The sequence below is a fragment of the Bacillus sp. Bwzl_19 genome (assembly GCF_054900515.1).
In genome coordinates this window covers 3,587,690-3,645,360 of record NZ_CM142729.1, presented here as the reverse complement: position 1 = coordinate 3,645,360, position 57,671 = coordinate 3,587,690, and the positions used below count along the sequence as shown (strand labels likewise).

The following is a 57,671-nucleotide window of genomic DNA, read 5'->3' as shown; positions in this document are numbered from 1 at the left end:
TGCAGATTGTTCCGTTTTCAGCGTTTACTTTAACTGTCTGTACCGTATGATTTTGGGCAGTGATTTTGACGATGTACATGTAGACGCCGTTTTCTTTCTTCATTTCAGAAGATTTCACTATTCCGCTGCAGTGGCTGAGCGCGATGGAATGCGCTTTTTCAGAAGCGATCATGACTTGTTTTTTCTGCACGTCTTCTTTCAGGACTTTACCGCTTTTGCCGTCCATGTGGAGCGTATGCAGCTTGCCGTCCTGGCCGAATATGCTGACAACATATACAGATACGCCGTTTTCTTTTTTCATTTCAGCGGATTTCACGGCGCCTTTGCAATGGCTGAGTGCGAATGATTCCGCTTTTGTACGGGTCATGTATTGCTGGTTATCCTTTATGTCATGTTTGACGATTTTGCTGTTTTTGCAGTTGATATGGATTGTGTGAAGCTTGCCGTCTTGTCCTGACACTTGAACGACGTAAACCATGACGTTATTTTCGGACTTCAGCTCAGCAGACTTCACGGCGCCTTTGCAATTCTTCAAGGCAATTTTTTCAGCACCCGTTTTTGAAATGAATTGCTGTTTTTTTTCAATCTGGTGTTTCACGACTTTTCCGCTGTCACAGTTGACGTTGACGGTATGCTGCATTCCTTTTACGTCAAGAATGTTGACGACATATACGTAAGCGCCGTTGATTTTTTTCATTTGCGCTGATTGAACGGCGCCTTTGCAGCTGCAATTCTTCAATGCTGCTTCTTTCGCTTTTGCTATGGAAACGGAAGCCTCCTGTTTCGTTTCCACTTTCGCCTGCGCAGCGCTATCCTTATGAATGACAGCCGCATGTGCTGAAGTTAAAGAACTGATTGAAAGAATGGTCCCCAGTGCAGCTCCTGATAAAACTTTTGTAATTCCCATCGTATATTCCTCCTTAAACATTTCATCGTTGGCGTCCCAACTAAGGCTTATTGTAAAGACCCAAGCTGAAAACAATATGAGGACAAGCTGAAAACTTCCTGAATTCAGCGGATTTTCAGCTTAGATTCAGTTTTGTTTCAGATAAAAGCGAATAATAGAGGGGGAAGCGAAAAAAATAAACTCAGGCTGATACATCTAAGGAGAGACTGCATCATGGATAAGTTGAAAGGCATCAAGGTGCTGATTGTAGACGATGAGCCGGCGATCATTGATTTTTTAACGATGGGGCTTGTCAATGAAGGATTTGAAGTGATGTCCGCGGCAGACGGGATGTCGGCAATGAATCTTGTTAAAACATTTCAGCCTCATATTGCTGTTTTGGACGTTATGATGCCGGGAATGGATGGGCTTGAGCTGTCAAGAATGCTCAAGAAAACAAGCAATACCGCCGTCATTATGCTGACCGCGAAGGATGAAGTAGAGCTCCGCGTAAAGGCGCTGATTGAAGGGGCTGATGATTACATGATCAAACCGTTCAGCTTTGAGGAGCTGCTTGCCCGGATTTACGCAAGAATCCGCAACCAGTTTCCGCATCTTTTTGATGAGGTGGTGCTCGGCCCTTTCCGAATCGATGACCGGAGCAGAGAGATTCATTACAATGAACAGCCTTTGAAGCTGTCTGCCACCGAATATGAACTGCTGAAATTTTTAGTGCTTCGCCACGGGACGGTGCTCAGTAAAACGAGGATTCTCGATCAAGTATGGGGCTATGATTTTTACGGGGAAGACAATATCGTCGAGGTGTACATCCGTTCTTTACGCGAAAAGCTGAAAGACAAAGAGCATAAAGTGATCCGCACGGTGCGGGGCGCGGGGTACAGGGTGGATCTGGCATGAAGCGGCTGTACAGAACCCTGCGATTCCAGCTCCTGTTCAGGTCGCTGGCGATTTTGACCCTGCTGTTATGCTTCATCGGCGGCACGCAGTACATGTTTATGAAAAGGACGATGTATGAAAATCAGGCGATCAGCATTCAGAGCTATATCAATTCAATGGATCAAAGCGTATGGAGGTCAATCAAAACCCTTGCCCGTTCTGAAACACCGGCTCATCCGAATTTGATTTATCCCGGGGTGACGGTTGCTTTTATCGATCAATCATACAAGATGTCTGTTTTATCAGAGGACCCGCACGCGGGAACCGCTCCTTCTTTCCCGAAAAACGTGTATCGGGATGCGCTGACAGACACAATGGCGCTTCACTATCAGGTGGCTCACAATAAGATGGGTCAGGAAATCATCGTCGTATTTCAGGCGATTTCCATTGACGGAAGGCAGGCGGGCGTTGTGCAAATGAGCACGCTGACACAGCCTCTGGATGATTCGCTTTTCCGCCAGGTCGGTATTTTTGCGGTGCTTTCTTTTGCGGCTTTGGTCATCGGACTGTTTGTTTTTTTGCCGGTGATCCGGCTCACACTCAAGCCATTATCGCGCATTGTGCATATGATGGGTGACATCAATGCCGGCAGTCTCGATAAACGGCTGCCGATTGATAAAAAGCAGGCCGAAATTGAGTCATTAGGCATATCCATCAATCAGATGCTGGAACGGATTGAAACCTCTTTTCAGGCGGAAAAAGAAGCAAAGGAACGCATCCGGCAGTTTGTATCAGACGCGTCACATGAACTGAGAACACCGCTTACTTCCATTCACGGCTTTATCGAAATTTTAATGCGCGGAGCGGCGGAGAAGCCGGAACAGAAAGAAAAAGCGCTCCGAAGCATGTACGCCGAATCCGTCAGGGCGAATAAGCTGATAGAGGACCTTCTGTTTCTTGCGAAGATTGACCGGGTGCCGAGCTTTGAAATGGAAAAAGGCGCACTGGGAGCCGTCATTTTGGAAATGGAGGCTCAGCTGAAGCTGCTGGCGAGAAACCGGAAGCTCGAGTTTTTTGTCGATCAACAGATTAAAGCCGTTTTTGACAAGGACAAAATGAAGCAGGTCATTCTCAATCTCTTTTACAACGCGGTGCAGCATACGGATGAAGAAACGGGCGTCATCACCGTTTCTCTGCAGAAAGACGGCGGCATCATGCTCATGATTGCTGACAATGGAACGGGCATCGCCCCCGAACATGTGCCTCATTTGTTTGACCGGTTTTACAGGGCGGAAACCTCCCGATCCCGTAAATACGGCGGCACCGGGCTGGGTCTTGCCATTACAAAAACCATTATCGACAGCCATAACGGAACAATTGAAGTGAAAAGTGAGCAGGGAAAAGGCTCCGTGTTCATTATCCGGCTGCCGGGATAAGTCTGCTGACCCGCAAAGATGCCGCTCATACAAGAGTATTGAGATTCACCCGGACTATAGGTGCCGAAATAATCAAAATCCCCAGCTCAGCAATTTCTGACATAAAACATGCTTTACCGTTTGTAAAAGGCGATCAGCCGGGGGTGAACATAATAGGAAAAAACGATTTGACGTTACCATGGGCGAGCCGTCTGATGAAATAGAAGCCGGAGGAAGATCCGCCCCTCTTGGAAAAACCAGAACTGATCCGAAGCGGACTTATCATCTCCCGATTTCAGCCATTTCAATGATTATTCTTCCGTCTTACGTGCATGAGCTATATGAAGGCGGCATCAGAGAGGTGCTGGAAAAAAGAAGGAACTTTTTGGGTTATTCGAGAATACAACTCATTATTGCCCAATTTGTTTTGGGAAAAGTCTGTATCTGCAAGATCCATGTATAGAGGGTTTTTGTGTTAAGACTGACGGGCTCCTTTCTGTTCATGATGTTAAATGCAGATAGCTGGAAAGGGGTATTCATGTGCGGAATAGAAATTTGCTTTACTTCTCCGGTTTTTTCGGAAACTTTTTTTTCGAACGGGGGATTTGGATTTTATATTTAACAAGTATGAATTATTCGTTGTTTCTTGTGGGCATCCTGCAATCGGTCTTGAATTTGGCGATGTTTCTGGCGGAAGTGCCAAGCGGCGTCATCTCGGACAGAATCGGGAGAAAAAAATCGCTCTTGCTCGGCCATTTTATGGTCATTGTCTATTTGGCGATGTTCCTGAGCTTTCATAACTTCATCGCCCTCTTCATCGCCCATATTATATACGGCGTCGGGCTGACGTTTATATCAGGAACGGATCACGCCTTTTTGTTTGATTCACTGAAAGAACAAGGGAAGGAAAAGTGGTACGGCAAATCCATCGGAAACTATAACGGACTTGTCATACTCGGTCTTGCGATCGCCATGGGCATCGGCGGTTACTTACAGGAAATATCATGGGCTTATGTGTTTATCGCGGGGATTGTGACTCAGCTGATTGCAATGGCGGTCATTACACAGCTGACGGAAATCAAATTTGAAAACAGTGAACACGAAACGCAGACGGTCGGTGACATCTTAAAAGAAGTCAAAGATTTCTTCAGGCTGAACAAAGCCTTTAAATATCTGGTGCTGTCACTCTCTGTTTTCTTTGCGCTCACATCGGTTTTTTATATGTACGGACAAGATCTGTTAAGTCAGGAAGGGCTGTCCGTGCGCAATATATCCATTATTTTTGCGGGACTGTCCATCTTGCAGGCGCTGTGCTCCATCTTTTCTTCAAAGCCGGCGGAAAAATTCACGCCGAGGCGCGTGCTTCTGCTGACATTCTGCATCATCGGGGCAGCCTATCTGTTTATACCTTCAGGCAGTCTGTATGTGACGATTGCCGCTTTTGTCGTCATTAATGCGCTCTATGATGTGATAGAGCCCGTATCCAGTCAGGTAGTGAATAATGAGATTCCGTCAAGAACGAGAGCCACGCTGCTGTCAATTATCAGTTTGATGACCTCTCTCTTCATGTTCATTGCCTTTCCGTTTATCGGATTCTTAACGGATTATTTTGATTCAGCCTTGCTGCTGACCGCAATCGGGGTATTATCCATCTTATTGTCGCTGTTTATGATGCTCAGCTTTTACAGACTGAAAGCGAGTGTCGCCATCCAGAATAAAGTCGAGCTTTGAACCAGAATGACAAATTCAGGTAATGGAGTGGTGGCATCAAGCCAATCAGACATAGGCTGACGAAAGGCTGAGGAGCATCTCAGCCTTTTTTCAGTATGGATTCATTTCATCCGCTCCAGCCCGAATTTTTTCAGGCGGTATTGCAGGCTCTGTCTGCTGATACCGAGCTCGTGTGCCGTTTTGGATATGTTGTTGCGGTGTTTTCGCAGAATGTTTTCGATCATATATTTTTCAAAATTCTCCATTTTACCTTTTAAATCGGTGCCGGGCTGGGTGTTTGGAGCGGCTTTGGCATCCGTGTCAGCCGGTTTGATTTTCATGCGGTATTGATAAGGCAGGTGGGCCGCCGTAATCGTCGTTTCATCCGTCATAAAGTTCATGGCGCCTTCAATCATATGTTCAAGCTCACGGATGTTGCCCGGCCAGTCATATTCCAGGAAGAATTGCTGCACATCGTCACTGATCGAATCGACATGCATTTGGAACAGGTGATTGTTTTTCTGGATAAATACTTCAGCCAGCGGCAGAATGTCCTCTTTGCGCTCCCGGAGCGGCGGAATGATCAGCGTGACAACGCTTAATCGGTAATATAAATCTTTGCGCAGCCGCTCTTCCGAAATGGCGGTGATCGGGTCTTCATTCATCGTGGCGATAATACGGACGTCAATCGGTTTGTCCTGAGCTGACCCGATGCGCCTGATTTTCTTTTCCTGAAGGGCGCGGAGCAGTTTGGCCTGCAGGCTGAGATTGAGAGAGTTGATCTCATCCAGCAGCAGGGTGCCGCCCTGTGCCTGCTCAAATAAGCCGGGCTGGTCTATGGCTCCGGTAAAGGCGCCTTTTTTCGTGCCGAATAAAATACTTTCGACCAGACTGTCCGGCAAGGCGGCACAGTTTTGTGATATGAACGGGGCGCCTGAGCGCTGGCTGCCGTTGTGAATGCTTTGGGCGAACAGTTCTTTTCCTGTTCCCGTCTCACCCGCCAAAAGCACGGATGAAGACGTGCGGGTTGCCCGTTTTGCGTTTTCGATGACTTCCCGGATGACCGGACTGTTGCCGAGAATGCTGTCAAACGTATAGCTGTTCTGTTCTTTTCTGTGCATGTTCTCCCTGATCAGCCGTTCGAGCTTGGTGACGTCCTTGGCGATTTCCACGGCGCCCTTGATCTCCCCGTTTTGCACAATCGGAAAGGTATGATTGATCGTCGTGATTTCCTGGCCTTTGTTATTGAAATAGCTTTGCTTCACATTTTTAATCGTTTTGCCTTCCTGAAGGGCCTGAACGAGCGTGCTGTCCTGCTGATTGGAAAACATAAATACATCAGTCAGATTTTTATGCAGGACGTCCCGTTCATCCATATCTTCAATCTGCATCATTTTCTTATTGTAAATGACGGTGCTGCCCTTTTCGTCTACCACATGCAGCCCGACATCAATCTCTTCCAGAATGCTTTGTAATACGAGTGTGAAAAATTCGCTGGTTGTGTGCAGGTCAATTCCCCTCCCAATCGTCTTAACATTCATTATTTTAAAATAAATTGAGCCGGAAACGCAAAAAAATTTTGCGCTTTGCTGATTTTTAAAAATAAATGGAAATTGAGGTAAAGAAACCATTGACTTTTTTAGGAAAATGGTTGATATTTAGATATATACTTAAATATCTAAATCATATATGAGAGGGGGAAAGTACTTGAATAAAGCATTTAAAGCACTAGCCGATCCTACAAGGAGAAGAATTTTAGATTTATTGAAGAAACAAGACATGACAGCTGGTGAAATTGCGGAACACTTCGAAATGTCAAAACCCAGTATTTCTCATCATCTTAACATATTGAAAAATACTGATTTAGTTCACGATGAGAGGAAAGGTCAATTTATTATGTATTCATTAAATACCACTGTATTACAGGATCTTATAGGCTGGTTCTTTTCTTTGGCTGAACCAGAACATGATAAGAAGAAAGGCGGGGAATCATGAAAAAATATATCTTTTCGGCAGGACTCATTGTTTTAACTGTTTTAACATGGGCTTTCACATATTCATCTTTACCGGACAATTTGGCGATACACTGGGGATTAAACGGAAGTGCAAATGATTACCAAGCTAAAGCTAATGCGATGATGATGCTTATTGGCATAATGATTATTATATATATTTTAATGGTTATCATCCCTAAGATTGATCCTAAAAATAACTACAAAACATTTATCGGGCCATATATGGCTATATTTAATACAATGTTTGCGGTAATGTTTGTCATTAATCTTATGATCATCTTGACCGGCCTGGGATATGACCTCCCTATATCTTATTTAGGAAGCTTTATAGTGGGCGTTATTTTTATGGTGTTTGGAAACTTTATTCAGATAGTTAAGCCTAATTTCTTTTTAGGGATAAGAACACCGTGGACGCTGAGCAGTGAAAAAGTTTGGAAGGATACACACAGGGTTAGTTCAAAACTTTTTGTCTTAGCGGGCATTATCATGATGCTTTCAGCTTTTTTTCCGCCAGTGTATAGAATATCAGCCATTTTCATTGCTGCAATCGGCTGTATCATATTTTCTGTATTAAGTTCTTATATTGTATATCAAAGACAATTGAATAAATAACTGCTGAATAGGAGCAATCTAATTGGATTGCTCTTATTTTTGTCAGCGAAAACGCAAAAAAATTTTGCGCTTTGCTGAGCTTTGGTTGCAAACCGCATGAAAATTTTGCAGGAAGAGAAAGAATTTTGCCGAAACATCCCGTTTTTTCGGATTGGCACGGAACTTGCTTTATAAAAAGGGAAAGCAAGAGCTTATGTTGAATGTTTACAAAACAAGGGGGAATCAGATTATGTCAGCTTTCACAAAATCTCAAGAAATTATCAGTCAAACTTCACATTACGGCGCGAACAACTATCATCCTCTTCCGATTGTTATTTCAGAAGCGCAGGGTGTTTGGGTAAAAGACCCTGAGGGCAATCAATATATGGATATGCTGAGTGCTTATTCTGCCGTGAATCAGGGACACAGACATCCGAAGATCATTCAGGCGCTGAAGGATCAGGCGGATAAAATCACTCTGACGTCACGCGCGTTTCATAATGATCAGCTCGGCCCGTTTTATGAGAAAACAGCCAAGCTGACGGGAAAAGATATGATTCTGCCGATGAATACGGGGGCGGAAGCCGTTGAATCAGCTGTCAAAGCGGCGAGACGCTGGGCATATGAGGTCAAAGGGGTAGCCGATAATCAGGCAGAAATCATTGCGTGTATCGGCAACTTCCACGGCAGAACGATGCTTGCGGTATCTCTTTCTTCAGAAGATGAGTATAAACGAGGTTTCGGACCTATGCTTCCGGGTATAAAATTAATTCCGTACGGAGATGCAGAAGCGCTGCGCCGGGCGATTACGCCGAACACAGCCGCTTTCTTATTCGAACCGATTCAGGGAGAAGCGGGCATCGTCATTCCGCCGGAAGGATTTTTACAAGAAGCGGCCGCCATTTGTAAGGAAGAAAATGTGCTTCTGATCGCTGATGAAATACAGACGGGACTCGGCCGCACAGGGAAAACATTCGCGATTGACTGGGAGAATATCGTACCGGATATGTTCATCTTAGGAAAAGCGCTCGGCGGCGGCGTCTTCCCGATTTCATGCATCGCGGCGAACCGTGACATTCTCGGCGTGTTTAATCCGGGTTCCCACGGCTCGACATTCGGCGGAAACCCGCTCGCTTGCGCGGTATCGATCGCATCTCTTGAAGTCCTTGAGGAAGAAGGGCTGGCAGAGCGTTCGCTTCAGCTTGGCCGGTATTTTAAAGAAGAGCTTGAGAAAATCGATAACCCTATCATAAAAGACGTGCGCGGACGCGGCCTGTTTATCGGCGTTGAACTGACCGAAGCGGCCCGCCCATACTGTGAAAAGCTGAAAGGCGAAGGGCTTTTATGCAAAGAAACACATGATACCGTGATCCGGTTTGCACCGCCGTTAATGATTTCCAAGGAAGACTTGGACTGGGCGATCCAAAAGATCACAAATGTGCTTCAAAACGCGTAAAACTTTGATGCGGCAATGCTTTCCCTCGGCTTGTATGGAATTTACAAATAAAAATTCATCACACTCTATTTGCGCGGCGACGGTATTTTAGTATAATGTATCTTTATGTACGAAAATGAATTTTATATAACATCCATATACAAATAGAGGCTCTTTGGACAGCAAATCGGTTTCAATGCACCGGCTTGGTTCCAATACAAGTTGCTGAAGGGGTGCAGAACAGTGAATACAAATCAAAAAGAGAATCAACTTCAGCGCACGATGAAATCGCGCCATTTGTTTATGATTTCATTGGGCGGAGTGATCGGCACCGGGTTTTTCCTGAGTACCGGATTTACAATCAACCAGGCGGGACCGCTGGGTGCGGTTCTGTCTTATCTGGTCGGCGGTTTTATTATGTTTTTGACAATGCTCTGCTTAGGCGAGCTTGCGGTTGCCCTTCCCGTATCGGGGTCGTTTCAGACGTACGCAACCAAATTTATCAGCCCCGCTTTCGGTTTCGCATTCGGCTGGCTGTACTGGCTCGGCTGGGCGGTGACATGCGCCATTGAATTTTTATCTGCGGGCCAATTGATGCTCCGCTGGTTTCCGCATGTTCCCGTGTGGGTGTGGTGCCTCGTGTTTGTCGGGCTGATGTTTCTTTTGAACGCCATTACGACAAAAGCGTTCGCTGAATCGGAATTTTGGTTTTCCGGCATTAAAATTTTAGTCATTCTGCTGTTTATTATTTTGGGCGGCGCCGCCATGTTCGGCCTGATTGATATGAAGCACGGCGAGCCGGCTCCTTTCTTCTCTCATTTTTATGAGGATGGATTGTTTCCGAACGGCATTAGAGCTATGCTTGTTACGATGATTACCGTCAACTTCGCGTTCCAGGGAACGGAGCTGATCGGGGTTGCCGCGGGAGAAAGTGAAAATCCCGAGAAAACGATTCCGCGCTCTATCCGGCAGACGGTATGGAGAACGCTTGTCTTTTTCGTTCTTTCCATCATTGTCATTGCCGGCATGATTCCGTGGAAGCAGGCGGGAGTGGTCGAAAGCCCGTTTGTCGTGGTGTTCGAACAAATCGGTATCCCGTATGCCGCTGATATCATGAACTTTGTTATTTTAATTGCGCTGCTGTCAGTGGCCAACTCAGGCCTGTTTGCATCAACGCGTATCCTATATGCCATGGCGAACGAAGGGCAAGCCTTTAAAGCGCTCGGCAGAACAAACAAACGCGGCGTGCCGATGAATGCGCTGATCGTGACGCTGGCCGTCGCCTGCCTGTCGCTGCTGTCTAAAGTCGCAACGCCGGCAGCCGTTTATATGTTTCTCTTATCATTGGCCGGATTAAGCGCGCAGGTCGGCTGGATTGCGATTTCTCTGTCGCAGTTGATGTTCAGACGGAAATACATCCGTGAAGGCGGAAAAGTGGAAGACCTTAAGTTTAAAACACCGCTGTACCCGGTGCTGCCTATTATCGGGCTGACGTTGAATACGGTTGTTCTGATCAGTCTCGCATTTGATTCAGAACAGCGGCTCGCCCTTTATTGCGGCATCCCGTTCATGGTAGTGTGCGTTATCGTCTATCATCTGTATGTAAAAAAGCATAAACAGTCAGAAAAACAGATAGAGCTTTAAAATCTTTTCGTGTCCAAGTCATCTTTGAGAAACCCGCACAGGACAACATACAACATGTTGAGGTGGAAAAACGGATGAATAAGAATATCTCAGTTATTGGAATGCCGATGGATTTAGGACAAGCACGACGCGGAGTGGATATGGGCCCGAGCGCCATCCGCTACGCGCATCTCATTGAACGGTTATCTGACATGGGGTATGCGGTGGAAGACCTGGGCGACATCCCCGTCAATCGTGAAAAACTCAAAAAAGATGAAGAGCTGAAAAATCTGAACTCTGTGCTCTCAGGTAACGAGCAGCTCGCCCAAAAGGTGGACAGCGTCATTGAGAGTGAGCGGTTCCCTCTCGTCCTGGGCGGCGATCACAGCATCGCGATCGGAACGCTGACAGGAACGGCCAAGCACTATAAACAGCTCGGTGTTATCTGGTACGACGCGCACGGCGACTTAAACACGCTGGAAACATCGCCGTCAGGCAATATTCACGGAATGCCGCTGGCCGTCAGCCTCGGCGTCGGCCACGACACATTGGTGAATCTGGGCGGCTATGCCCCGAAAATCAAGCCGGAGAACGTCGTCATCATCGGCGCGAGATCGCTTGATGAAGGCGAGCGTGAATACATTAAGGAAACAGGCATGAAGGTATATACGATGCATGAGATTGACCGCAGCGGCATGACGAGGGTCATGGAAGAAACCATTGACTACCTGTCAGGCTGTGACGGCGTTCATCTCAGCCTTGATCTCGACGGCCTTGATCCGAGTGACGCGCCCGGCGTAGGGACGCCTGTCGTCGGCGGCATCAGCTACCGTGAAAGCCATTTGGCAATGGAAATGCTGTATGATGCCGACATTATCACCTCAGCTGAATTTGTTGAAGTCAATCCGATCCTCGATCACAAAAACAAAACCGGCAAAACAGCGGTTGAGCTGGTGGAGTCCTTGTTAGGAAAAAAACTATTATAAAATATGCGCCTCCGCACCTGCGGGGGTTTTTTTGTTGCCACTAGGAAACTAGCAGGCTGTCACCCTCTTTTTGAGCCTGTAAATATGATATATTTATTACACAAAATGGGAAAGGGAGGTGTCCTGACAGATGGCTGAGGTGATGGCCCACGAAACTGTTGCGAAAAAAATCAGTGACTGGTACGAGGAAATCAAAAAGCACAAAACCGAATCGGCTAAGGCGTTAAGAGAACAGCTGCTTACAGATCTGCAAAATATGACACAAAATCAAACGGTGCTCCTTTATTTTAATTTAATTGATTCCCGCTATAAGCTTTTGATGGAAGAGTATGAGAAAACAGACGGCATTTTAAAAACGATTCAGCTGAACGCCGATAAAGAAAAAACAGACCAGATGATTCAATACTATTATTATTTCTTTTCCGGAATGCACGAGTTTTACCGGAAACGATTCATGAACGCCATTAATTTTTACCGGATCGCTGAAAGCAGGCTCCGGCACATACCGAATGAGATTGAAAGAGCCGAGTTTAATTACCAAGTGGCGATTGCCTACTATGAAATCCGCCAAAACTACTTTGCGATGAATCATGCGGAAAGAGCGTTAGAGATCTACAAAGCCAACGAAATGTACGCGGTCAGAGAAGCACAGTGTTTAATGGTGATCGGCTGTAACAGAATGGACTTGTTTCACTATCAGAAAGCCGAAGAGCTCCTGCAGACGGCAATTCATCAAGCCGCCAAAGCAGGCGATCCGCACATTGAGGCGCTGGCCCATTTTAACGCGGGCATTTGTTATGAGAGACAGGAGAAATTGGAGGAGGCGCGAGTCGAGTTTGAAACGGCTCTCGATAAAAAGGAGCATTTGCAATCCGCATATTCGGTGCGGAGTCTGTACATGCTGGCCAGAGTGTTATTGAAGCAGGAGCAGGCGGATGAGGGCCGGTTTTGGCTTCATAAAGCGCTGAACGCCGCAGACGAAAAAAATGAACCTGTGTACACCCAAAAACTGCGCATCTTACAGCATGTCTTTATTGATCACAGTGAAGAAGCGCTTGAATCAGCGTTCGCCGAGTTAAAAAAGAAAGAACTGTGGAGTGACGTTTCCGATTTATCGTATCAGGCCGCTGCGCATTTTAAAAAACAGGAGAATTACAAACTGGCGGCGAAGTATTTCCAAGAATCAATAGATGCTAATGACCAAATTTTGAGATTGACGGAGGGGATTCGTAATGAAAACATGTAAATTCATTGTACTCTCAGCAGCCTTGGCAAGTCTCATTTCGATTGGATTATTTGCACAAACTGGTTCAACGGCGCAAGCCGAACAAATCATAAAACCCGCAGAAAACGGAGCCTTCGGATAATACTGCATGATACCGCTTTCAGTCTGTGTTTTGTAAGGAGTGATTCAATGGCTATCACACTGCAGCCGATGACAGAGCAAGAATTTCAATCCTATCTCGCCCATTCAACAAAGCATTACGCTGAAGAAAAGATAAAAGCGGGAACGTGGCTGCCTGAAGAAGCGCCGGAACTAGAAGAATGGACATTTAAAGATCTGCTTCCTGACGGCTTGGAGACGGCTGACCACTATTTATGGACGCTGACATTGGACGGAAAGGACAATGCCGGCTGGCTGTGACTGCACGCCGATCCGGACAACCCGCAGCAGGACGCATTTATTTATGATTTCGGCCTTCATCCTCCTTATCGCGGCAAAGGCTATGCAAAAGAGGCGATCGCAAGGCTGGAGGACAAGGCAAAAGACCTGGGTGTCCGCAAGCTTTCTCTCCATGTGTTCGCTCATAACGAAACGGCGCGGAAGCTGTATGAGAAGACGGGATTCCTGGAGACGGATGTAATCATGAGCAAAAAGCTGTCATGAAAAGAGGCCCGCACGATGGGCCTCTTTTGTTATTCATCTAACAATGTCATCATATGATGCGGATAACGCTCGCCGGCCGCCGTGCCGATCGGAAACATCTCATCCAACTGCGCCTTCACTTCTTCGGGAAGCGTAATGTCAAGAGCGGCAAGGTTCTCTTCCAAGTAATGTTTCTTTTTTGTACCCGGAATCGGGATGAGATCATCACCGTTTGCGAGAACCCATGCGAGCGCAAGCTGAGGCGCGGTCATATTCATTTCCCGGGCAATGTCGGTCAGTTTTTGGACGAGTCTTATATTCACCGCCAAATTGTCTCCCTGAAATCTCGGTGTTCTTCTTCTGTAATCGTCGGCATCAAGCTGATCTGTCGACGTCATCTTTCCGGTCAGAAAACCTCTGCCGAGCGGACTGTAAGGCACAAATGAGATGCCGAGCTCGCGGCAGGCGGGCAGCACATGCTCCTCCGCTTCCCTGCTCCATAAAGAATACTCTGATTGAAGCGCGGCAATCGGATGGATGCGGCCGGCGCGCCTGATCGTTTCTGGGGAAGCCTCTGACAGGCCGATATACCTCACCTTTCCTTCTTCAACTAGCTCCTTCATAGCGCCGACAGTCTCTTCAATCGGCACCCGCGGATCAACCCGGTGCAGATAATAAAGGTCGATATAATCCGTCCCGAGGCGTTTCAGACTGGCGTCACACGCTTTTTTGACATAATCGGGCCGGCCGTTGATTTCAATAAACTCGCCCTTTTCACTTCGGACATAGCCGAATTTAGTTGCGAGGTAAAGCTCCTTTCTGTACGGGGCAAGCGCTCTGCCGACAAGCTCTTCATTCGCGCCCAATCCATATTGATCAGCCGTATCAAACAAATTCACCCCGAGATGAACGGCATGATGCAGTGTGGAAATGGACTCTTCCTCACTCTGGCTGCCGTAGTATTCCGACATGCCCATGCACCCTAACCCCAATGAGGAAACCCGCATCGAACCGATTGTTCTGTATTTCATATTTCTCCCCCTTTCCTATCTTGTGTATATGATAACCAGATTTCCTGATATTTCAAGGTGGTTTTATGCATATCTTTTCCTTATTGTTATAAAATTTTTAAAAATCTGTAAATTGTCTATTTTTTTATCACAATTCTGTCATATAATGCATATGTGGAAAAATTATACTCTAAGAAAAGAGGCGAAGTAATGATGTGTAAAAAGCTGTTCAAAGCCGTCCTCCCGTTTGCCCTGTCATTCACCATGGTTCTGTCCTTCTCCGGTATGAATGTAAAAGCGAAAGAAACAGAAACATCCCGCTATGCAAAAGAAATCGCAGAGCTTCAGCAGGGCACGACCCCTCAAGACGTTCTCCAATCAGCCAAAGAGCTCGCCAAACAGAAGCACGTGTCAACAGAAGCGATTCTCAAGCAGTTTCATCAAGAAATTACGGCAGACAAGGTGCAAGGAGATGTAAACGCTTCCAAAGAAGGGCTATCTGCGATGGGCGGATCGTCAGGCACCAAAAAACTTCCGAAAAGCACAAAAGGCAATATTTATTACACGAACTCATACACGGCCTATTACAACCACGGCCATGTCGGCATGTATTCTGCCGCTGATAAGATCGTCGAATCCGTACCGGGAGACGGCGTCCGCCAAATCGCCTATAACGGAAGAGAAGTCGAGGATAATTCAATCGTACAAACCGTGAAAGTCACCGATGCCCAAAAACAAGCCGCTGCTGACTGGGCCGTATCACGAGTCGGCGACGAGTACTCCTTCAACTTCGTCAATAACCGAAATACAGGCCATGAAGGCGCCAAAAACTGCTCGAAACTGCTGTGGTCAGCGTTCCTCCTAAAAGCCGGAATCGACATTGACTCTAACGGCGGCCTGGGCGTATATCCGCGCGACATCACAAGCTCACCTTATACGACAACGATTCTCACCATTAACTAAGGAGAAAAACGTGAAAAAAATCATCTGGATACCCTTAGTGATCATCATCGCTGCAGCGGTCTTATGCTTCTTCCATTTTCGCACGGAAGAGCCTGCGGAGGTTGAGAGGGAAACATTAAATGATCCTGATTTTCTGAAAGATAAAGAGGCGCTGCTGTATTTCTCCACTACGGCTGACCAGGACACGTTCGGCGGCGGAAAAAGCTATGCTCTATTTGCTGATAAAAAAGGCCGGCTCTTTTCTTATCAAATGAAAGGGCTAGAACTCGGATCGGCCAAAGTGCATGACGAAAGCGTCCTGCTGGAGGACAAAAAAGGGATTTACACTGTTCAGGACGGCCTTCACACGTATAAAAGAGCGTACCAGCATACGGGGGACAGCGCGGGATATATTGACCGGACGGAAGGCTTCTACACGCTGTATAACTCAGGCTACGACAAAAGCGGCGGCAGCTATCGCTCAGAGCTGTACCGCCAGATTGACGGCAAGTGGAAGCAAGACGTCATCCCGCACTATATCCGCGCCTCAGGCTTTTTTAAAGATCATCTTTTCGCACTCACGCCGACAGATGACGAAAAAGGCTATCACGTTCAAGACATTCAGGCCGATAAAGAGAGGCTCCATACAAATACAATCGCGACATGGACGTATAAAGAAGGCACGTCTGTCGAATCCCAGCTCGCCGCTGATGACAGCGCCGTCTACTTTCTCACAAGAGGAGAAAAAGCCGACCACATCTATCAAATGGTGAAAGTCATGAGAAACAGCGGCGCTATCAAAACGTATGACATCGCCTCTTATAAAAATGACGAACAGACCCTCTATGACTCCATGCCGTTCAGCTTCAAAAACAGCTTTTTTATGGAGCAGCGCAGCCTCTATTTCGTTGACGGCTTCGGAACCGTATACCGCATCAACCCTGAAACCGGAAAAAGCAAAAAAGCCTTCACCCTCCCTGCATCAGGAATGAAGGCTGATTTCAAAGACCTGACCCATCAAAACGGAAAGCTGTATCTCTTCACGTACAGCTACAAAAAACCCGCCAAAATCGAATCCTTCGATCTGAAAACGGGCAAAAAGCTGAACGACCGGACCATCCCAAACCTGAAAAACATCGTCACGCCGAAAAGCCATCTCAAGCTGTATGACGTGCAGGTGATGGATGGGTTTTGAAGTACGAACATTTGGTAAGAGCTTGCCGCTTTTGGTAAGCTTTTTTTTAATGAAACGCTACTGCAAGAAAGAAGGTGTTTAATTTGAAATCATTCAGTATCTTCTTATTGTTGTCCGTCATATGTATAACAATTGTTTTTGTGATGATGAATATGTTGATTGGATATCCTGATGTGAGTAACGGGACATTGATTATGATTGTATATATCGTTGTGACCCTCATAATAAGACTAAATAGCAAGAAAAAAAGCCGACCGAACATAGAGATAGAGGAATTTTACCCGTAAAAGCAGAAGACAGTCAGGTGAAGGAGGGAGCCGATGAAGAAAAAGCTTGCCGCGGTGACCGTAACCATTCTCCTGGTTTCCGTAATAACCAACTATTTTTTAACCGGCGGAAAGCCGGACTGGATTAATGTATGCTCTGCACTGCTGGCGTGTATATTAGGAATTCTGTTCGTACTTCGCATAGAAAAAAGAGAAAACACGTAAAGAGCCGGATGCTGCAAACGCCGGCTCTTTTTGCGCGGAATTTGCCGAATTGTGGATAAAACTCAGCCCGAAGCACTACTAACATGTGTATAAATAGGTTATATTGAGAAGAGAACAATTGCCGTGTGCAAAAGAAAACCGGAGGATGTAACAATGAAAACCGCTTATTATTCTTGTGAAGAACATATCGAAACCGTGCTGGACATGTACATAGATGATCATGAGCTTCCGCCCGAAATCAGAAAAATCGAACATACTAACAGTTTATCCACAGCCTGTGAATTATGTGGGGACACCGCAACATATCTAGTAGGGAACGAATGATCCTACACAAAATACAGAAAAGATATCCACAATTGTGGACAATATATATGAATAACTTGTTTCTAAAGTGGGGATGACCTGTGAATATCAATATTGTGACAATCGGAAAACTAAAAGAAAAATACCTCAAGCAAGGCATTGAAGAATACAAAAAACGACTCTCAGCCTACGCGAAAATCGACATCATCGAACTCCCGGACGAAAAAGCCCCGGAAAACCTGAGCGACCAAGATATGAAAATCGTCAAAGACAAAGAAGGCGAACGCATCCTGGCCAAAATCAGCCCGGACACCCACGTCATCGCCCTCGCCATCGAAGGAAAGATGAAAACATCCGAAGAACTGGCCGATACAATAGATAAGCTGGCGACTTATGGAAAAAGCAAAATCACCTTCGTCATCGGCGGCTCACTCGGCCTAAGCGACGCCGTCATGAAAAGGGCAGACGACAAGCTGTCATTTTCGAAGATGACGTTTCCTCATCAGTTGATGCGTCTCATACTAGTTGAGCAGATTTATCGGGCGTTTCGGATTAATCGTGGGGAGCCTTATCATAAGTGAGTGGGGTTTTATAAAATCGGAAATTCATCTGGGGGTTCTTAAATTGCTTTTAAAAGGTGTTACTATACAAAATTATAGGAAGTTTAAAAACGAAGCATTTTCAATGGCTGACGACGTTACCTTGCTTGCAGGTGCTAATAATAGTGGTAAGACTTCTATGATTAATTTAATTGGATCTATAATGCAAAATGGCAAAACGCCATTTTTTATTTCGGATATACCAGTAAGGCTATCAAAACAATGGGTAGATGAAGTTTATGAGACCTTTATACTGTGCTTTAAGGAAGGCGATGATCAATTATCTACAGTAGAGAGAATTATAAACAAGCTATTTAGTACTGAATTGTTTAATTTAGAATGTGATCTAATAATACCTGCAACATCTATACGTTTTAGAATAGATTATAGTGAAGAGGACGATATTAGAAAGTTTGCCGATTTTATTATGGATTTGAATCCGGATAATAAAAGCTTCTATTTTGAATATTCATTTCAACCTACTTATGTATCCTTTGGACAAGCATTGGAGGAAAATTATAAAAAATTATATGCAAGATATAAAAAAATTCATTCCTCAAAAGATCCAACATTAAAAATACGACAATTTAAAGAGGTAATATTGTCAATTTATGAAGCGAGTATAATTGAGAAATGTTACTTTAGTGATAGCGATTATACTGATAAAGTCGAAATTGACATTTCAACTTTTCGAAGACTGTTTAATTTTAGATATATTAATGCAGGTAGACCACTCGATGATCAGAGTAATGGTAACTTTAAAAGTTTAAGTAAAAATATGGTTGAGCTCGCAACTCATGATGAAAAACTAGGTGCCCTATTAGAGAACTTACCAGACCAAATACTAAGTCCAATACAAGATACGGAGATTATTGATAAGGTAAGAGACACATCGGTGAAAGGTCTTAGCAATGCGGTTAAAACAATTGCTAAAGCAAGTGGAGGCAATACAGGGAGTATGATCCTTGATATAGATATTAACGAAGGCACAATAACCTCTCTTCTTAATCAAATAACTAACACTAAATATCAATATGAAGGTTATTTCCTCAATGAAGCCTCCCAAGGATTAGGTTACAGTAATATGATTTATATACTGCTACAGTTGGAAACATATAAAAGAAAAATTGATCCGCTATTAGTCAACCTATTTGTGGTAGAAGAGCCTGAATCACATATGCACCCCCAAATGCAACGAATCTTTGGGAAGTATTTAAAAGATTACTATCTTCAAAAAAAAATACAGGGGTTAATAACTACTCATTCCGGAGAAATGGTGCGCCTAACGGAAATGAAAAATTTAAGAGTTTCACGACCAATAGATCAGTTAGAAAGTAAAATTTACGATTTTTCTATGTTTAAAAAAGGCTTGAGTGGTGACACCACTTTGGATACATTTTATGATTGGTTTTATGAAATAGGATTTTCTGAATCAGTTAGAAAGTAAAATTTACGATTTTTCTATGTTTAAAAAAGGCTTGAGTGGTGACACCACTTTGGATACATTTTATGATTGGTTTTATGAAATAGGATTTTCTGAAATAGTTTTTGCAGATAGAGTAATTCTATATGAGGGTGACACAGAAAGGTTGCTTATAAGAAAGTTATTGACTCTAGATATATATGAAGAACTTAACCAAAAATACATAGCCTATGTTCAAGTTGGCGGAGCATACGCACATAAATATAGTAAGGTGATAAATTTTCTGAAGATAAAAACTCTTGTTTTAACTGATCTAGATTATAAAAAAGATGCAACAACTGTAGAAGCAGTAAAAGAGTCTAAAACAACAAATGCAACAATCAACACCTATTATGATTTATCAAAAGAAATAAAGTCTCCAACAATACTTGATTTGTATGAATGGAAAGACAAAGGTGAGAATAAGATTCTTGGAGGATTAGTCCTAATTAATTATCAAGGAAAATCTGAACAATATGCTCGGACTTTAGAAGAAGCTATGCTCTCAAAATTTTATAATTTGAATGTGTTAGAAAAAAAAGATAGAAGTTTCTGGATTGAGAAAAGAAATAGCGATAATCTTAAATATACTATTCCAAACCCTGATAAATCTAAAAAAGATGATTTAGATAAAGATGAAAAATACAGTATTAGAGATATTGTTAGACATTCAGAGAATAATAAAACTGATTTTATGTACTCAGTTATTTTAAATGGTCTAATAGAAAAGATGCTTCCTAATTATATTAAGGAGGGATTAGATTGGCTGCAAAATTAGTTGATAATATTTTTCTCATTAATGCTCCAGCAGGTAGTGGCAAAACAACTAAAATAAAATCAATGATTGTAAACCATAAGATAAAACATCCACTTGATAATATACTTTGTATTACTTACACAAAGAGAGCTGCAGAAGAGCTTAAAAAGGGACTGGATGAAGAAGGGATTCACATAAGCACAATTCATTCATTTTTACATAAATTTTTAAGAATCTATTTTTGTAAAAATGAAATGATAGATTTATATATGGAGTTATTTGGGGATTTAATCAGAGGGAATATTGAGAACAAGGAAGAGAAAGAACATGTACTAGCTAGAAACAAGAAGTATATCGATAAGTTTGGTTGTTTAACCTTAGAAGTGATAAAAACTAATATAAGTTCTATTTATTATAATGAAACTTCAAACAATCATCTTTACAAAGGAGGTTTGTCTCACGATAGTTTGCTCATATTTGCAGAAAAGGTATTCGAAAAGTTTCCTAAAATCAAGAAGAGATTAACTCAAAAGTATCAATTGATTTTTATAGATGAGTACCAAGACTCTGCTCCCAGTGTATTAAAAATGTTTTATAAAGCAGGACTAAATACTAGCTCAAAACTCTATTTTCTTGGCGACAAAATGCAACAAATATATAAAAACTATGATGGGTCATTTGAAAAAGAATTAAAAACTCTAAATAATGAAATTAAATTAGATACTAATCATCGGTCAATACCAGATATCGTTTCTATATTAAATAATATATATAATGATAAGGAATTCAAACAAATCTCATCCGATAAAAACCGAGCTAATAAACCAGACCATCCACCAAGAGTAGTATTGTGTGATAACATTCAAAAAAGAATAAAAAGGGAACAATTAATTTATCCGAATGCTTTATTGTTATTTTTATTAAATCAACAAAGGTTTGATTCGATAGGCGCTGGAGAATTTTACAGACAATTTAATAGATTGGATAGATATTCACAAGTAAACCAACTAAATGCTAGTGATGTCTTATCTGATAATACAAATGAAAATAAAGATCCTCTTTTAAAGTTGCTTTTTATAGTAGATAAAATTCTAAGTTATTATGAGGATTTTAATCTTGGCAGTATAATTCAAACCCTTAAAAGGAATCAAAAAATATTTGATACTAGAATTGGTACAATTACTAGTCATCAGGATAAAGTTAACTTAAACAATCTATTAAAACAAATATATGATTTTTATCAGAAAGACAGCTCAATATATGAATTTTTAACTTTATTAAGAGGCTCTAGAGTTATAAAAGAGGAATATATAGATAATATATCTAATGAATATATTGGAGTGTTAGCAGTTACATTAAACGAATTCAAGGCACTGTCAAACTATTTGAAAGACCCGAAAGTTTCGACACAACATGGTGTAAAAGGAGAGAGTCATAATACTGTTTTCTTCATTGCGGACGATTCCTTTAGAACACCGCTGGTTCATATGTATAAATTCTTAAAACTATGGACTATTACAGAACTATCGTTAGATTCTCTAGAATCCTTTTATTATGATTATAAAAAGTGGATTGAAGATACAATTGACCATTTAGCATGTAAAATATCAGATTTGAATAAAGAAAAGTATGAGGCACATGCAACTTATCTAAAAACAAGAGTTGAAGAATTATGCAAATATTTCGAGAATAATTGGATATTTAAAGATCTTTGTGAAGACTTTTACAATGCATATCTTCTAAAACCTAATGTTACAAACTTTAAAAAATGTTTTAAAGAGAGTACTGTGTACGGAGTTCTGTCTGCGTACAGACTTTTTTATGTTGGTTGCTCAAGAGCAAAAAGCAATTTAACTATTTTTATTGATAAGTATAAGGTAAAAGATTTTTCTGAGGATTTGATTTTTAAGTTAAAGAGAACGGGATTTAGTGTTGAAATTGAAGCAAAAGAATTGCAGAAATTGTGAGTGAAAGATCGAGCGAAATTAACTATAGTATCAAGTAATTTGATATAGGGTTTAATGAAAATTTTGCTAATAACATTTAGCAGACCGATTTGACAAAATAGCCGTTAGAGTTTAGTTTTCTGTTGATTCTGTTGTTGTCTTTCAGCAAAGGATTTATATATAGTGAATAAAAACACAAAAAAACCAGATTCCAACACAAATCTGGTTTCCAGCTTATTAGTTGCAAACTACTGTTGCTTCTCTTTCACCATCTTTATAAAGAGAAAGAAGACAATGAATACAATAAAATAATTCAATGGATTCTTAACGATGCTTATCTCCAGGGAAATCTGTAAGAGTATCCAGAGAATGAAGATGGTTAGTATTGAAGGAATGATGATTTTGTACATGTTGACCACCTTCCATAGTTAGTGAAAGAAAGGGGCGCGGGCCCCTTTTTCTTCATGATTAAAAGCAAGATGCGGCAGCTCCTGTCATTGCGCCGCCAACAGCGCCGGTAATTGCTCCAACGGCACCCGCTCCTACTGTTCCGATGCCGGGTATTGTGACGGTTCCTACAGCAGCTCCTGCAAGACCCAGTGTGCCTCCGCCAGTTACCGCACCGCCGCCAGTACCTAAAATACATTTCCCGACTGATTGGGTGCTGATTGCCCCGCTCGTTTTTCCAGAGTCTTTGTTTACTACTTTGACTAAAACGCCATTTTTGATTTTTTCGTATTTCAGTGTAACGGGGTCACCATTTTTGTCAGTAGAGCTTTTCGGAAGAGCCTGCTCCTCGCCCGTTATGTTGTCTTTTAGGGTTGCATTGCCTTTAGCGTCAATATGAACATCTGCATGATTGAACGTCATCTTCAGCTCACTGTCGTTGAGGTTTTCAACTTTGTATGTAGCTTGGGATTCTGCGGCAGCCGCAGCATGAGGTAAAACCGGGAGGGCAAAGGCACCTACTAGGAATACCAAGGCTGCCAGTTTCACTGCGGTTAGCTTTATTCTGCTTTGCATAATTGATCCTCCTCCTTTGGTTGCCATACTAACAAAGGCATTCTGCTTCTTAAACCCTTACCATATAAAATGATAAAAAATTCACCCAATTCCATTGCGCTTAACCAACAAGGTTTGTGTGTTTCCCTTCGAAAGTCATAGGGGGGCGGTCTTCATATCTGGGGCGAAGCTATCAAGAAAGGTGAAGCACCTGCAAGAGTAGTAAATAATGTATCATTTGCTAACGTTCTCCCTTCTTTTCGCTTTTTCCATATATCAGTATAAATCCCTTTGCGTAACGGAAACCTAATGGAAAAGGTTTTTGAAAGGAGGGGGCGTATGGTGAAAACAAGTAAAAAAAATCAAAACAACACATCGTTGGTTTGGAAGATGGCGCTTGCCTCTGCTGTTTCTTGGGAAGCGGCAAAACTGGCGGGCTCTCATCACCCCTATTTAGCACCTCTATCTGTTATCTTATGTTTGCAGCCAACCATAGATCAGTCGATTCGATTTTCTTTTCATCGTATTGCGGGAACTGCGATTGGGATCTTGTTAACATCCTATCTTGTCAGTCACTTGCCAATGAATGGCTGGATGCTGGGGCTGTTACTATTAGGCGGGACCTATATTGCAAGGTGGTTACGAATAGATGAAACGGTTTTACATCAGGTAGCCCTCACCATTTTATTGGTATTTACGTTTGAACGACACTCCAAAGATTATGCAATGGATCGAATAATCGATACGGTGATCGGCGTCATCATCGCTATTCTGGTTCATATGTTCCTTTTTCCGCCGGACTTTACAAAAAAGGCAGCGGACTCATTTCGATCATTGGCTCGTCAGCTTTCTGACACACTTTCTGACCTTTCCAAATGGGTTCAATCAGAGTGGGGACAAGGAAAGGGGAACCTTGTGGAGTATAAAATGAACAATCTTCTGCAGGAGCTGCATACGGCAAAAGAGATGCTGCAAACAGCCTCTGACAGCTTAAAATTCAACCCAATCCGTAAAAAGCATAAAATCATTCTTTCAAGATATCAAATAGAGATACAAAAGATGAATGCAGGGTATGAGTATATATCAAATATAGTGAAAACGTTAAAAGAATGGGAAAAAGAAGGGCTTTTATCTTCAAGTGACAAAATGGAGCTGGGCAATGACTTCAAAGTGTTAAGTGAATTTTTTGAGGGTTTTAAAGGAATACAGCAGGGTGAAACAGACAATTGGAAACAGAAGGAACAGAACATGTTATTGGAAGCTCTCCGTTCCAAAATGCAGTTGTACCCGCCGCCCGATCATAAGGTCTTTAAAGACTCTTTTTTTTTAGAAACGAAGAAATTGCTGAAACGTTTGTAATGTTTTCTGAAAAAAAAGAATATGGTTATACAGATGCAGATATGATCAGGTAAAAGCGGGGGAAATCAAAATGGATGATATACACCGGATTTTGGATGTCATCGCGAATTCTGCAAAACCTAAGGTACTGGCTACCATCATTAAAACAGAGGGGTCCGCTTATAAGAAAGAAGGCGCCTCCATGTTAATTTTAGGGGACAAAACAAGAGTCGGAATGTTATCCGCCGGTTGTCTGGAAGACGATCTTGCTGAAAGGTCAGAGCAGGTGTGGGCTGCGGGAGAGCCGTTGATTGTTCACTTTGATATGAGTGCGGAGGACGATTTATCCTGGGGGCAGGGCGTTGGCTGTAACGGTGTTTTGACGGTTTTACTTGAGCCTGTCAAAGGGGAATTGGAAAGACATCTGCTGACAGTCAAGAAATGTTTAGATGGAAAAAAGTCTGTGACCCGAGTGAAACGATTCACGGAAACGTTAGAGCCAAAGGAAGATATGTATATAGCTGAAGACGGCAGCGTGTTTGGAACCGGGGATTTTATGGAGCAAGTTCAAAAACTGAAAAACCCCCTTTATGATACGGAAAAGGGAATCAAAAAGGATGAACATACATCTGATTTATTTTTTATCCATCAGATGATTCCAAAACCTTGTTTATATGTTTTTGGAGCGGGCGAAGATGCTAAGCCATTGGTTTCTTTGGCGGCTGGTACGGGCTTTCATGTGACGGTGATTGACTGGCGTCCTGCTTTATGTCATAACGGCCATTTTCCTGCAGCCGGCCATTTGATTGTCGGAGTATTGGAAGAAGTAATGGAGGGCCTGAGCATTACACACAGGGATTTTATTATCATAATGACACACAGCTTTCAAAAAGATCGGACCATTTTACATAAATTCAAAGATGAAGATGTGTTTTATAAAGGTGTATTAGGCCCCAGAAGGCGTACGGAACGCCTATTAGGCGGGGCTGAGATTCCGGAGGATATTCATTCCCCTATCGGACTTTCCATTGGCGCATAAGGCTCTGAGGAAATTGCCGTAAGTATTGTTGGCGAGATGATCAAAAAAATGCGAAAACAAGGGTCTGTTTTATGAAAACAGCAGCCATTTACCTGGCAGCCGGTACAAGCAGACGTATGGGGACGGATAAGCGAAGTTTATTTCTCAATGGAGTTTCTCTGGGAAGTATAGCGCTTAAAAATACCTTGTTATCTAAATTAGATCATATTTTCATTATCACCAGAAAGGGAGATTCACTGCATTGGCTCTCGGCTTTTTTCTTTTTAGATCCTATGGTAAATAAGTGGAGCCAAGTAGAATGCGAACAAGCGGATAAGGGCCAAGGCCACTCCATACAATGCGGGTTAAAAAGAGCGTTAGAGTATGAGGCTGACGCTGTTATCATTCTTCTTGCAGATCAGCCATTTGTCACCGCAGATATCATCAATACGTTAATTGATTCCTATCAAAAGGAGCACCGCTATTCATTTATTGCTGCTGAAAATCAACATCTTCCTATGCCCCCAATCCTATTCTCCAAACAATGTTTTCCGCTATTGCATCAGTTAAAGGGAGACCAAGGCGCTCGGTATGTAATCCGTAAAAGTAATACGGGAAAAATGATCAGCTTTCAAGACCCTTTGCTTTTTTATGACGTAGATACAGTTGAAGATTATACTCTGCTGCTGAATAAATTCGGGGAGTGAATGAGTTGGGGTATATCGGGAAAAGTGTTATTCGAAAAGAAGCCCTTGAAAAAGTGACAGGTAAGGCGAAATATACAAATGATTTTCAAGAAACAGGTGCACTGCACGCGAAAATGCTGATCAGTCCATATGCTCATGCCGATATTGCATCTATTGACTTTTCAGAAGCTTGGAAGATTCCCGGAGTAATAGCGATATTGGGGGATGAACCTTTTCCGCTCGTCGGTGAAGAAATTAAAGACAGGTCGCCGATTGCTTATAAAAAAGTCAGATACCACGGTGAGCCGGTTGCTGTTGTTGTTGCGGAAAATCCGATCATAGCTAAAAAGGCAGTGCATGCCATCAAGGTGTCCTATCAACCTCTTCCCGTCGTAAATTCTCCCCGGGAGGCCTTCCAAAAGGATGCTCCCCTCGTCCATGAACATTTGGACCGTTATGAGAAGAAGGAAGGTGTTTATCCCGTTCCGAAGACGAATATCGCAAACCTGGATAAAGTCAGAAAAGGAAATATTGAAGTCGGGTTCAGGGAAAGTCATGTGACAGCAGAGTTCAACATTTCCTTTAATCCCTCTGATCACGCTGCTATGGAAACAAGATGCTCGATTGCTGAAATTCAAGCTGATGGGGACATTATCATTACAACATCCTCTCAAGCTCCTTTTGCCATTAAAAAATTAATGCAGTGGTATTTTGGAATAGAACCCGGAAAGGTTATCGTCAAAACACCTTTAGTAGGAGGGGCATACGGGGGAAAATCAGCGGTTCAGTTAGAGGTTATTGCCTATTTGGCATCAAAAGCGGCTGGAGGCCGGGCCGTAAAATTATTTAATTCGAGAGAAGAGGATATGATTACGTCTCCTGCTCATATAGGATTGGATGCCATTGTAAAATTAGGCGCAACAAAGGATGGAATCTTAAAGGCGGCAGACATTCAGTTTTTATTTGATAGCGGAGCATACTCTGATAAAGGAGTTGACGTCAGTCGAGCCGCAGTGGTTGATTGTACGGGTCCATACGCAATCGACCATGTATGGTGTGATTCATATTGTATGTATACGAATCATCCATATCTCAGTGCATATAGAGGCTACAGTCATGCTGAAGTTTTATTTGCCTTTGAGCGAACAATGGATGTATTGGCGGAAAAGCTGAATATGGACCCGTTGGAACTCCGCTATAAAAATGCCATTCGTCCCGGTGATACGACCCCTACTCAAGTTCTTCTCAATTCAAGCACGGTCGGAAATGTACCAAAATGTATTGAAAGATTGAAGGAATTAATGAATTGGGATGAGGGACAGAGAATTGAAATCGATGATCGGAAGATACGGGCAAAGGGGATCAGCTGTATTTGGAAAACGTCAACATTTGATACAAATGCAACTTCAGGGGTTATTTTAACCTTTAATCCTGACGGAAGCATTAATTTGATGTCAGGGGTAGTGGAAATTGGCACAGGGACAAAAACAGTGTTAGCCCAAATCTTAGCGGAACGAATGAAAATGGATATAAGTAAAATTCACGTAAAAATGCTTATAGATACACAAACAACACCTGAGCACTGGAAAACCGTAGGCAGCAGAGGGACTTTAATGGGAGGAAGAGCCGTACTGAATGCGGCGGAGGAAGCCATTCGAAAGCTTAAGGCCGTGGCATCATGTGTTTTAAGAGTTCCTGTCGAGGAATTAGAAGTGGCTGATGGAAAGGTTTATTTTTTAGATAATCCGAATGTGTATGTTGACATAAAAGACATCGCTTACGGATATACGTTTCCAAATGGAAATACCATTGGCGGGCAAATTATGGCGAGCGGCAGCTACACATTAACCCGGATGACGAATTTAGACCCGGAAACCGGAAAAGGAAAGCCGGGACCCGAGTGGGCTGTAGGTGCTCAGGGAATTGAAGTTGAGCTGGATAAACGGGATTATACGTATCGAATTACAAAAGCTTATTCTGTTGTGGATATAGGAACTGTATTGAATGAAAAAGCTGCATTGGGTCAAGTGATGGGGGGGATGAGTATGGGAATCGCATTTGGAGGAAGAGAAACCTTTGATTTTGATCCATATGGAAGAGTATTAAATCCTCAACTTAGAACATACAGACCCCTTCACTATGGAGAGCAGCCTGAATATATCATTGAATTTGTTGAAACCCCGCATGTTATTGCGCCTTATGGAGCACGCGGCGCAGGGGAACATGGACTGTTGGGGATGCCGGCAGCATTAGGAAATTGCCTTTCTGCCGCTTTAGGTGTCCAATTGAATCAGCTCCCTCTCATTCCCGAACAATTATGGAGGACGCAAATGGGGTGGAAAGATGATACCGTTTGATTTTGACTATTTTAAACCGAAGACCATTCAAGAAACAACTAATCTATTTCACTCTCTTGCGGCCGAAAAGAAAACACCAATGTATTATTCCGGCGGTACAGAAATTATAACGTTAGGAAGGCTGAATCTCATCTATACGGATGCGGTGATAGATATTAACGCACTTCCGGGATTTCATACCATTGGTTTTTATGAAAATGATCTGGTAATCGGAGCGGGTGTGTCATTAACGAAAGTGGAGGAAGAAAATCCATTCCCGTTATTAAGTAAAACAGTGAGTGAAATTGCGGATCGGACGACTCGAAATAAAATCAGTCTGGGCGGAAATATTTGCGGGAGCATCTATTACCGTGAGGCCGTGCTGCCGTTGCTGATTTCGGATAGTTTGATAGGGATTGCAGGGAGAGCGGGGCTTCATTACCATTCTATAAATAAAATATTTAACAGGGAAATACAACTGCAAAAAGGAGATTTTTTATTTCATATCGTTATAGACCGGACGTATACAGACTTGCCATTTGTCAGTATAAAAAGAAGACAGCAGTGGAATGTCGGATATCCATTGGTGACAGTTTGTGCACTGAAAAAAGATGAAAAGATTAGAATGGCCTTTAGCGGCGTATGTCCATTTCCTTTTCGTTCTGTTGAAATGGAGGCTATGTTTAACGATAAAAGCTGCTCATTAGAAGAAAGGGTACGCAGGTCTTTACAGTATCTGCCGAAACCTATTCTTGATGGCGCAGAAGGCTCAAGCGACTATCGAATATTTGTTTTACAGCATACAATCTTAGATGCCTTATATGAATTAGAAGGAGGTCCACATGTCTGATCCTATTACATTGAAAGTAAATGGCCAGGAAAGACAGATTACTGTCAGACCGGCCGATACTTTGTTATATGCCCTTCGTCTTCGTCTTGGGTTAACTGGTTCAAAGCCAGGCTGCTTAAATGGTGATTGCGGCGCCTGTACGGTTTTAATGGATGGGATACCGATGAAATCTTGTTTAATGCTTGCGGCAGAAGGTGAAGGAAGGGAAATTACGACAATTGAAGGCCTCATCAATACGCCAATTCAAAAGGCCTTTGTTGAAAAATTTGCGTTTCAGTGCGGTTATTGTACGCCGGGTTTTCTAATGAATTGTCATGCTTTAGTGAATACTGAGCCAAATGCAAGTGATGAAACGATAAAAAATTGGCTGGAGTCCAATATTTGCAGATGTACGGGTTATAAGGAGATTGAAGAAGCTGTTAAATCGGTTTTAAATAAAGTGGAAGGGTCTCAGTATGACTGTTACGGAAAACCGTAAAAAAGAGCCCAGAGAATCACCTCTGAACCCTGAAAATTTCTCACTTCATATACCGATACTCCCGCAGTTTCTCCAAAATAGCCACTTCCTTCAGCAGTTCCTCGCCAACATTCGTTTCTTTTACTTTCTTCCGCTCCAGCTCTTTGTCGACTAAGCGTTTCACTGTTAAGACGTCGGTTCCGGTGCTCAGCACTTCGGCCTTTGAGTTAAAGTGTTTATGGGCGACGAGCTGCATGCCGTAAGAGTTGTATAAGAGCGTGTAGCCGGCGATGCCTGTTGTGGATTGGTAGGCTTTAGAGAAGCCTCCGTCGATGACGATCATTTTTCCGTTTGCTTTGATCGGATCTTCGCCTTCGATTTCTTTTACCGGTGTATGGCCGTTGATGATATGGCCGTGATCCGGGTTGAGACCGAACTCTTTCAGGATGTTTCGGCAGGTTGCCTCGTCTTCGCGCAAATAGTAATACGGGTTTTTCTTTTCTTTATGCGTTTCTTTCTCTTTAATGAAATACCGCTCAAAGGTCGTCATGGCGCGTTTTCCGAAGAGGGAGGAATACTCGCCTGTCCATAAATACCAGACCATGTCTGTCGCCAGATCATCGGTTTCTTCCGGGTGGGCGAAGGCATTCCGTAAGAACCGTTCAAATACATCGAGCAGCTCACGGCCCGCATAGGCTTTATCCTCAATCATCATCGTTTCCATGCTGCCGTTTTCGTCGACAGGAATACAGCCGTGAATCAATAGGTTGCCGTTGTATTTTAAGTAAAGGCTGCCTTTTTTCATCATAAAGTTCATATGGCGGCCCAGCTTTTCGGAATGCTGAACAGAGAACAGCAGCTTGTCCATGACTTCCGCTTCTTCCTCTAATAGCTCATCCGGCTGCTTTGGATTAACCGTCGCAAAGCAGGTGTTTTCCAGTTGATATGTTTTTCCGTTCAGCGTGATTTCATTTCGATCATAATCAATCTTTTCCAGTAACAGCCGTTCCTCCATGTTAAAGTTCGGCCGTCTCTTGATAATCGGGCTCTCAAGCTTGAATTGGATCATCGCGATCGCCTGATGAATTTTTGTGATTTGCTTAATTTCATCTTCTGGTCTGTTTTCATCCGCTTTCGGGCGGAAAGACGGGTTATCATCATAATATTTTTCGGCCAGGTTCAAGAGCGGTCTCAGGTTGATGCCGTAGACGTCTTCAATAATATCCAGGTTGTCATAGCGGGCACAGATGCGGATAATATTGGCCAGGCATACCTTCGAGCCGGAATAGGCGCCTATCCAGAGAACATCATGATTCCCCCATTGAATATCCACTGAATGATAGTTGATCAGTTCTTCCATAATTTTATCAGGCTGGGGTCCGCGGTCGTAAATATCGCCGACAACATGCAGATGGTCGACCACCAATCGCTGCGTGCTGTATGCAAGACCGGTGATCAGCTTATCGGCTTGGCCGAGCGCAATGATTTGTTCTATGATTTCGGAATAATATTGTTCCTTGTTGGCGGCTTGTTCTGTTTTGTACAGCAGCTCTTCAGAAATATAAGCAAATTGGGCAGGCAGCGCCTTGCGCAATTTGGAGCGGGTGTATTTGGAAGAGCAATAAGAAACGAGCTTAATCATTCGATGAATCGTTTCTTCATACCAATCGTTTAATGCTTCTTTTGTATCAAAGTCATGTTTGATTAATTTGAGTTTGTCTTCCGGATAATAGACCAATGCTGCCAGTTCATCAATTTCTCTATCGTAAATGACACCGCTGAAAATATCGCGGATCTTCTCTTTTACTCTTCCTGAACCATTCCGCAGCACGTGCTGGAATGCCTGATACTCCCCGTGCAAATCACTGACGAAATGCTCGGTTCCTTTCGGCAGGTTCAGTATTGCTTTCAGATTTATGATTTCTGTGACCACTTTTTCTTCACAATCGTATTTTTGTGCGAGCAGATCTAAATATTTCGTTTCCAATCTCGTCCATCCCCTTTTTATTTACGAGCATTTACATGATAAGGTGAATTTGGGGTAGCGTCAGGAAAATGCGGATTTACAACGTTAAGGAAACCAAAATATAAAAAGTCTAATTTCTCGGTGTTATAAGTGAAAAATTAGGCTTTAGTTACTTCATTAAAGCGCCTGATTGTTGAAGACTAAAGTTTATATTCACCAAGAAAATTGATGTGCTCTTATCCTAACAAATTTTATTTAGGACTTACATGTATGCCTTCACTCTCTCGCCAATCTGCGTAAAGTATACGCTTTACATTATCATATCCATTGGTAGTTAATTGGTTATCTAACCACTGTTGATCAAATCCGAGTTCATGTAAATTATCCCATAAAATTTCCCCATCTATAATTAACGATGTTGGGAGGTCTACTGGACTTTCTGGAAGATTGAGATCTGGTTTTTGATACTTGGATTTTAATAATAAACTTATTTGCCCATTAGCTTCCAATATACCGTATTTGACTTCGCGAACTGAAAAGACATTATTTTGACGGAGTATACTCAATACTTGATTTACATCTCTGTCCATAACACCATCTCGAATGATGATGTTAGGATTGCCTAATAAGAGAGAACGTGTCGATTTATTTTTTAGAGTCATAAACTCTATTCCCAACATAAGAAACGTCCACAATCCGATGGCATATAAAAAATGAAAAATCCCTACCTTATCTTCATAAATGTTATTTCCTAAAAAATCTCCAAGTACTAACACAAAAACTAAGTGAAACGGGGTTTAACTGATAGATGGATGTTCTGCCTGTTATGATAATGATAAAAAATAAAGTTGCAAAACCTACTATGACTTTGATTGTCAGTAAACCCAAAAAAACTTCACCCAAAATTTATTCCTCCATTTTATATTTCACTCGATTTCAAAAATCCTCATGTTTTAAAATATTTATATTACAACATGTAAGCTAATTAAAATCAGAAAGATAAATAATACCGGTTTTTTCAACTTATAATAATGGAGAAAGCACGCGAGCACCCTGTTCAACAATGCGCTCGGTCAGGGATCGTTGCAACAAGTCTTCAATTCTTAATGGTACAGAATCAGTAAGATCCCTCTCGAACTGCTCTGTGAGTTCCCTTGCCACATCAGCACTGTACACGACTTGACACACCTCATAATTCAGGCGAAAACTTCTCATATCATAGTTTGCTGAGCCTACGGCAGCAATCTCCTCATCGATGGTCAACACCTTCGCATGTATCATTCCTTTGTCGTACTGGTAGATTTGAACTCCAGCTTCTATAAGTTCTCCGTAATAAGTACGGCTTGCAAGACCCACGATTTTTTGATTATTGTGGCGAGGAACCAGCAATCTTACACGGACACCACGAGTTACTGCTGTCTTTAATGCCATGATAATATCCGTTTCTGGTACAAAATAGGGTGTTGTTAAATCAATAGTCTTGGTCGCCTGTGTTATACATATAAAGTAAGCTTGCCGAATGACTGGGGTAGGAATTCCAGGGTTTCCTTCCAACGTATGGATATACGCTTTATGCAATGTCCTAGTTTTTCCGGATATGTCCATTTCTTTATCATCAAGGGTGCTCAACTCTGATCCCAATTCGGCTGACCATTTGGAATGATCTGCTCTGCCGATTGAATTGATTTTCGTTACCTCTGATTTTGTTTTCAAATTTGTTTTTGATTTTATCCTTTCCGGCACAGCGATTTCCCAATGAACATCAAAAACAGTCTGCAAGTCGCCTGTTGCTTCCCCTATAATTTGCAAATGAGTGTCCCTCCAAAATCCTACGTCTGGCTTTAATCCTGTATATTCATACCCAACGTTCATACCGCCAGTAAAGGATTCCTTTCTGTCAATCGTCACAATCTTACAATGATCCCGATAATTCCAATTGGACAAAATCCAGGGAAATCGCAGAGGAAATATTGTCCTGCATTCTATCCCTGCTTCAACCATCTGCCGGATTTTTTCACGCGGGAATTTATAACTCCCCAAGCTATCTCTCATAAAACGAACCTGCACTCCATTTAATGCTTTTTCGATTAGCAGTTCTGTGATTCGATTACCAATTTGGTCGTTCCGATAGATGAAATATTCCAGATCAATGGTTTCTTGGGCTTTTTGCAGGGATACAAGGAGTTGATCATATTTTGCTATCCCATTGTTAAACACTTGGACTTGGCCCATTCGAAGCCCATTCACAGTGAAATGCCGTAAAGCATTGGCAATTACCGATGCTGAAGCACCGAATGTCTCAGGTAATTTGTTAGATTCATTTTTAGAACAGGTCAATCTTTTTCGATGAATAAACCTAGGGTTTGATATGCTAAGATATAGCCAGAAACCAATGACAGGTAAAAAAAGGACGATTATTATCCAATTCAAAGCCTTGGCAGGCCGACGAACTTCCCAAATTGCTATGAATAAGATAAAGAACGTATTTAACAGGTATAGATAAAAAATCCACTCCAACTGGAATCCCTCCTTCTGTTACTCTTAACATGTACAAACTATGTAACCAGTATACGTATGGAATATGAAGGGATTGTCTGTTATATATTATGGACTACCTTTATAAGAACTTGTATAAGATATTAAGAACGAAAAAAAGAGAATTAAGGTTGGGAAAGTTCTGACATCAAGAAAGGCGTAATGATCTGGGCACTGTCCTAACTAGAGACTTAGTGATTTTGAAAATTACCATCTGGTAAATTCCTAAATATAGGTATAATTTTTTATAAATTTGGAAAATGAAAGTGGTAAATGCAATAAGAAGTAAATAAGAGAAAACATTAATTTATATTGGGAGGAAATCGTCTTAAAATTAGTCGTTAACATCTTTTTTGTTAATGGTTAATGAATGATCGGTATCTCTAACAGCAGCATAAAAAAAATCTTTGATTTGAAGATATCCCTTTGCCTTTAGTTCTTCCTTTAACCACTTTTCATTTTTGTTGATAAATTTTAATTTACGCTTTTGCACTTTCCCTTCAATGACAACGGCTATGGGTAATCCGCGGTATTCCACTTTCATATGTAAATCTTTTGGAGTAATAGGAACTAATTCTTTTCTTGGAAAAATGCTAATTTCACCTGTTGCTTCCAAAATCGCATATTCATTATCGTGAATATCCGGATATCCTGTTGTTCTTAAATTAGACAACAGCTCAGGTAAAGGATATCTACTTTCCTTTAACTTTCGATTAAGATAAAAAAAGAATCGCTCCAAAATCATGAGGGGTAAGTTGGGCTAGAGCTGATTTCCCTAAAATATTTACTGCTACAATAAACACAATATAGATAAAAATAACTTTAACTAAAAAAATAGACACTTCTAACACCTCGTAAAAAAATTCACCTTAGTCCGAAATTGGACTAAGGTTTTTAAACTTATTTCAATTAAAAATGGTATCTTTTTTTCGTCATGTATGAATCTAAGCTAAATCCTTATCCTTTTAAAATAGGGGTCACTTTATCAATGGCTTCTTGTAATTTTTCACTGTTTAACCTATACATTTGTTTGGCGTCTTTTGATTCCGTTCCAAGAGCAAATAGTTCTAAGTCTGCTTGACATTTTTTCAAGGTTGAAAGAATTAAGGGTCTTTCTTGTGGGGGTGCGACTTGTAATTTATCGTCAAACAGATCAATCGTTAACTCTCCGTAAGAATTAACCTGTCCCAGAAATACATTTTCAATCGTTACCCCTAGTTTTTCTAATTCAGTTTGTAGCCAAGCCCGACTTCGTCCAATCGTGGCTAGTGGTTCATCCATTATTGTACCATCCATAATAATGGTCTGAGGCTCCTTGATTGAAGCAACCTTCAAGTTTATATCCTTTGCTGTTAAAGGTTGATTTTCTTTCTTTAGCATCACAGATAAATCACCTGTTGCCTCTAAAACAGCAAATTCTACATCAGAGACTTGAAAGACATCCTTCTTGCGAAGGAGATCTAACAGTTCATCTGTCGTATATCTTTCCTTTTTTAAATTATCTTCCATAATCTTCCCATCTTTGATAAATACAGTTGCTTTTCCTTCTATAAAATTGCGAAAACGTTTACTTTTTAATGAAATTAAACCAGCGAAAAAGGGAATAACCGCAAAAATGACAATTCCAATAATTCCGTGAAAAATGTTCCGTTCAAGTCCTATAGCCACTTCTGCACCAATATTCCCAATAGAAATACCGGTGACATATTCAAAGAAAGTTAGTTCGGAAATTTGCTTTTTCCCTAACCATTTTGTAATGAAAAGTAAAAGAGCAACAAATAATGCTGAGCGTACAGCTACATCTAACCATTCAGGCACTGCTTACACCTCCTGTAAATATAGTTTTTCTAGAAACCTTTGTACTGAAGTTCCTCTCCTTCTAGTTCTCCTACTCTTTTTTTTAAATCTTTTGTTACTTCGTGTACTACCATCATAGCCTCATGCAAAGTTCGCTTCGATTCATCATCAAGAGTCCGTAATGCTAAACTTGAGAGACTTGCTTCTACCCCTTTTAGACTGGCAAAACACTGTTTAACATCTGATCCTACTGTCATCCTAATTCTCCTTATCCTTTTGGCTTAAAAATTAAAGCTCCTATCATGCCGAAAACAATGGCAGCTGAAATACCAGAACTAGTTACTTCAAACATTCCTGTCAGTACACCAACTAACCCATGTTTTTCTGCTTCCTGCATCGCACCATGAACAAGCGAATTCCCAAAATTTGTAATCGGAACGGTAGCCCCTGCCCCAGCAAAATCAATCAAAGGCTCGTATAGTCCAAATCCATCTAAAAGCGCCCCAATCACTACAAGAGCACTTAAGGTATGACCTGGTGTCAATTTAAATACATCAAACATAATTTGCCCAATGATACAAATTAAACCGCCTACGACAAAAGCCCAAAAATAGATCATGTTAATTGTTCACCTCCGTATTCAATTGACACTGCATGGGCGATACAAGGAATTGTTTCATTTTGCTGAAAGGACAACGGTGAAAGCAAAGCACCTGTAGCCACAACTAACATGCGTTTAAATTCACCATTTTTCATGCGGTTTAATAAATGCCCATAAACTACCGTTGCTGAACAGCCTGCACCGCTTGCCCCTGCAAGAACGGGTTGTCCTTCCCGATAAATCATAAGGCCACAATCTTGGTATTGTTCTTCACTAATAGGAGTTCCATGCTTTTTAAATAGATCCATGGACACTTCCTGTCCGATTTGGCCAAGGTCACCGGTTACAATTAAATCGTAATAAGATGGCTCAACATTTCGTTCCTTTAAATGGGCTTCAATGGTATCAACCGCAGCTGGCGCCATAGCTCCTCCCATGTTAAATGGATCTGTCAATCCCATATCGATTACACGACCAATTGTGGCAGATGTGACATGAGGTCCTTCCCCAGAATCACTTAATAGGGCTGCACCTGCACCAGTAACCGTCCATTGTGCCGTAGGTGGCTTTTGTCCACCATACTCAGTTGGATACCGAAATTGTTTTTCAACAGCTGTATCATGACTGGAAGCTCCTGTTAACAAATATTTCGCTCCTTTTGTATTTACAATATAAGCACCTAGAGCCAGTCCTTCCATCGAGGTAGAGCAAGCACCGAATAAGCCAAAATAAGGCGCTCCAATCGTTCTGCTAGCGAAACTTGTTGGGGTGATTTGATTGATTAAGTCCCCAGCTAGGATAAATTGAACTTGATCCTTTTGTATGCCCCCTTTTTCCATGGCTTTTTGGCAAGCCTCTTCAAAAAGGATTTTATGTGCTTTCTCATAGGAATCCTGCCCAAGCCATAAATCAGCATGAAGAGTATCGAAATCATCTGGGATAGCACCATTGGCTTCAAATGGTCCACCAACGGTTCCAGTGGAGATAATGACAGGCTTTTGTTCGAAGATCCATGTACGATGACCTGCTAGCATTATAAACCACCCCACTGGATTAAAGTGGTTTTAATTAAGGCAATGACAAAAGCAGAAAAAACACCAAATAAAATAACCGCCCCCGCTAATTTAAATATGTTGCCACCTACGCCCAGTACAAATCCTTCGCTTCGATGCTCAATGGCAGGCGATATAACCGCATTGCCAAAACCTGTTACAGGTACAGCTGTTCCAGCCCCACCAAATTGGGCCATTCGATCATATACGCCAAAACCAGTAAGAAGCATTGTAATAAAAATTAACGTACCCACCGTCGGATTTCCGGCCGTTTGCTCAGTAAAATCGAAATAATAAATGTAAAAGTCTGAAATAAGCTGACCAATCAAACAAATAAGTCCACCGATTAAAAAGGCCTTAATACAATTTTTAACAACCGGTCTTTTGATCTCTCGTTGTTTTTGCAATTTTTGATATTCCTGTTGCACAGGAGTAAGTTGTTTCTTTTGATTGTTAGACATAACTCGATCCTTCCTCTTTAGGTTTGTTCCTTCATAAGACTTTTCAGTTTGTTCAAATCATTTTTTAAGTTCTTCTTATTCATATCGTTTTTTTTCAGTCTTTGCTCGACCTTTTCAAGTTCCCAGAATATTTTTTTATCAGTCGAAACAAAAACTTTATAGTCGGGATATTTTTTTTCTAAGTCGGATTTTACTGACTTCTCGATACTCTTTAATCGAAATCGATCAAAATTCTCAACTTTAATCGCTGCCATAAGCTCTTTATCAGTATTCACAGCTTTTACGTCTGTAATATCTTCCTTGGCAATTATCTTTTCTTTCGCATGATTGGCAACGGATTGATCAATTGGCTTACTTGTATGTACTTGCGAAATACCAAAAGTACTATTACCTTGAATAAATTCATTTTGATTACCATTACATCCTGATGCGAAACCAATGACCATTATAATAAAAAGTAGGTTTTTCAATGTGGTTATTTTATCTTTCAAAAAAATCACCTCCATGTTTTTCCATTATTTGAACAGCTGAAAAAGGTTGGTTAAGAGGCCAACCTTTTTTCGCCTTACTAATTACTGTTGTTTGTATTGAGGTTCTTCTTGTTCGATTTGTTGAACACGTGGTTCAATGCTGTCTACAACGGATTGGGTTTGCTTAGCTGCATCTTGGTAAAGTTGCTTAGCTTGTTGATTATCTGTACTAAGAGCAAATGTTTCAAAACTTGCTTGAGCACTTTTCAATCCTGCTAGAGCTGTTTTAACGTCATTTATTACTGTCATGATAATTTCCTCCTTCTTGAATTTTTTTTTACTCTTTTATTTTGCTTTATGGAGAATTTTTTATTCAATGATTTTTGGGAAATTTAAATCTAAATTATTTTTGACGTATAGCTCCATTTTTTCGATAATAACCCCTTTTCCATATCCCCATCATTTCTTCTATTTCTCGTTGACAGCAATAGCTCTTATAACTTTTCATTTTTTCTTTTCTCAACTTCAATTTCTTTTACACCCCTACCTTTATAAAATAAGATGATTGTATTTCCTGAAAGGACTAATATTTTTCCCATTTTTCGGATATTGTCCCAAAGTTTTAAGAGTTTCTCCCTCTTAATCATCCTATTTATGGGTATTTAACATTGAAAATGTAATAACAAAGATAAACGCATGCATTTGTCGCCGTATTAAGGTTTGTCTAATACATAAAAAGGAACTGTTTTGTTATTAAACATCAAATTTTTCATACATTTTAGAAGGTGAAAAAATGACAACAAAACAAAAAAGGAAATCCTTTCAACGTTTAACGTTAAAACCAAAAAAGGACATTGAAGAAATAAAACTTGGGATTAAACTGGGAGAAAAAAAGGAAACCAAAAATCCGAGATTGGGCGAAAGAGATGTATAGCTATATTTGATGGGGATTAATACAGAATTACAGGTAGGTGACATTGTCAAATTAAAAGTTGAAGATGTGAAAGGGAAAAATTCTTTTATATTCTGGAAGGCAAGACAACAAAAAACAGAAAGTAAATATTAGTATGCTATCTAATAGAATTGATAAAAAAATTGGATACATAATTGTTTCAAACTGGTAGAGACCATATGTATGAGCAGCAATTAATGTTCCATATTTTTCGTGGGTCAGGCAAACTCTTGTTCATCTAGACAGTAGGCTGATTGATTATTGATGCTTCTTTCTTAACAAAACACCTAAGTGATTCTCTGTGCATATACTGTATCATTACTACAGGATTATGATTAAATACAACTCAATCCATACATAAAATAATCAAGGAGAGGTTAATTTTGAAAATTCCAAAGACAGCCAAAGTTAGTATCCCCTTTCCATCCGTATGGGGGATTGATGCTTCTATTGCGGGGAGATCCATTATTAGAGGTATACTTACCATTGATTCCATTGTAGACAACAAAGTAGTAGGTACAGTTAATTTTCGTGGTATACCTATTCCGATTAATGGGTATTGGGACGAAAGCGCTAAACAAATAAGTTTCGATTCACCATATGCCTCCTTTTTTGGCAACTTGACAATAATTGATGAGACCGCTATAAGCATTCGGCATTTCATTTTAAGTGGACGGTTTATAATGAAACCTCCCTCTTTGCTGGCTGGTGAATACGGAAATTGGATTGCTACAACCTTTACAACCCGTTTGGGACCTCCCATATATACTAATGTTTTACCACCTGCTGGTGCCTTTACAGTCTCAAGTATGCTCTTGGGACAGCAATTGTTTTAATTAGACCATGACTTTATAAAAACAACCTTCCTTTGTGACTAAGGTTGTTTTTTAAAAGTGTTCTCGAAAAATACAGCCTTGCTTTAAATCTGAGTTTAGCGTATATCTCCGTTAAAATGTACTCGGAACCCTTTGATGATCGTGCCTAGTTAGATAAACAAATATTGATACTTCCTTATAGAAATAGCCTGCTTGGTTAGGTACGTTGTTTCACAATCCCCGGAAATTTTTAATATAAGTAATGAATGCTTATTTTTTTCCTTCCGATAGCTTTCTATATAAAGAAGCTCTAGATACATTTGTAATTTCACAAATTTGATTTACAGTCATATTTCCTTCTTTATATAGCTTTACTGCATAATTCATTCCTGCGTGATTTTTATGATATTTCTTTAACCGTCCTTTAAACTTCCCTTCTTTCTTTGCGAGCTCAATTCCTTCACGCTGACGCATACGAATAAGGTCTCGCTCTAATTGGTTAACACCAGCCATTACCGTAATTAAGAATTGGCTATATGGATTATCTTCTGATAAATCTAGCCATGTATCCTTAAGTGATTTTAAGCTTGCCTTTTTATTTCGTATTAAATCAATCAATTCAAATAAATCTTGCGTACTTCGAGTGATCCGAGTTAAATCTGTAACATAAATAATGTCACCTTCCTGTAAATCCTCTAACATTTTTTGAAGTTGTTCACGATCTTTTGTGGCTCCTGAAATTTTTTCTTCATAAATAATATCCATTCCAATTTCGTTCAATTGCCGAAATTGCCTTGAAGGATTTTGGCTAGTCGAACTGACGCGTACATAACCGATTTTCTGCAAAATTTCACCTCGTTTTTGAGACAAGTCTTATGAGACACTCTTAACTATGATTTTATCAGTCTACTATACTTGTATCAATAGAGTACACTCTATTGATATATAATTGAACTAATTAACTGAATAATTATGGAAATGGGATGATACTGAATGAAAATTGCGAGAGGTAGAGAATTGCTTACACTGGAACAGAGGCAGGATTTTATGCAAATCCCTGAAGATGAATGGATATTGGGGACCTACTTCACTTTTTCCAAACGGGATTTAGAAATAGTTAATAAGCGAAGGAGAGAAGAAAACCGTTTAGGGTTTGCTGTTCAATTAGCTGTTCTTCGGTATCCCGGTTGGCCATACACTCATATCAAAAGCATCCCGGAATCAGTCATACATTATATATCGAAACAAATCGGTGCCACTCCATCTTCGATTAGTCTTTATCCTCAAAGAGAAAATACACTTTGGGATCATTTGGAAGAACTTCGAAGTGAATACGACTTTGTAACTTTTACTCTAAGAGAATATCGAATAGCATTTAAGCATCTTCATCAATTAGCTTTTGAAAATGGCGATGCCATACATCTACTACATGAATGTATAGATTTTCTAAGAAAAAACAAAATCATACTGCCTGCTATTACTACACTTGAAAGAATGGTGTGGGAGGCAAGGGCAATGGCTGAAAAGAAACTGTTTAATACTGTTAGTCAATCTCTTACAAATGAACAAAAAGGAAAGCTTGAAGAGATCATTACTTCGCAGCATCCATCCGAATCCAATAAAACGATATTGGGTTGGTTAAAGGAACCGCCGGGTCATCCTTCACCCGAAACATTTCTAAAAGTAATAGAACGACTCGAATACATACGAGGAATGGAATTAGAAACGGTACAAATTAGTCATTTGCATCGCAATCGCCTGTTTCAACTATCTCGCTTAGGCTCAAGATATGAGCCATATGCATTCCGTGACTTTCAAGAAAATAAGCGATATTCGATATTAACCGTCTATTTATTACATCTTACTCAAGAGTTAACGGATAAAGCTTTTGAAATTCATGATAGACAAATACTTAGTCTGTTATCAAAAGGCCGTAAGGCTCAAGAGGAAATTCAGAAACAAAACGGTAAAAAGCTGAATGAGAAAGTTATACACTTTACGAACATCGGACAAGCTTTAATCAAAGCAAAAAAGGAAAAATTAGACGTTTTTGAGGTTTTAGAATCCGTTATCGAATGGAATTCTTTTGTCTCTTCGGTCGAAGAAGCTCAGGAGCTTGCACGCCCTGACGACTATGATTATTTAGACTTACTGCAAAAACGATTTTATTCACTTAGAAAATATACGCCAACGCTATTAAGGGTATTGGAATTTCATTCTACAAAAGCAAATGAGCCACTTTTACAAGCTGTTGAGATTATCCGTGGAATGAACGAATCCGGAAAGCGAAAAGTGCCTGATAACTCACCTGTGGATTTTATTTCAAAACGTTGGAAAAAGCATTTATACGAGGATGATGGTACAACAATCAATCGTCATTACTATGAAATGGCTGTTTTAACAGAACTTCGGGAGCATGTTAGGGCAGGAGATGTTTCCATTGTTGGCAGCAGACAATATAGAGACTTTGAAGAATATTTGTTTTCAGAAGATACATGGAATCAAACGAAGGAGAATACAAGATTATCAGTTAGTTTATCATTCGAGGATTATATGACGGAGAGAACCAGCAGCCTTAACAAAAGGTTAAAGTGGTTAGCTACCAATTCCAACAAGTTAGACGGGGTTTCTCTTGAAAAAGGAAAGCTGTCAATTGAACGCTTAGAAAAAGATGTTCCAGAAGAAGCAAAAAAATTTAGCGCAAGCCTGTATCAGATGCTACCAAGAATAAAATTAACCGATTTACTGATGGATATTGCTTATATAACAGGATTTCATGAGCAATTTATTCATGCTTCCAATAATCGAAAACCGGATAAAGAAGAAACAATTATTATTATGGCTGCTCTTTTAGGAATGGGAATGAATATTGGTTTAAGCAAAATGGCTGAAGCAACACCCGGACTTACATATAAGCAATTGGCCAATGTATCACAATGGCGCATGTATGAAGATGCAATGAATAAAGCCCAAGCCGTATTAGTAAATTTTCATCACAAATTGCAATTGTCCTCCTATTGGGGAGACGGTACAACATCCTCGTCCGATGGTATGAGAATGCAGATAGGCGTTTCATCGCTACATGCAGATGCAAACCCACATTATGGAACTGGAAAAGGAGCCACCATCTATCGTTTTACAAGTGATCAATTTTCTTCTTATTACACAAAGATTATTCATACTAATTCAAGAGATGCGATTCATGTTTTGGATGGTTTGTTACACCATGAGACGGATCTAAATATAGTAGAGCATTATACAGACACGGCTGGTTACACAGACCAAATATTCGGACTGACCCATTTATTAGGATTTAAATTTGCTCCAAGAATACGAGATTTATCAGACTCGAAATTATTTACAATAGATAAGGCAAGTGAGTATCCAAAATTAGAAGTCATTTTACGTGGACAAATAAATACAAAGGTCATTAAAGAGAATTATGAGGATGTTTTGCGATTAGCTCATTCTATAAGGGAAGGAACAGTTTCAGCATCCCTTATTATGGGGAAATTAGGTTCTTATTCAAGACAAAACAGCTTGGCTACAGCCTTACGTGAGATGGGCCGAATAGAAAAAACGATCTTTATTTTGAATTATATTTCGGATGAATCATTAAGAAGAAAAATACAAAAAGGATTGAATAAAGGAGAAGCCATGAATGGACTGGCAAGAGCTATTTTCTTCGGAAAACAAGGAGAGCTTAGGGAACGAACCATACAGCATCAATTGCAAAGAGCCAGTGCCTTAAACATCATTATCAATGCCATCAGTATCTGGAATACTTTACATCTAACAAAGGCAGTTGAATATCAAAAACGGTCAGGTAGTTTTAATGAAGAATTATTGCACCATATGTCACCTCTAGGTTGGGAACATATTAATTTACTTGGAGAATACCATTTTAATTCGGAGAAAATGGTCTCGTTAGATTCTTTAAGACCCTTGAAACTTTCTTAACGTTGTTAAAACTGGGGGAATAGTCGGGGAAATGGGCTTAGCGTTGTAAATCCGCATTTTCCTGACTGTACCCCAATTTAAAAGTATGACATTATGATTAAATCATTAGACCTTATATGATAGTACCGCATAACGCCTTTTTGAGACAATCAAAACGAGGGCAAGAGGCGCCGAGATGAGCGGAGAGAAAGCTTAAGGCAGACCGCGGAGAAGGTTTCTTTAACATGAATCGGATATTTCCTTCTATCACAGGGTTGTCTCATTTTCCAGAAATGAGATGAATGAAACAGATAGTTTTCAAGGGCCTTGAAATGGCGGCATTGTCGCAGGCTATGATTGCTTTGAAGCAGATTCTGGAGAGACCGCGGAATTCGCCGTGCCGAAGCTGATAATTTCAGCCCAAGTTTAAGCGAAAAAAACAGCACCTTCTCATTTAATGGAGAGGTGCTGTTTTGTAATTTGAATGCCAGATGAACATTCGATGCATGAATAGTTGTTTTTGCGTACTTTAATATTCTCCTTTAATGACAAAAAACGAGCCCCGAATTGTTCCGGCTAATTTAGACTTTTGCCTGGCAAACTTAAACTTCCCTTCTAACTCCTTTGGCACTTCCATCCCCTCAGAAAGCTTAAAACCAACAGCACGCTTCTTAGGGTCATCAACCGTATACATGACGTTGACCTCAAGACCATCCTCATAAAAGACGTAGGCCATTTTGATATTTTCCACTTGGAAACGCGACGTTTCTAAAGGTTTGGCCGCAAACTCAATATCACGTTCTTCTTTCAAAATTCGGTTTACATACTCAAGGGTCTCGCAGGACTCGCCGGCTGGTACCACCGTAAATTCATGCTTGTATTTGTTCATTAAGTAACGGGCTTCATTAGCACGTAAACCAGCAAGCGCTTCTGCCACGGGTGAAGACTCTAAACCAACAGCAGACACATTTTTAAAATCAACAATATATGACAATTCCATCTCTCCTTTTATCTCTTTATTTCCTGACAACAGGAATCCACATTTCACCAAATACTAAACCGTTTCGCTGCCCCATCTCAACCGTTGCATTCGGCCCGCCGACATAGGCAAAATTCTTTGCTTCCGGCAAGACCTGACCAAAGGCAATGCCGGTAAGCTTATTGCTCAATTCATCGGCCGTCTTCCCTTCCCCTTTCACAACCAGATATTCCCCCTTAGGAAATTGGATGACTCTGGTTTCTCCGGTCACTGACGCCTCTTCCTCTGTCATCACGCCAGCATAATGCATCAACCTGTTGTTTACCGCTTCGTTCACGGCAAAAATATAGTCATTTGCGGCAATGGCTTTCAAGGTGTCAAGCCTTCCATCTTGTTTGACGGCTTCCCAAAAGTCAGCCTTTTCCTTGTTTATGCCGGCATAGTCTGTGTAATCGCTCTTAAGCTCAGTAACAATACCAAAAACGGTAAATCCGTCTTTTTCTTCCAGAGTATAATTTTCCATATTCAAAACCTTCCTCTTTTTAAAATAATCAAATGATTTTTGTCTTTTCAATTGATGCGTTTATAATAACCTTAAATCATGTCAAAAAATGATACTGTTTAGGAGGTCCCGATGAAAAAAGTTGAACGGATTAATATTATCATGCGGTATATCAACAACCGCGCCCACTTTACAATTTCTGAAATCATGCGGGAATTTGATATCTCTCGTTCGACAGCTATTAGAGATATCAGAGAAATTGAAGCCATGGGGATGCCGCTTGTTGCTGAAGTTGGAAGGAGCGGCGGTTATTTTGTCATGAACCACTCTGTCCTGCCCGCTGTTCGCTTTACCGATAATGAGATTAAAGCTCTTTTTATTGCGTTTATGGCCACAAGAAATCAACAGCTCCCTTATCTAAAGAGCCGTCAATCTTTAGCTGAAAAATTGCTGGGCCTTATCTCCGAAAGCCAGCAAGAGACCCTGGTTCTTTTAAATCAAATCTTGCTTTTTGAAGGGACAAACCCCCATAATCCCGACCTGCTTGAGCTCTCAGATCTCCCCCATCCCATGTTAGAAAAACTCATCCAGCTACTTCTTTCGGATAGCTATTTATGGATTACCATCAAAGAAGAGAAGGTAATAAAGTCTTATCCAATCTGCCTCTTGCACCCTTATCATGAAAAAGGCCTTTGGCTGATTGAAGGCTTTGATGTAAAGGATGAGAAGAGGAGGATTTTCCCTGCGGACAATCTTACCAATGTCAAACCATACTCTGCGAAAAAAAGAATAAGCAAGAAAAAGATTTTAGAGAAACTAAGCGAGCAGGAAGAAGTAATCAACCTTGTTCTTGAACTTGGTCCAAAGGCGATTGCCCAATTCAAAAAATATCATCCTTTAAAAATGTCAATTTCCTATACGAATCCTTATCAAACCACAGCCATTCTAGAGACTTATATCAATGTCAGTAATCCCGAAGAATTGACCGAAATAACAAATTGGCTGCTTTTCCTAGGTAAGGATATCAAGGTCAGGGAAGTACCGAAAGAAGTCTTAGAAGGTTTACAAGAGAGATTAAGCTTATTCTGTCCATAAGCAGTGCCAGTTAAACCCCGTTATTTTTCGAAAAGGAAAATATAGCCGCTAGGATAGGTGAGTTTAAGAATACTAGAGTTCACTGTAAGTAAGACCATTGACAAACCACTCGACTTCTATTAAAATAAAAAGTTAGCTGATAGGTATTTTCTATCAGAAACTCAATACGTAGCAGGCTATGATTGCTGTGGGTCGCACTACAGCAGGAGCGGCTTCTGGAGAGACCGCGGATTTTCCGCGGCGCCGAAGGGTTCACAATCTCAGGCAAAAGGACAGAAGAGTACCGAATATGTATTTGTCATGCTGTTGATTGTCAGCGGCGCAAATATAATTTGATATTCTTATGACCATGAGATTGGAGGGCATCCAATCTCTTTTTTTATTGGCTTTATTTTCTCGTCGTTCATAAAAAAGTAAGGAGGAGTCAGATGTGGAACAGCGAGAGCTAAAGAGGGACTTATCGAATCGGCATGTGCAGCTTATCGCCATTGGCGGCACGATCGGCACCGGGTTGTTTTTAGGGTCCGGTAAGGCGATTCAGCTGGCGGGTCCTTCTATCATCTTTGCGTATTTTATTGTAGGTATTGCGCTTTTTTTCGTTATGCGGTCGCTGGGAGAACTGCTTTTATCTAAAGCGGGGTACCAATCATTAACGGATATCGCCGAGGCGTATTTAGGGCCGCGGGCAGCGTTTGTCACCGGCTGGACCTATTGGTTTTGCTGGATTATGACGGCTATGGCGGATGTGATCGCCGTCGGTGTGTATGTGAAATATTGGTTTGATATTCCGCAGTGGATTCCTGCACTGATCTGTTTGCTCATTTTATTGGGGCTTAATCTGTTAACGGTCAAGATTTTTGGAGAATTGGAGTTTTGGTTCGCTTTAATTAAGGTGATCACGATCCTCGCGTTAATCGTCATCGGGGTGATTTTGCTGGTGATTGGGTTCAAAACGCATACTGGAACGGTTTCAGCAGCGAATCTGTGGGTGCACGGCGGCTTGTTTCCAAACGGATTTTCAGGCTTTTTGCTTTCGTTCCAGATGGTGATCTTTGCCTATGTCGGTGTGGAATTAGTCGGTGTGTCGGCAGCGGAAACATCAAATCCGAAAAAAAACATTCCGTCCGCGATCAATAAAATTCCTTTGCGTATTTTATTTTTCTACGTCGGGGCATTGATCATCCTCTTATGTATTAACCCTTGGACGCAGCTGAATGCGGCGGAAAGTCCTTTTGTGAAGACCTTCAGCTTAGTCGGCATTCCGCTGGCCGCGGGAATCATTAATTTCGTCGTATTAACGTCAGCCGCTTCTGCTTGTAACAGCGGAATGTTTTCAACAAGCCGGATTTTGTATAACTTAAGCAAAACGAAACAGGCGCCGGCAAGTTTCGAGAAGCTGAATAAAAATCATGTGCCGAGCCGCGCGTTATGGGTGTCGGTCATTGTCCTGTCAGCAGGGGCACTTTTAAGCAAATTGATTCCGGAAGAAGCCTTTGGCATCGTGACAACCATCAGCGCGATTTGTTTCATTTGGGTGTGGGGTGTGATTCTTGTCTGCCATATCAGATACAGGAAAACCCGGCCGGACTTACACGCGGCATCAACATTCAAAGCGCCGTTTGCGCCGTTTATCAATTACGTTGTTCTGGCACTGTTTGCGGTCATTCTGGTTATTATGCTGTTTGCGGATGCGACGCGCCCGGCCTTATTGCTGACGCCGCTGTGGTTTATTGGATTATTTATTTTATATTGGATGAGAAAAAACAGGGCAACAAGAACATGATGAGTCAAATTAAATCTCTTGAAAAAGACGGTGTACTGCATGCAGTATGCCGTCTTTATTTTTAATTAACCGTTTCCTTTTATAGGCATATATTTAATGTAGATATAGAACGAGAGGAATGGAGTCATGGAAAACAATTCGTACATGAATGGACAATCGTCATACCCCGCTTATGCTGATTCCTATCTATTAAGAGAATACGGGACGCTGCCGGGCAGAAGAGGACACTATGAAATGATATTTCATTGGAACCATTTAGATTGGGATTTTCCGAATGATGAGATGAAAAAAGAATTTTACAAAAAGGAATATTGGAAAAAGTGTATGCCGGCCGGCATTAAAATGGATCGGCAGGGGCATTATTATGTGTCGGTTCCCCGCTGGGCTCACGGTGTTCCGGCTACCTTGAACAAGATTGTGATAAAAGACGGGAAGCCGTTATTAGAGGCCTTTCCAAGCTGGGAGTGGAATCGGGCTGGAAACCCGGCTGTTCTTCAGTCCGTCTTGGGGTACGAGATTGATGAATACAATCGGATGTGGATTCTTGACCAAGGGAAAATTGCTTATGAAAGGTCACCGGAAGGCTCACAGAAGCTTGTGATCATTGATTTAGACCGCAATCAGCTGATCGATTCAATTCAGATTCCGAATGAGATTGCCAATTACCGTACGTCTTTCTTAAATGATGTTGTCGTTGACAATAAAAATGGGTTTGTCTATATCACGGATTCGGGTAATGGCTGGCCGGACCATCCGCTTGATGGGGGAATCATTGTGTTTAACATAAGAACAAGGACTTTCCGGCGCGTGCTTGACCGGCATTTCAGCACGCAGGACTTTCCGGGATTTCATTTTGAGATTGATAACCGGCCGGTGTTTACAAACAAGCCGGTAAAGATCGGAGCGGATGGAATCGCACTGTCCGGAGAACGGACGGTTCTTTACTATTGTCAGGTCACGGGACGGAATTTATATGCGATTGATACATCTCTCCTGCAGGATTTTCAAACGCCTCTGGAAGTGATTTCGAGGTCCGTTCGAGCGGTGGGAAGCAAGGGTACGACGACTGATGGTATGCATGCTGATCATCAGGGAAATGTTTTTTACACCATGCTTGAGGGGAAAGGCATTGGCGTTTACCAGCCAGAAGATAACAGCTTTCATCAGTTCGTCTCGGATGACAGAATGCTTTGGGTGGACGGAGTGGCTTTCGATCAAAAAGGGTCGATCATTTTTAACAGCAACCGGCTGCATCAAATGTTTGATGAGTCACGGCAGGATATTAACTGGTCCTATCCGTACAATTTGATCATATGGAAAGCGTTTGTCGGTCCTGATGTGAAGTCCTATTTATATGGGCTGTAACATAAAAAAGCGCCATACTGCCGTTTAAGCAGTATAGCGTCTTTGGGAACTAGTTCCGGATCAAATAATCAAATGCGCCTAAAGCGGCGGTTGCACCTGATCCCATTGAGATAATGATTTGGTTGTACGGGCCGTCTGTGCAGTCCCCTGCGGCGAATAGGCCGGGAACGCTTGTCGCGCCGCTCTTGTCGACGATGATTTCGCCGATGCGGTTGCGTTCGACAGTTTCGTCTAGCCATTCTGTGTTTGGCACGAGACCGATTTGGACGAATACACCTTGGAGTTCAACGTGTTTTTCTTCGCCTGTTTCACGGTCAATATACGTGATGCCGTTTACGTTTTGGTCGCCTGTGATTTCTTTTGTTTGTGCATTTTTGTGTACAGTCACGTTTGGCAGGCTGTAGAGACGTTTTTGCAGAACTTCGTCTGCTTTCAGTTCAGGCGCGAACTCCAGCACAGTCACGTGATTGACGATACCTGCAAGGTCAATCGCCGCTTCGATTCCGGAGTTTCCGCCGCCGATAACCGCTACGTCTTTGCCTTCAAACAATGGTCCGTCACAGTGCGGGCAGTAAGCGACACCTTTGTTTTTGAACTCTTGCTCACCAGGTACGTTGACATTGCGCCAGCGGGCACCTGTTGACAGGATCACTGTTTTACTTTTCAGGACAGCGCCGTTTTCGAGTTCAAGTTCGAAGAGGTCTTTTTTCTCAAGGCGTTTCGCGCGCTGCAGATTCATGACGTCAATATCATAATCTTTCACGTGCTCTTCAAGGCTTGCAGCGAGCTTCGGTCCTTCAGTCGCTTTGACACTGATGAAGTTTTCGATGCTCATGGTGTCGAGTACCTGACCGCCGAAGCGTTCAGCGACGACACCTGTGCGGATGCCTTTACGCGCCGTGTAGATGGCCGCGCTTGCGCCGGCCGGTCCGCCGCCGACAACAAGAACGTCAAACGGCTCTTTGTCAGCAAACTCAGATGCATCTGCGCCGCTGCCCAATTTCGCGAGAATCTCTTCGAGGGTCATACGGCCGCTGCCGAAAGATTCACCGTTTAAGAAAACAGTCGGAACAGCCATGATGTTTTTGCTTTCAACTTCTTCTTTGAATGCCGCGCCGTCAATCATTGTATGTGTGATATTCGGGTTAAGCACGCTCATCATGTTTAGTGCTTGGACGACATCAGGGCAGTTGTGGCACGTCAGGCTGATATAAGACTCAAAGCGGTATTCTCCGCTGATGTTCTTAATCTGGTCAATGACCTTTTGATCAACCTTAGGCGCTCTGCCGCTGACTTGAAGCAATGCGAGCACTAATGAAGTAAATTCGTGGCCGAGAGGAACACCGGCGAATGTAACGCCTGTGTCTTCTCCTGCACGATTAACGCTGAAGCTTGGTGTTCTGTATAATTCAGCTTGTTCAACTGAAATTTTAGATGACATGGAAGCCAGCTCGTCAACGAGAGCCAGCATGTCCTTAGACGTGTCATCGTCACCGGCGCTTACTTTGAGAACGATGTCGTTCTCAATTAGCTGCATATATTGATTTAATTGTGCTTTGATATTTGCATCAAGTACCAATTGAATGCACTCCTTAGATTTTACCTACCAGATCAAGGCTAGGTGTAAGTGTTTCGCCGCCTTCTTCCCATTTAGCCGGGCAGACTTCACCTGGGTTTTGACGAACGTATTGAGCTGCTTTTACTTTATTTACAAGGTTGCTTGCGTCACGGCCGATACCGCCTGCATTGATTTCAACTGTTTGGATGACGCCATCCGGATCGATGATGAATGTTCCGCGGTCAGCAAGTCCGCTTTCTTCGTCAAGAACGTCGAAGTTGCGAGAGATCGTTTGAGATGGGTCACCGATCATTGCGTAAGTGATTTTGCCGATTTTTTCAGAGCTGTCATGCCAGCCTTTGTGTACGAAGTGAGTATCTGTAGAAACAGAGTATACTTCAACACCTAATTCTTTCAGTGCAGCGTATTGTCCTTGAAGATCTTCAAGTTCAGTCGGGCATACGAAAGAGAAATCTGCTGGGTAGAAGCAGAAAACGCTCCATTGACCTTTCAAATCTTCGTTTGTTACATCGATGAATTCACCGTTTTTGAAAGCTTTTGCTTCGAATGGCAGTACTTCTTTTCCGATTAAAGACATAATATCTTCCTCCTGAAATGTGATTTGAAATATATTAAAAAGACAAAGCATTCACTTTATCTTTCAATAATAATTATAATTATATATAGATTATTAAATAACATTTATTTTTTGTCAAGCTATATGGGGTATTATTTTCTGCTTTTTTTGCTTTAGACGTTAAAAAACCCTAGGTATAAGCGGTTTAGCGCTGTTTTTCATGTTTAGCGCCGGGCGAAAGGGGGATTCTCAATTGGCTGAAACAAAATAGTGGGAATCAACCCCTCTATATGGCAGTATAAACCAAAGGGGGTATGGTCATGCAAATAAATAACATAACTTTGTACAGTTGTGCTCTGGAGGAGACGAAACACTTCTATGAACGGGTGTTTGGTTTTTCTTTAATTGAGGCGTCCGGTGATTCATTTACAATCAAAGCCGGAGAAAGTGAATTGGAATTCAGGCGCACCGATTCTCAATCTCATCCGAATTATCATTTCGCGTTTAACATTCCGAACAATCGTTTTGATGAGGTGAAAGCGTGGATAAAGGATAAAGTCGTTTTTCAAACGGAAGATGGGGAGGGTGAGGTGTATTTCTCTCATATAAAGGCGCGTTCCTTTTATTTTAAAGATCCGTCCGGCAATCTGGCGGAATTCATCGCGAGAGAAACGTCGCCGGCAAGCGCGGAACGCTTTTCAATTGAGTCCGTTCTGAATATCGGCGAGGTGAATCTGACGGCTGCTGAAGTCGTATCCACCGGGAGAAAGCTGCAGCGTTTCGGTATTCCGGTGAGAGACCATTCGCCTCTTAGGGAAGACGGGTTTCATTTTATGGGGGATTATAATGATGGGGCGTTTTTGCTTTTAGGGCCGAACGGACGCCGCTGGATTTTTTCTGATCAGCATGCGGAGTTCCATCCGTTGTCTGTCATTGTGAACGGGACGATCCGCATTGAGGCTGACGGAAAAGGCGGCATTGACATCAGGCGGTCTCAGCCGTCATAAAAAGTCCGGGCTCAAAAGGCCCGGACTTAGGGATATTATTTATAGACAACGCGCGTGCTGCATATGATGTCGTGCAGCGTTTTTTTCTCACCGAAGGCGGCCATGATGAAACCGATATAAAGAATGAGCTTAGATATGATAGAAGCGAAAGCGCGTCCGAAGGCCTGGCCGATGGAAATCCGTCCGCCACCTTCATTGACGACCTTAAGGCCGAGCAATGCTTTTCCCAGTGTCCCCTGCATCTTTGAGGCTGTGAGCAGGCTGAAATATAAGATGCTGATCACAATAGAGATCAGAAGAATCGGGATGAAACCGAATATCAGAAACGAAATGGTAAACTGATTTTCGGTCATCAAAGGGTCAGCTGCAGCAGCGCCTGCCGCAAATAAAAAAGTGACTATAAATTGAATGATAAAAATCGGAATTCCTATGATGATCTGATCAATGACATAAGCCAGAAACCGAATCCAAAATCCTGCCGGTCTTTCCATGTATCTTTTTCTCTCCCTTGTCGTAATCTGGCATATTATACGTAAACATGCCGGATTTTGCAACAGAGCTCAAGCTTCTGCGAGCGGCCTCTTTCCCCATGCCAAGCGCCCCATGATCAGCCCGAAAGCCAGAAGGGAGAACATGATGCCGCACCACATCAGCTGATGAATCCCCAGATGTGAAATAAACCAGCCGCCCGCCTCGGTTCCGATGGTGATGCCGAGGTTGGAAAAGGAGACAAACAGGCTGTTGCCGAATTCAGGTGCCTCCTTTGCTTCCGCAGTGAGCCATGTCTGGCTGACAATGAGCCCGCCGGAATGAACGGCGCCCCATACGAAGACGAGCACAGCCATCGGTGCAAAAGACGTCCCAAACCCGTATATGAGCAAGTAGGCGGCCGTATAAAGAAGCGGAAACACGATGACGGTCTTTTTCATATTTTTGTATAACAAAGCGCCGAAGACGAAATTCCCGGCTATCATAATCACCCCGAACGTCATCAGCATAAAGCTGACCCATGTGCCGTCCATATGGGACACCCGCCCGAGGTATTCCGCGAAATAGCTGTAGACAGAAAACATGGCCGCAAACAGACAGATGACGGCAGTGATATTGAGCCACAAAGCCGGTTTGCGAAGGATGCCGAGCTGGCTTCTGAAAGACATTTTTTCTGTGACCGGCATGGATGGCAAAAAGAGAAGAATGCCCATAAAAGCGATGATACTGACGATAGCGCCGAATAGGAAGGCCGATTCAAGGGAGAGACGCTCCGCCAGATAAGACGTGAAAGGCACGCCGAACGCAAACCCGGCGGTGATGCCTGAAAAAACTTTCGTTACGGCTTTTCCGGATTGGCCGGCGGGGACAAGACGGGCCGCAGCAGCAAGCGCTACAGAAAAGAACACCGGGTGGCATAAAGCGGGAATGATCCGAAACGCAAGCATGACACTGAAATGCGCCGTATACGCATAGACCGCATTTGAAACGGCAAACATCAGCACAGCCAAAAGCAGAATGAATTTCCGGTTTATGCCTGAAGCAAGCAAGGTCAAAAACGGCCCCGACACAGCGACGATGAACGCGAAGATACTGACGAGCCATCCCGCCTTTGAAGCGGTGATGTGAAATCTGTCGGCCACTTGCGGAAGAACACCGATAATGCCCATTTCGGTCGTGATAATGCCGAAAACCCCTAATGCCAAAAATAGAATGAAGATGGAACTGCTTTTTTTCATTGTTATGTATGCCTCCTTTTGTAACTACATATACAGAAAAATAGATATGTTAAGGTAAAAAAAGCCCTCCTTTCATCGTTATAGCTGGTGCTGAACATAGTCAGCAAAGGCTTTAATTTGTTTTTCATTCCTTCTGTAATAAGTCCATTTTCCGATTCGTTCAGATTCCAGCAGGCCGGCTTTTTGCATGGTCAGCAGGTAGCTGGAGATGACGGACTGCGCAAGCTCTGATTTCGCCTGAATATCACCGACGCAAATTCCGGTGCGGAAACTGAGGCCCTGCTCAAGATAAGGCTTTTCATCAAAATGGTCCTCCGGGTGTTTGAGCCATGTCATAATGTCACTTCGTGTTTTGTTAGATAACGCTTTATGAATCAATATCGGTTCCATAACGTTTATTATATCTATTTTTCTGGATTTGTAAATTCGTTTTTAATAAAACATTCTCAAATTAAGTAAAAATCGTGTTAACATATAACATATTATTAAAATAACGGTAAAAAGCCGGGTTATTGTCAGGAGGATATTCACATGAATCAAAAGAAGAAAGGTGCGGTTGCGGTGACACTGCTTTCCGCTCTGGTGTTTTGTTTATTGCCGGTCGTCGGCTCGCTTTCTCCGTTTGCAGAAACGGGGCCGAACGCGAATCGCTTTAACTCCTTAGGGATGTGGGCCGCCGTCGGTCAGATCCTTTTTATATATGCGGTCCCGCTCGTTATGTATATTCTCGGTGTTCGTGTCATGAAAATCATCATGGCCGTTTTTTGCGGAATCGGGCTCATCATTTGTGCGGCTGTCTTTTTGGTGACGCTATTGGTTATAACTTCTTCGGAACAGGAGCTGTCTCTTTATTACAATCTTCTCGTTTGGTCAGGAGCGGCTTTTATCGTCAATGTGATGTGGTACATTATCGCGTTTCGCCCATCTCCAAAGCATCAGCAGGCTATGTGACAGTTGTTCTATAATTTACCGAAAATACAAATTTTTAATAGGGTGATTATGGTATGGTCATGGCGTATAGCAGTTTTTGATAGAAAAGGGAGGAACTGCCATTGAAAAAAAGGACAGCTTCATTTCGAATGAAAACATTGGCGGCCGGCGCGTTGCTGCGGCTTTATCTGTGGGAGCGGTTTCTGATCTGCCGGCGGGAAAATGGCTGCATCCGGCCGCTGCTCAAGCTGCGGAAACGGTATTTAAACAAAATCACGCGGCATCCGGTTTCTTGACGGGACGGTATGACGCGCAGGCCATGTCTCCGACGATGTTCAACTGGTCAAGGGAAAGCCGGTTTACAAGCAATGCCGACGGCGCATTAAAATGGGAAAAAAATGTACCGGCCAATCCTCAAAACGGTGCGGGAGCCGCGGTTGACGGGGACGGTACCGTGTTTATTCAATCAAAAGACGGGAAGCTGACGGCGTATCATCCGGACGGTACTGTGAAATGGGTGACGGAAAACCTTGGGACAACCTATACGCTGACCCCGGTGCTCGGAACAAACGGTGTCATTTATCTTCCGTCCCATGATAAAAAACTGTATTTCATCGACAAAGAAACCGGAAACATTTTAACATCAGTTCCGCTGAGCGGAGCGCCGAGTTCCGATGCGGCTATCGGCTCTGACGGCACGCTGTATGTGTCGACGCTGGATAACTATATCTATGCGATTAAACCGACGTCTCCTTCGACATGGACGGAAAAGTGGAAATTTAAAACAAACGGTGTGGTCGGCTCCGCTCCCGTGTTAGCGTCAAACGGCACTTTGTATAGGGCAACGTACAATAATATCTTTTACGCGATCAATTCAGGAACGGGCCAAGTGAAATGGTCAAAAACGACATCCAACGGGTTTAAAGGATATCCGGTTATTGATAAAGACGGCACCGTTTACGCCGGAAACCAAGACGGCAACCTATATGCCTATACGTCAACGGGTGCTGTAAAATGGACGTTCCCGTTAAACGGTTTCTCCAGCTCTTCATTAGCGATTGACCATAACGGCAATGTGTATATCGGTTCTGGAAGCGGCGAGCTGTTTTCGATCAGCAAAACCGGAAACATGAACTGGTCTTTCTATACGGACGGGCCTGTGAGAACGGCTCCGCTGATTGATGCAGACGGCAATGTGTACTTCGGCTCTGACGATAAAAACGTCTATGCGGTTGATGCTGACGGTAATGAAAAATGGCGCTATCAAACGGACAGCAACGTCATTTCCTCCCCGGTTCTGGCTGAAGACGGCACACTTTACGCCGGCACTTATACGAAACTGCTCGCATTCGGAACAAAAAAATAATAAAAAAGAATCCGCGTCATCTGCGCGGATTCTTTTTTTATTTAGAGGCTTGAATAAATACGCCTTTTTCATGAGAGAATTCTTTAAAGCCGTATACACCGTGATATGAACCGATCCCGCTCGTATTGATGCCGCCGAACGGAAGGTTGACGTCTGTGAAATGAACGACGACATCATTGATAGAAGCGTTGCCGGATGTCGTATGCTGAAGCACATAATCGATTAGCTCCTGATTATGGCTGAATACGTATAAGGCAAGCGGCTTGTCCCGGTCAGTGATGTAATCAACGGCTTCACTGATATCTTCGTAATTCATAATCGGCAGAATCGGTGCGAAAATTTCCTCCTGCATGATCTTCATATCAGGAGTGACGTTT

The 57,671-nt window shown here is 42.1% G+C and carries 57 protein-coding genes, 4 pseudogenes and 1 riboswitch (2 of these 62 running past the window's edge); of the genes and pseudogenes, 35 read left to right on the top strand and 26 right to left on the bottom strand.

Features of this window, described 5'->3' with window-relative positions; genetic code table 11:
* On the bottom strand, window positions 1-907 hold the 5' portion of the coding sequence (locus tag ACW5MY_RS19255) for a PepSY domain-containing protein (RefSeq protein WP_013354213.1). It extends 5 nt beyond the left edge of the window; the window shows 907 of its 912 coding nt (coding positions 1-907); its start codon is at window positions 905-907; its stop codon lies off the left edge, out of view.
* A 213-nt stretch (window positions 908-1,120) separates the two neighbouring features.
* Between ACW5MY_RS19255 and ACW5MY_RS19250 the strand changes: the two genes are divergently transcribed.
* The 4 genes from ACW5MY_RS19250 to ACW5MY_RS19235 all read left to right on the top strand — a co-directional run bounded on the left by ACW5MY_RS19250 (window position 1,121) and on the right by ACW5MY_RS19235 (window position 4,929).
* Entirely contained in the window at window positions 1,121-1,804 is a 684-nt protein-coding gene (locus ACW5MY_RS19250; RefSeq protein WP_013354212.1) for a response regulator transcription factor, read from the top strand.
* Complete coding sequence (locus ACW5MY_RS19245) at window positions 1,801-3,219, top strand: sensor histidine kinase (protein ID WP_014471292.1); 1,419 nt, start codon at window positions 1,801-1,803, stop codon at window positions 3,217-3,219. The genes ACW5MY_RS19250 and ACW5MY_RS19245 overlap by 4 nt, the downstream gene beginning before the upstream one ends.
* Before the next feature lie 178 nt (window positions 3,220-3,397).
* Entirely contained in the window at window positions 3,398-3,661 is a 264-nt protein-coding gene (locus tag ACW5MY_RS19240; protein WP_013354210.1) for a hypothetical protein, read from the top strand.
* Window positions 3,662-3,738: 77 nt separating this feature from the next.
* Complete coding sequence (locus ACW5MY_RS19235) at window positions 3,739-4,929, top strand: MFS transporter (RefSeq protein ID WP_013354209.1); 1,191 nt, start codon at window positions 3,739-3,741, stop codon at window positions 4,927-4,929.
* Between the two features lie 101 nt (window positions 4,930-5,030).
* Here ACW5MY_RS19235 and ACW5MY_RS19230 read toward each other — a convergent pair whose 3' ends face one another.
* Window positions 5,031-6,449: a sigma-54 interaction domain-containing protein gene (locus tag ACW5MY_RS19230; RefSeq protein WP_044051918.1), complete on the bottom strand. Its 1,419-nt coding sequence runs from the start codon at window positions 6,447-6,449 to the stop codon at window positions 5,031-5,033.
* A gap of 166 nt (window positions 6,450-6,615) precedes the next feature.
* On the opposite strand from ACW5MY_RS19230, the gene ACW5MY_RS19225 reads away from it, so the two are divergent.
* The 8 genes and pseudogenes from ACW5MY_RS19225 to ACW5MY_RS19190 all read left to right on the top strand — a co-directional run bounded on the left by ACW5MY_RS19225 (window position 6,616) and on the right by ACW5MY_RS19190 (window position 13,446).
* Window positions 6,616-6,903: an autorepressor SdpR family transcription factor gene (locus tag ACW5MY_RS19225; protein WP_013354207.1), complete on the top strand. Its 288-nt coding sequence runs from the start codon at window positions 6,616-6,618 to the stop codon at window positions 6,901-6,903.
* Entirely contained in the window at window positions 6,900-7,535 is a 636-nt protein-coding gene (locus ACW5MY_RS19220) for an SdpI family protein (protein WP_013354206.1), read from the top strand. Before ACW5MY_RS19225 ends, ACW5MY_RS19220 begins: the two co-directional genes overlap by 4 nt.
* Before the next feature lie 229 nt (window positions 7,536-7,764).
* Entirely contained in the window at window positions 7,765-8,970 is a 1,206-nt protein-coding gene (locus ACW5MY_RS19215) for an ornithine--oxo-acid transaminase (RefSeq protein WP_014471290.1), read from the top strand.
* 222 nt (window positions 8,971-9,192) lie between these two features.
* Window positions 9,193-10,593 (top strand): amino acid permease, encoded by a 1,401-nt coding sequence (locus ACW5MY_RS19210; protein ID WP_289394046.1) that lies wholly within the window; start codon window positions 9,193-9,195, stop codon window positions 10,591-10,593.
* Window positions 10,594-10,667: 74 nt separating this feature from the next.
* Complete coding sequence (gene rocF, locus ACW5MY_RS19205; RefSeq protein ID WP_289394045.1) at window positions 10,668-11,558, top strand: arginase; 891 nt, start codon at window positions 10,668-10,670, stop codon at window positions 11,556-11,558.
* A gap of 130 nt (window positions 11,559-11,688) precedes the next feature.
* Window positions 11,689-12,804 (top strand): response regulator aspartate phosphatase, encoded by a 1,116-nt coding sequence (locus ACW5MY_RS19200; protein ID WP_013354202.1) that lies wholly within the window; start codon window positions 11,689-11,691, stop codon window positions 12,802-12,804.
* On the top strand, window positions 12,791-12,925 hold the full coding sequence (locus tag ACW5MY_RS19195; RefSeq protein ID WP_007407881.1) for a hypothetical protein: 135 nt from the start codon (window positions 12,791-12,793) through the stop codon (window positions 12,923-12,925). The genes ACW5MY_RS19200 and ACW5MY_RS19195 overlap by 14 nt, the downstream gene beginning before the upstream one ends.
* A 47-nt stretch (window positions 12,926-12,972) precedes the next feature.
* Window positions 12,973-13,446, top strand: a pseudogene (locus ACW5MY_RS19190) (GNAT family N-acetyltransferase).
* A gap of 29 nt (window positions 13,447-13,475) precedes the next feature.
* Here ACW5MY_RS19190 and ACW5MY_RS19185 read toward each other — a convergent pair.
* Window positions 13,476-14,456 carry an aldo/keto reductase gene (locus ACW5MY_RS19185; protein ID WP_013354200.1) on the bottom strand — a complete coding sequence of 327 codons (981 nt, stop codon included), beginning with the start codon at window positions 14,454-14,456 and terminating at the stop codon, window positions 13,476-13,478.
* A 192-nt stretch (window positions 14,457-14,648) separates the two neighbouring features.
* Between ACW5MY_RS19185 and ACW5MY_RS19180 the strand changes: the two genes are divergently transcribed.
* From ACW5MY_RS19180 to ACW5MY_RS19145, 8 genes are all read left to right on the top strand, one after another.
* The gene (locus tag ACW5MY_RS19180; protein ID WP_014472398.1) at window positions 14,649-15,398 is read left to right on the top strand and encodes a YiiX/YebB-like N1pC/P60 family cysteine hydrolase; all 750 of its coding nucleotides are present in this window, start codon (window positions 14,649-14,651) and stop codon (window positions 15,396-15,398) included.
* Window positions 15,399-15,408: 10 nt separating this feature from the next.
* Entirely contained in the window at window positions 15,409-16,572 is a 1,164-nt protein-coding gene (locus ACW5MY_RS19175) for a hypothetical protein (protein WP_013354198.1), read from the top strand.
* A gap of 320 nt (window positions 16,573-16,892) precedes the next feature.
* Complete coding sequence (locus ACW5MY_RS19170; protein ID WP_013354197.1) at window positions 16,893-17,063, top strand: hypothetical protein; 171 nt, start codon at window positions 16,893-16,895, stop codon at window positions 17,061-17,063.
* 153 nt (window positions 17,064-17,216) lie between these two features.
* Entirely contained in the window at window positions 17,217-17,387 is a 171-nt protein-coding gene (locus ACW5MY_RS19165; protein ID WP_004393147.1) for a CxxH/CxxC protein, read from the top strand.
* A gap of 80 nt (window positions 17,388-17,467) precedes the next feature.
* Window positions 17,468-17,947, top strand: coding sequence for a 23S rRNA (pseudouridine(1915)-N(3))-methyltransferase RlmH (gene rlmH / locus ACW5MY_RS19160; protein ID WP_013354196.1), 480 nt, complete (start codon window positions 17,468-17,470; stop codon window positions 17,945-17,947).
* A gap of 43 nt (window positions 17,948-17,990) precedes the next feature.
* On the top strand, window positions 17,991-19,412 hold the full coding sequence (locus ACW5MY_RS19155; protein ID WP_462061646.1) for an AAA family ATPase: 1,422 nt from the start codon (window positions 17,991-17,993) through the stop codon (window positions 19,410-19,412).
* A 49-nt stretch (window positions 19,413-19,461) separates the two neighbouring features.
* Entirely contained in the window at window positions 19,462-20,205 is a 744-nt protein-coding gene (locus ACW5MY_RS19150) for an ATP-dependent endonuclease (RefSeq protein WP_462061645.1), read from the top strand.
* Entirely contained in the window at window positions 20,190-22,151 is a 1,962-nt protein-coding gene (locus ACW5MY_RS19145; protein WP_063636567.1) for a UvrD-helicase domain-containing protein, read from the top strand. The genes ACW5MY_RS19150 and ACW5MY_RS19145 overlap by 16 nt, the downstream gene beginning before the upstream one ends.
* Window positions 22,152-22,378: 227 nt before the next feature.
* On the opposite strand, the gene ACW5MY_RS19140 is transcribed toward ACW5MY_RS19145, so the two are convergent.
* Both ACW5MY_RS19140 and ACW5MY_RS19135 read right to left on the bottom strand, forming a co-directional pair.
* Entirely contained in the window at window positions 22,379-22,540 is a 162-nt protein-coding gene (locus tag ACW5MY_RS19140) for a hypothetical protein (RefSeq protein WP_014471284.1), read from the bottom strand.
* 58 nt (window positions 22,541-22,598) lie between these two features.
* Window positions 22,599-23,153 carry a hypothetical protein gene (locus tag ACW5MY_RS19135; protein ID WP_013354193.1) on the bottom strand — a complete coding sequence of 185 codons (555 nt, stop codon included), beginning with the start codon at window positions 23,151-23,153 and terminating at the stop codon, window positions 22,599-22,601.
* 318 nt (window positions 23,154-23,471) lie between these two features.
* Here ACW5MY_RS19135 and ACW5MY_RS19130 point away from each other — a divergent pair, with 318 nt between their 5' ends.
* The 6 genes and pseudogenes from ACW5MY_RS19130 (at window position 23,472) to ACW5MY_RS19105 (ending at window position 29,838) form a co-directional block, all read left to right on the top strand.
* Window positions 23,472-24,491 (top strand): FUSC family protein, encoded by a 1,020-nt coding sequence (locus ACW5MY_RS19130; RefSeq protein WP_013354192.1) that lies wholly within the window; start codon window positions 23,472-23,474, stop codon window positions 24,489-24,491.
* A gap of 70 nt (window positions 24,492-24,561) precedes the next feature.
* Window positions 24,562-25,584: pseudogene (locus ACW5MY_RS19125) on the top strand (XdhC family protein).
* Complete coding sequence (locus ACW5MY_RS19120) at window positions 25,581-26,195, top strand: NTP transferase domain-containing protein (protein WP_013354190.1); 615 nt, start codon at window positions 25,581-25,583, stop codon at window positions 26,193-26,195. The pseudogene ACW5MY_RS19125 and the gene ACW5MY_RS19120 overlap by 4 nt, the downstream one beginning before the upstream one ends.
* A 5-nt stretch (window positions 26,196-26,200) precedes the next feature.
* Window positions 26,201-28,531 (top strand): xanthine dehydrogenase family protein molybdopterin-binding subunit, encoded by a 2,331-nt coding sequence (locus ACW5MY_RS19115; RefSeq protein WP_289394044.1) that lies wholly within the window; start codon window positions 26,201-26,203, stop codon window positions 28,529-28,531.
* Complete coding sequence (locus ACW5MY_RS19110) at window positions 28,518-29,360, top strand: FAD binding domain-containing protein (RefSeq protein WP_013354188.1); 843 nt, start codon at window positions 28,518-28,520, stop codon at window positions 29,358-29,360. Before ACW5MY_RS19115 ends, ACW5MY_RS19110 begins: the two co-directional genes overlap by 14 nt.
* On the top strand, window positions 29,353-29,838 hold the full coding sequence (locus ACW5MY_RS19105; protein WP_013354187.1) for a (2Fe-2S)-binding protein: 486 nt from the start codon (window positions 29,353-29,355) through the stop codon (window positions 29,836-29,838). The genes ACW5MY_RS19110 and ACW5MY_RS19105 overlap by 8 nt, the downstream gene beginning before the upstream one ends.
* Before the next feature lie 40 nt (window positions 29,839-29,878).
* Here ACW5MY_RS19105 and fbp read toward each other — a convergent pair whose 3' ends face one another.
* The 12 genes and pseudogenes from fbp to ACW5MY_RS19045 all read right to left on the bottom strand — a co-directional run bounded on the left by fbp (window position 29,879) and on the right by ACW5MY_RS19045 (window position 39,008).
* A complete protein-coding gene (gene fbp, locus ACW5MY_RS19100) occupies window positions 29,879-31,804 on the bottom strand; it encodes a fructose-1,6-bisphosphatase (protein WP_013354186.1) in 1,926 nt (641 codons plus the stop codon).
* A 230-nt stretch (window positions 31,805-32,034) separates the two neighbouring features.
* Complete coding sequence (locus tag ACW5MY_RS19095; RefSeq protein ID WP_076983292.1) at window positions 32,035-32,445, bottom strand: DUF421 domain-containing protein; 411 nt, start codon at window positions 32,443-32,445, stop codon at window positions 32,035-32,037.
* A gap of 60 nt (window positions 32,446-32,505) precedes the next feature.
* Window positions 32,506-32,559 (bottom strand): annotated as a pseudogene (locus ACW5MY_RS19090) (hypothetical protein); the annotation flags it as partial.
* Window positions 32,560-32,806: 247 nt separating this feature from the next.
* Window positions 32,807-34,300 (bottom strand): phospholipase D-like domain-containing protein, encoded by a 1,494-nt coding sequence (locus ACW5MY_RS19085; RefSeq protein WP_013352389.1) that lies wholly within the window; start codon window positions 34,298-34,300, stop codon window positions 32,807-32,809.
* A 352-nt stretch (window positions 34,301-34,652) separates the two neighbouring features.
* Window positions 34,653-35,160, bottom strand: a pseudogene (locus ACW5MY_RS19080) (DUF421 domain-containing protein).
* 115 nt (window positions 35,161-35,275) lie between these two features.
* Window positions 35,276-36,136, bottom strand: a complete 861-nt coding sequence (locus ACW5MY_RS19075) for a DUF421 domain-containing protein (protein WP_061573669.1) — start codon at window positions 36,134-36,136, stop codon at window positions 35,276-35,278.
* A gap of 29 nt (window positions 36,137-36,165) precedes the next feature.
* A complete protein-coding gene (locus ACW5MY_RS19070; protein WP_009336483.1) occupies window positions 36,166-36,372 on the bottom strand; it encodes a DUF1657 domain-containing protein in 207 nt (68 codons plus the stop codon).
* A gap of 11 nt (window positions 36,373-36,383) precedes the next feature.
* Window positions 36,384-36,734 (bottom strand): stage V sporulation protein AE, encoded by a 351-nt coding sequence (spoVAE, locus tag ACW5MY_RS19065; RefSeq protein WP_013352387.1) that lies wholly within the window; start codon window positions 36,732-36,734, stop codon window positions 36,384-36,386.
* Complete coding sequence (gene spoVAD, locus ACW5MY_RS19060) at window positions 36,731-37,750, bottom strand: stage V sporulation protein AD (protein WP_013352386.1); 1,020 nt, start codon at window positions 37,748-37,750, stop codon at window positions 36,731-36,733. Before spoVAD ends, spoVAE begins: the two co-directional genes overlap by 4 nt.
* Window positions 37,750-38,229 carry a stage V sporulation protein AC gene (gene spoVAC, locus ACW5MY_RS19055; protein WP_013352385.1) on the bottom strand — a complete coding sequence of 160 codons (480 nt, stop codon included), beginning with the start codon at window positions 38,227-38,229 and terminating at the stop codon, window positions 37,750-37,752. Before spoVAC ends, spoVAD begins: the two co-directional genes overlap by 1 nt.
* A gap of 17 nt (window positions 38,230-38,246) precedes the next feature.
* On the bottom strand, window positions 38,247-38,720 hold the full coding sequence (locus tag ACW5MY_RS19050) for a YhcN/YlaJ family sporulation lipoprotein (protein WP_009336487.1): 474 nt from the start codon (window positions 38,718-38,720) through the stop codon (window positions 38,247-38,249).
* 81 nt (window positions 38,721-38,801) lie between these two features.
* Window positions 38,802-39,008, bottom strand: coding sequence for a DUF1657 domain-containing protein (locus tag ACW5MY_RS19045; protein ID WP_013352384.1), 207 nt, complete (start codon window positions 39,006-39,008; stop codon window positions 38,802-38,804).
* A 484-nt stretch (window positions 39,009-39,492) separates the two neighbouring features.
* Between ACW5MY_RS19045 and ACW5MY_RS19040 the strand changes: the two genes are divergently transcribed.
* Both ACW5MY_RS19040 and ACW5MY_RS19035 read left to right on the top strand, forming a co-directional pair.
* Window positions 39,493-39,633, top strand: a complete 141-nt coding sequence (locus tag ACW5MY_RS19040) for a hypothetical protein (RefSeq protein WP_013354185.1) — start codon at window positions 39,493-39,495, stop codon at window positions 39,631-39,633.
* A gap of 401 nt (window positions 39,634-40,034) precedes the next feature.
* Window positions 40,035-40,487 (top strand): hypothetical protein, encoded by a 453-nt coding sequence (locus ACW5MY_RS19035; RefSeq protein WP_041481646.1) that lies wholly within the window; start codon window positions 40,035-40,037, stop codon window positions 40,485-40,487.
* A 249-nt stretch (window positions 40,488-40,736) separates the two neighbouring features.
* Here ACW5MY_RS19035 and ACW5MY_RS19030 read toward each other — a convergent pair whose 3' ends face one another.
* Entirely contained in the window at window positions 40,737-41,312 is a 576-nt protein-coding gene (locus tag ACW5MY_RS19030) for a recombinase family protein (RefSeq protein ID WP_001169292.1), read from the bottom strand.
* Window positions 41,313-41,459: 147 nt separating this feature from the next.
* Here ACW5MY_RS19030 and ACW5MY_RS19025 point away from each other — a divergent pair, with 147 nt between their 5' ends.
* Entirely contained in the window at window positions 41,460-44,426 is a 2,967-nt protein-coding gene (locus ACW5MY_RS19025) for a Tn3 family transposase (RefSeq protein ID WP_289394043.1), read from the top strand.
* A 508-nt stretch (window positions 44,427-44,934) separates the two neighbouring features.
* On the opposite strand, the gene ACW5MY_RS19020 is transcribed toward ACW5MY_RS19025, so the two are convergent.
* On the bottom strand, window positions 44,935-45,399 hold the full coding sequence (locus ACW5MY_RS19020; RefSeq protein ID WP_013354184.1) for a hypothetical protein: 465 nt from the start codon (window positions 45,397-45,399) through the stop codon (window positions 44,935-44,937).
* A 22-nt stretch (window positions 45,400-45,421) separates the two neighbouring features.
* Complete coding sequence (locus ACW5MY_RS19015) at window positions 45,422-45,907, bottom strand: GyrI-like domain-containing protein (RefSeq protein WP_013354183.1); 486 nt, start codon at window positions 45,905-45,907, stop codon at window positions 45,422-45,424.
* A 111-nt stretch (window positions 45,908-46,018) separates the two neighbouring features.
* On the opposite strand from ACW5MY_RS19015, the gene ACW5MY_RS19010 reads away from it, so the two are divergent.
* The 3 genes from ACW5MY_RS19010 (at window position 46,019) to ACW5MY_RS19000 (ending at window position 50,129) form a co-directional block, all read left to right on the top strand.
* Window positions 46,019-46,981, top strand: coding sequence for a helix-turn-helix transcriptional regulator (locus ACW5MY_RS19010; RefSeq protein WP_013354182.1), 963 nt, complete (start codon window positions 46,019-46,021; stop codon window positions 46,979-46,981).
* Between the two features lie 205 nt (window positions 46,982-47,186).
* Window positions 47,187-47,267, top strand: a riboswitch (glycine riboswitch).
* 144 nt (window positions 47,268-47,411) lie between these two features.
* Complete coding sequence (locus ACW5MY_RS19005; protein ID WP_014471273.1) at window positions 47,412-48,764, top strand: amino acid permease; 1,353 nt, start codon at window positions 47,412-47,414, stop codon at window positions 48,762-48,764.
* Window positions 48,765-48,890: 126 nt separating this feature from the next.
* A complete protein-coding gene (locus ACW5MY_RS19000; protein ID WP_289394041.1) occupies window positions 48,891-50,129 on the top strand; it encodes an L-dopachrome tautomerase-related protein in 1,239 nt (412 codons plus the stop codon).
* 49 nt (window positions 50,130-50,178) lie between these two features.
* On the opposite strand, the gene ahpF is transcribed toward ACW5MY_RS19000, so the two are convergent.
* Entirely contained in the window at window positions 50,179-51,708 is a 1,530-nt protein-coding gene (gene ahpF / locus ACW5MY_RS18995) for an alkyl hydroperoxide reductase subunit F (RefSeq protein WP_013354179.1), read from the bottom strand.
* A 13-nt stretch (window positions 51,709-51,721) separates the two neighbouring features.
* On the bottom strand, window positions 51,722-52,285 hold the full coding sequence (gene ahpC / locus ACW5MY_RS18990; protein WP_013354178.1) for an alkyl hydroperoxide reductase subunit C: 564 nt from the start codon (window positions 52,283-52,285) through the stop codon (window positions 51,722-51,724).
* Window positions 52,286-52,584: 299 nt separating this feature from the next.
* Here ahpC and ACW5MY_RS18985 point away from each other — a divergent pair, with 299 nt between their 5' ends.
* On the top strand, window positions 52,585-53,271 hold the full coding sequence (locus ACW5MY_RS18985) for a VOC family protein (protein WP_065118549.1): 687 nt from the start codon (window positions 52,585-52,587) through the stop codon (window positions 53,269-53,271).
* Window positions 53,272-53,306: 35 nt separating this feature from the next.
* Here ACW5MY_RS18985 and ACW5MY_RS18980 read toward each other — a convergent pair whose 3' ends face one another.
* The 3 genes from ACW5MY_RS18980 to ACW5MY_RS18970 all read right to left on the bottom strand — a co-directional run bounded on the left by ACW5MY_RS18980 (window position 53,307) and on the right by ACW5MY_RS18970 (window position 55,388).
* On the bottom strand, window positions 53,307-53,762 hold the full coding sequence (locus ACW5MY_RS18980; protein ID WP_289394040.1) for an RDD family protein: 456 nt from the start codon (window positions 53,760-53,762) through the stop codon (window positions 53,307-53,309).
* Window positions 53,763-53,831: 69 nt separating this feature from the next.
* Window positions 53,832-54,998, bottom strand: a complete 1,167-nt coding sequence (locus ACW5MY_RS18975; RefSeq protein WP_013354175.1) for an MFS transporter — start codon at window positions 54,996-54,998, stop codon at window positions 53,832-53,834.
* 78 nt (window positions 54,999-55,076) lie between these two features.
* Window positions 55,077-55,388, bottom strand: coding sequence for an ArsR/SmtB family transcription factor (locus tag ACW5MY_RS18970; RefSeq protein ID WP_013354174.1), 312 nt, complete (start codon window positions 55,386-55,388; stop codon window positions 55,077-55,079).
* A gap of 141 nt (window positions 55,389-55,529) precedes the next feature.
* Between ACW5MY_RS18970 and ACW5MY_RS18965 the strand changes: the two genes are divergently transcribed.
* Window positions 55,530-55,949, top strand: a complete 420-nt coding sequence (locus ACW5MY_RS18965; RefSeq protein WP_289394039.1) for a DUF5391 family protein — start codon at window positions 55,530-55,532, stop codon at window positions 55,947-55,949.
* A 121-nt stretch (window positions 55,950-56,070) separates the two neighbouring features.
* The gene (locus ACW5MY_RS18960) at window positions 56,071-57,294 is read left to right on the top strand and encodes an outer membrane protein assembly factor BamB family protein (RefSeq protein ID WP_462061915.1); all 1,224 of its coding nucleotides are present in this window, start codon (window positions 56,071-56,073) and stop codon (window positions 57,292-57,294) included.
* A gap of 37 nt (window positions 57,295-57,331) precedes the next feature.
* Here the strand turns inward: ACW5MY_RS18960 and ACW5MY_RS18955 are convergent, their stop codons facing one another.
* Window positions 57,332-57,671, bottom strand: partial view of an aldehyde dehydrogenase family protein gene (locus ACW5MY_RS18955; RefSeq protein WP_013354171.1) — the 3' portion only. It continues 998 nt past the right edge of the window; the window shows 340 of its 1,338 coding nt (coding positions 999-1,338); the start codon falls outside the window, past its right edge — the gene reads right to left on this strand; its stop codon occupies window positions 57,332-57,334.

Bases quoted from the DNA above. Each gene is read 5' to 3' on its own strand.
- ACW5MY_RS19250 (WP_013354212.1), top strand. From the start codon at position 1,121: ATGGATAAGTTGAAAGGCATCAAGGTGCTGATTGTAGACGATGAGCCG.
- ACW5MY_RS19245 (WP_014471292.1), top strand. From the start codon at position 1,801: ATGAAGCGGCTGTACAGAACCCTGCGATTCCAGCTCCTGTTCAGGTCG.
- ACW5MY_RS19240 (WP_013354210.1), top strand. From the start codon at position 3,398: ATGGGCGAGCCGTCTGATGAAATAGAAGCCGGAGGAAGATCCGCCCCT.
- ACW5MY_RS19230 (WP_044051918.1), bottom strand. From the start codon at position 6,449: ATGAATGTTAAGACGATTGGGAGGGGAATTGACCTGCACACAACCAGC.
- ACW5MY_RS19220 (WP_013354206.1), top strand. From the start codon at position 6,900: ATGAAAAAATATATCTTTTCGGCAGGACTCATTGTTTTAACTGTTTTA.
- ACW5MY_RS19215 (WP_014471290.1), top strand. From the start codon at position 7,765: ATGTCAGCTTTCACAAAATCTCAAGAAATTATCAGTCAAACTTCACAT.
- rocF (WP_289394045.1), top strand. From the start codon at position 10,668: ATGAATAAGAATATCTCAGTTATTGGAATGCCGATGGATTTAGGACAA.
- ACW5MY_RS19200 (WP_013354202.1), top strand. From the start codon at position 11,689: ATGGCTGAGGTGATGGCCCACGAAACTGTTGCGAAAAAAATCAGTGAC.
- ACW5MY_RS19195 (WP_007407881.1), top strand. From the start codon at position 12,791: ATGAAAACATGTAAATTCATTGTACTCTCAGCAGCCTTGGCAAGTCTC.
- ACW5MY_RS19185 (WP_013354200.1), bottom strand. From the start codon at position 14,456: ATGAAATACAGAACAATCGGTTCGATGCGGGTTTCCTCATTGGGGTTA.
- ACW5MY_RS19180 (WP_014472398.1), top strand. From the start codon at position 14,649: ATGTGTAAAAAGCTGTTCAAAGCCGTCCTCCCGTTTGCCCTGTCATTC.
- ACW5MY_RS19170 (WP_013354197.1), top strand. From the start codon at position 16,893: ATGAAGAAAAAGCTTGCCGCGGTGACCGTAACCATTCTCCTGGTTTCC.
- ACW5MY_RS19165 (WP_004393147.1), top strand. From the start codon at position 17,217: ATGAAAACCGCTTATTATTCTTGTGAAGAACATATCGAAACCGTGCTG.
- ACW5MY_RS19140 (WP_014471284.1), bottom strand. From the start codon at position 22,540: ATGTACAAAATCATCATTCCTTCAATACTAACCATCTTCATTCTCTGG.
- ACW5MY_RS19135 (WP_013354193.1), bottom strand. From the start codon at position 23,153: ATGCAAAGCAGAATAAAGCTAACCGCAGTGAAACTGGCAGCCTTGGTA.
- ACW5MY_RS19130 (WP_013354192.1), top strand. From the start codon at position 23,472: ATGGTGAAAACAAGTAAAAAAAATCAAAACAACACATCGTTGGTTTGG.
- ACW5MY_RS19120 (WP_013354190.1), top strand. From the start codon at position 25,581: ATGAAAACAGCAGCCATTTACCTGGCAGCCGGTACAAGCAGACGTATG.
- ACW5MY_RS19110 (WP_013354188.1), top strand. From the start codon at position 28,518: ATGATACCGTTTGATTTTGACTATTTTAAACCGAAGACCATTCAAGAA.
- ACW5MY_RS19105 (WP_013354187.1), top strand. From the start codon at position 29,353: ATGTCTGATCCTATTACATTGAAAGTAAATGGCCAGGAAAGACAGATT.
- ACW5MY_RS19095 (WP_076983292.1), bottom strand. From the start codon at position 32,445: ATGACTCTAAAAAATAAATCGACACGTTCTCTCTTATTAGGCAATCCT.
- ACW5MY_RS19070 (WP_009336483.1), bottom strand. From the start codon at position 36,372: ATGACAGTAGGATCAGATGTTAAACAGTGTTTTGCCAGTCTAAAAGGG.
- spoVAE (WP_013352387.1), bottom strand. From the start codon at position 36,734: ATGATCTATTTTTGGGCTTTTGTCGTAGGCGGTTTAATTTGTATCATT.
- spoVAD (WP_013352386.1), bottom strand. From the start codon at position 37,750: ATGCTAGCAGGTCATCGTACATGGATCTTCGAACAAAAGCCTGTCATT.
- spoVAC (WP_013352385.1), bottom strand. From the start codon at position 38,229: ATGTCTAACAATCAAAAGAAACAACTTACTCCTGTGCAACAGGAATAT.
- ACW5MY_RS19045 (WP_013352384.1), bottom strand. From the start codon at position 39,008: ATGACAGTAATAAATGACGTTAAAACAGCTCTAGCAGGATTGAAAAGT.
- ACW5MY_RS19040 (WP_013354185.1), top strand. From the start codon at position 39,493: ATGACAACAAAACAAAAAAGGAAATCCTTTCAACGTTTAACGTTAAAA.
- ACW5MY_RS19025 (WP_289394043.1), top strand. From the start codon at position 41,460: ATGAAAATTGCGAGAGGTAGAGAATTGCTTACACTGGAACAGAGGCAG.
- ACW5MY_RS19015 (WP_013354183.1), bottom strand. From the start codon at position 45,907: ATGGAAAATTATACTCTGGAAGAAAAAGACGGATTTACCGTTTTTGGT.
- ACW5MY_RS19010 (WP_013354182.1), top strand. From the start codon at position 46,019: ATGAAAAAAGTTGAACGGATTAATATTATCATGCGGTATATCAACAAC.
- ACW5MY_RS19000 (WP_289394041.1), top strand. From the start codon at position 48,891: ATGGAAAACAATTCGTACATGAATGGACAATCGTCATACCCCGCTTAT.
- ahpC (WP_013354178.1), bottom strand. From the start codon at position 52,285: ATGTCTTTAATCGGAAAAGAAGTACTGCCATTCGAAGCAAAAGCTTTC.
- ACW5MY_RS18985 (WP_065118549.1), top strand. From the start codon at position 52,585: ATGCAAATAAATAACATAACTTTGTACAGTTGTGCTCTGGAGGAGACG.
- ACW5MY_RS18980 (WP_289394040.1), bottom strand. From the start codon at position 53,762: ATGGAAAGACCGGCAGGATTTTGGATTCGGTTTCTGGCTTATGTCATT.
- ACW5MY_RS18975 (WP_013354175.1), bottom strand. From the start codon at position 54,998: ATGAAAAAAAGCAGTTCCATCTTCATTCTATTTTTGGCATTAGGGGTT.
- ACW5MY_RS18970 (WP_013354174.1), bottom strand. From the start codon at position 55,388: ATGGAACCGATATTGATTCATAAAGCGTTATCTAACAAAACACGAAGT.
- ACW5MY_RS18965 (WP_289394039.1), top strand. From the start codon at position 55,530: ATGAATCAAAAGAAGAAAGGTGCGGTTGCGGTGACACTGCTTTCCGCT.